The organism is Paucimonas lemoignei, assembly GCF_004342585.1.
GTDB classification, from domain to species: domain Bacteria; phylum Pseudomonadota; class Gammaproteobacteria; order Burkholderiales; family Burkholderiaceae_D; genus Paucimonas; species Paucimonas lemoignei.
Window position 1 is genome coordinate 1 of the sequence record NZ_SLZQ01000008.1, and the last position, 57,671, is coordinate 57,671.

General features: G+C 57.5%; 54 protein-coding genes. 21 read left to right on the forward strand and 33 right to left on the reverse strand.

Annotated features, from left to right (window positions below; genetic code table 11):
- Positions 1–470 precede the first annotated feature (470 nt).
- The 8 genes from EDC30_RS12640 to EDC30_RS12675 form a co-directional block, all read right to left on the reverse strand.
- Complete coding sequence (locus EDC30_RS12640; protein WP_132259212.1) at positions 471–1,028, reverse strand: ATP-dependent Clp protease proteolytic subunit; 558 nt, start codon at positions 1,026–1,028, stop codon at positions 471–473.
- Positions 1,029–1,434: 406 nt separating this feature from the next.
- Positions 1,435–1,686 (reverse strand): hypothetical protein, encoded by a 252-nt coding sequence (locus EDC30_RS12645; protein WP_132259213.1) that lies wholly within the window; start codon positions 1,684–1,686, stop codon positions 1,435–1,437.
- 362 nt (positions 1,687–2,048) lie between these two features.
- On the reverse strand, positions 2,049–3,428 hold the full coding sequence (locus tag EDC30_RS12650; RefSeq protein ID WP_132259214.1) for a beta-barrel domain-containing protein: 1,380 nt from the start codon (positions 3,426–3,428) through the stop codon (positions 2,049–2,051).
- Positions 3,388–5,190 carry an FHA domain-containing protein gene (locus EDC30_RS19610; protein ID WP_207907274.1) on the reverse strand — a complete coding sequence of 601 codons (1,803 nt, stop codon included), beginning with the start codon at positions 5,188–5,190 and terminating at the stop codon, positions 3,388–3,390. The genes EDC30_RS12650 and EDC30_RS19610 overlap by 41 nt, the downstream gene beginning before the upstream one ends.
- An 11-nt stretch (positions 5,191–5,201) precedes the next feature.
- A complete protein-coding gene (locus EDC30_RS12660; protein WP_243656768.1) occupies positions 5,202–6,623 on the reverse strand; it encodes an efflux transporter outer membrane subunit in 1,422 nt (473 codons plus the stop codon).
- Entirely contained in the window at positions 6,620–8,563 is a 1,944-nt protein-coding gene (locus EDC30_RS12665) for an HD domain-containing phosphohydrolase (RefSeq protein ID WP_243656769.1), read from the reverse strand. Before EDC30_RS12665 ends, EDC30_RS12660 begins: the two co-directional genes overlap by 4 nt.
- Positions 8,564–8,719: 156 nt before the next feature.
- Positions 8,720–9,151 (reverse strand): DUF4399 domain-containing protein, encoded by a 432-nt coding sequence (locus EDC30_RS12670; protein ID WP_132259217.1) that lies wholly within the window; start codon positions 9,149–9,151, stop codon positions 8,720–8,722.
- Between the two features lie 25 nt (positions 9,152–9,176).
- A complete protein-coding gene (locus EDC30_RS12675) occupies positions 9,177–9,611 on the reverse strand; it encodes a DUF4399 domain-containing protein (RefSeq protein WP_132259218.1) in 435 nt (144 codons plus the stop codon).
- A gap of 282 nt (positions 9,612–9,893) precedes the next feature.
- Between EDC30_RS12675 and EDC30_RS12680 the strand changes: the two genes are divergently transcribed.
- On the forward strand, positions 9,894–11,042 hold the full coding sequence (locus EDC30_RS12680; RefSeq protein WP_132259372.1) for a formylglycine-generating enzyme family protein: 1,149 nt from the start codon (positions 9,894–9,896) through the stop codon (positions 11,040–11,042).
- Between the two features lie 5 nt (positions 11,043–11,047).
- Here EDC30_RS12680 and EDC30_RS12685 read toward each other — a convergent pair whose 3' ends face one another.
- The gene (locus EDC30_RS12685; protein WP_132259219.1) at positions 11,048–13,213 is read right to left on the reverse strand and encodes a serine/threonine-protein kinase; all 2,166 of its coding nucleotides are present in this window, start codon (positions 13,211–13,213) and stop codon (positions 11,048–11,050) included.
- A gap of 554 nt (positions 13,214–13,767) precedes the next feature.
- On the opposite strand from EDC30_RS12685, the gene EDC30_RS12690 reads away from it, so the two are divergent.
- The 13 genes from EDC30_RS12690 to EDC30_RS12750 all read left to right on the forward strand — a co-directional run bounded on the left by EDC30_RS12690 (position 13,768) and on the right by EDC30_RS12750 (position 25,428).
- On the forward strand, positions 13,768–14,055 hold the full coding sequence (locus EDC30_RS12690; protein WP_132259220.1) for a hypothetical protein: 288 nt from the start codon (positions 13,768–13,770) through the stop codon (positions 14,053–14,055).
- A gap of 25 nt (positions 14,056–14,080) precedes the next feature.
- Entirely contained in the window at positions 14,081–14,344 is a 264-nt protein-coding gene (locus tag EDC30_RS12695) for a hypothetical protein (protein WP_132259221.1), read from the forward strand.
- A 169-nt stretch (positions 14,345–14,513) separates the two neighbouring features.
- On the forward strand, positions 14,514–14,711 hold the full coding sequence (locus tag EDC30_RS12700) for a hypothetical protein (protein WP_132259222.1): 198 nt from the start codon (positions 14,514–14,516) through the stop codon (positions 14,709–14,711).
- Between the two features lie 462 nt (positions 14,712–15,173).
- Complete coding sequence (locus EDC30_RS12705) at positions 15,174–15,476, forward strand: hypothetical protein (protein ID WP_132259223.1); 303 nt, start codon at positions 15,174–15,176, stop codon at positions 15,474–15,476.
- 77 nt (positions 15,477–15,553) lie between these two features.
- On the forward strand, positions 15,554–15,817 hold the full coding sequence (locus EDC30_RS12710) for a hypothetical protein (protein ID WP_132259224.1): 264 nt from the start codon (positions 15,554–15,556) through the stop codon (positions 15,815–15,817).
- Positions 15,818–15,940: 123 nt separating this feature from the next.
- The gene (locus tag EDC30_RS12715; RefSeq protein WP_132259225.1) at positions 15,941–16,222 is read left to right on the forward strand and encodes a hypothetical protein; all 282 of its coding nucleotides are present in this window, start codon (positions 15,941–15,943) and stop codon (positions 16,220–16,222) included.
- 41 nt (positions 16,223–16,263) lie between these two features.
- Positions 16,264–17,034: a PP2C family protein-serine/threonine phosphatase gene (locus EDC30_RS12720; RefSeq protein WP_132259226.1), complete on the forward strand. Its 771-nt coding sequence runs from the start codon at positions 16,264–16,266 to the stop codon at positions 17,032–17,034.
- Positions 17,035–17,271: 237 nt separating this feature from the next.
- Complete coding sequence (locus EDC30_RS12725; RefSeq protein WP_132259227.1) at positions 17,272–20,493, forward strand: serine/threonine-protein kinase; 3,222 nt, start codon at positions 17,272–17,274, stop codon at positions 20,491–20,493.
- 480 nt (positions 20,494–20,973) lie between these two features.
- Positions 20,974–21,276, forward strand: a complete 303-nt coding sequence (locus tag EDC30_RS12730) for a hypothetical protein (protein ID WP_132259228.1) — start codon at positions 20,974–20,976, stop codon at positions 21,274–21,276.
- A gap of 70 nt (positions 21,277–21,346) precedes the next feature.
- Entirely contained in the window at positions 21,347–21,556 is a 210-nt protein-coding gene (locus EDC30_RS12735; protein WP_132259229.1) for a hypothetical protein, read from the forward strand.
- A 233-nt stretch (positions 21,557–21,789) separates the two neighbouring features.
- Entirely contained in the window at positions 21,790–22,845 is a 1,056-nt protein-coding gene (locus EDC30_RS12740) for a 3-deoxy-7-phosphoheptulonate synthase (RefSeq protein WP_132259230.1), read from the forward strand.
- Between the two features lie 243 nt (positions 22,846–23,088).
- Positions 23,089–23,925 carry a hypothetical protein gene (locus tag EDC30_RS12745; protein ID WP_132259231.1) on the forward strand — a complete coding sequence of 279 codons (837 nt, stop codon included), beginning with the start codon at positions 23,089–23,091 and terminating at the stop codon, positions 23,923–23,925.
- Positions 23,926–24,291: 366 nt separating this feature from the next.
- Positions 24,292–25,428, forward strand: a complete 1,137-nt coding sequence (locus EDC30_RS12750; protein WP_132259373.1) for a sterol desaturase family protein — start codon at positions 24,292–24,294, stop codon at positions 25,426–25,428.
- A 196-nt stretch (positions 25,429–25,624) separates the two neighbouring features.
- Here EDC30_RS12750 and EDC30_RS12755 read toward each other — a convergent pair whose 3' ends face one another.
- The 4 genes from EDC30_RS12755 to EDC30_RS12770 all read right to left on the reverse strand — a co-directional run bounded on the left by EDC30_RS12755 (position 25,625) and on the right by EDC30_RS12770 (position 32,121).
- Entirely contained in the window at positions 25,625–26,611 is a 987-nt protein-coding gene (locus EDC30_RS12755; protein WP_132259232.1) for a J domain-containing protein, read from the reverse strand.
- A 318-nt stretch (positions 26,612–26,929) separates the two neighbouring features.
- Entirely contained in the window at positions 26,930–28,246 is a 1,317-nt protein-coding gene (locus EDC30_RS12760) for a sigma-54 interaction domain-containing protein (RefSeq protein ID WP_132259374.1), read from the reverse strand.
- Between the two features lie 24 nt (positions 28,247–28,270).
- Positions 28,271–31,345, reverse strand: coding sequence for a peptidase domain-containing ABC transporter (locus EDC30_RS12765; protein WP_132259233.1), 3,075 nt, complete (start codon positions 31,343–31,345; stop codon positions 28,271–28,273).
- Between the two features lie 23 nt (positions 31,346–31,368).
- A complete protein-coding gene (locus EDC30_RS12770) occupies positions 31,369–32,121 on the reverse strand; it encodes a peptidylprolyl isomerase (RefSeq protein ID WP_132259234.1) in 753 nt (250 codons plus the stop codon).
- Positions 32,122–32,461: 340 nt separating this feature from the next.
- Here EDC30_RS12770 and EDC30_RS12775 point away from each other — a divergent pair, with 340 nt between their 5' ends.
- Complete coding sequence (locus tag EDC30_RS12775; protein ID WP_132259235.1) at positions 32,462–34,096, forward strand: Na+/H+ antiporter; 1,635 nt, start codon at positions 32,462–32,464, stop codon at positions 34,094–34,096.
- Between the two features lie 9 nt (positions 34,097–34,105).
- Here EDC30_RS12775 and EDC30_RS12780 read toward each other — a convergent pair whose 3' ends face one another.
- Positions 34,106–35,248 (reverse strand): acyltransferase family protein, encoded by a 1,143-nt coding sequence (locus tag EDC30_RS12780; RefSeq protein ID WP_132259236.1) that lies wholly within the window; start codon positions 35,246–35,248, stop codon positions 34,106–34,108.
- 477 nt (positions 35,249–35,725) lie between these two features.
- Here EDC30_RS12780 and EDC30_RS12785 point away from each other — a divergent pair, with 477 nt between their 5' ends.
- The gene (locus EDC30_RS12785) at positions 35,726–37,294 is read left to right on the forward strand and encodes a DUF7402 domain-containing protein (RefSeq protein WP_132259237.1); all 1,569 of its coding nucleotides are present in this window, start codon (positions 35,726–35,728) and stop codon (positions 37,292–37,294) included.
- Between the two features lie 18 nt (positions 37,295–37,312).
- Here EDC30_RS12785 and EDC30_RS12790 read toward each other — a convergent pair whose 3' ends face one another.
- Positions 37,313–37,786: a DUF2721 domain-containing protein gene (locus tag EDC30_RS12790; protein ID WP_341539869.1), complete on the reverse strand. Its 474-nt coding sequence runs from the start codon at positions 37,784–37,786 to the stop codon at positions 37,313–37,315.
- Positions 37,787–37,883: 97 nt separating this feature from the next.
- Positions 37,884–38,147, reverse strand: a complete 264-nt coding sequence (gene infA / locus EDC30_RS12795; protein ID WP_132259239.1) for a translation initiation factor IF-1 — start codon at positions 38,145–38,147, stop codon at positions 37,884–37,886.
- A gap of 455 nt (positions 38,148–38,602) precedes the next feature.
- Between infA and EDC30_RS12800 the strand changes: the two genes are divergently transcribed.
- Positions 38,603–39,118 (forward strand): hypothetical protein, encoded by a 516-nt coding sequence (locus EDC30_RS12800; RefSeq protein ID WP_132259240.1) that lies wholly within the window; start codon positions 38,603–38,605, stop codon positions 39,116–39,118.
- A 17-nt stretch (positions 39,119–39,135) separates the two neighbouring features.
- On the opposite strand, the gene EDC30_RS12805 is transcribed toward EDC30_RS12800, so the two are convergent.
- From EDC30_RS12805 to mobA, 13 genes are all read right to left on the reverse strand, one after another.
- Complete coding sequence (locus tag EDC30_RS12805; RefSeq protein ID WP_243656771.1) at positions 39,136–40,854, reverse strand: 4Fe-4S dicluster domain-containing protein; 1,719 nt, start codon at positions 40,852–40,854, stop codon at positions 39,136–39,138.
- The gene (locus EDC30_RS12810; RefSeq protein WP_132259242.1) at positions 40,841–41,437 is read right to left on the reverse strand and encodes a DUF3306 domain-containing protein; all 597 of its coding nucleotides are present in this window, start codon (positions 41,435–41,437) and stop codon (positions 40,841–40,843) included. Before EDC30_RS12810 ends, EDC30_RS12805 begins: the two co-directional genes overlap by 14 nt.
- Positions 41,438–41,451: 14 nt before the next feature.
- Positions 41,452–41,913 (reverse strand): DUF3305 domain-containing protein, encoded by a 462-nt coding sequence (locus EDC30_RS12815; protein ID WP_165973818.1) that lies wholly within the window; start codon positions 41,911–41,913, stop codon positions 41,452–41,454.
- A 14-nt stretch (positions 41,914–41,927) separates the two neighbouring features.
- The gene (locus EDC30_RS12820; RefSeq protein ID WP_132259243.1) at positions 41,928–42,359 is read right to left on the reverse strand and encodes a hypothetical protein; all 432 of its coding nucleotides are present in this window, start codon (positions 42,357–42,359) and stop codon (positions 41,928–41,930) included.
- 10 nt (positions 42,360–42,369) lie between these two features.
- Positions 42,370–42,882, reverse strand: coding sequence for a hypothetical protein (locus EDC30_RS12825; protein ID WP_132259244.1), 513 nt, complete (start codon positions 42,880–42,882; stop codon positions 42,370–42,372).
- 38 nt (positions 42,883–42,920) lie between these two features.
- Positions 42,921–43,994 (reverse strand): formate dehydrogenase subunit gamma, encoded by a 1,074-nt coding sequence (locus EDC30_RS12830; RefSeq protein ID WP_132259245.1) that lies wholly within the window; start codon positions 43,992–43,994, stop codon positions 42,921–42,923.
- Between the two features lie 14 nt (positions 43,995–44,008).
- Positions 44,009–44,422 carry a hypothetical protein gene (locus tag EDC30_RS19785; RefSeq protein WP_243656772.1) on the reverse strand — a complete coding sequence of 138 codons (414 nt, stop codon included), beginning with the start codon at positions 44,420–44,422 and terminating at the stop codon, positions 44,009–44,011.
- Complete coding sequence (gene fdh3B, locus EDC30_RS12840; RefSeq protein WP_132259246.1) at positions 44,419–45,090, reverse strand: formate dehydrogenase FDH3 subunit beta; 672 nt, start codon at positions 45,088–45,090, stop codon at positions 44,419–44,421. The genes EDC30_RS19785 and fdh3B overlap by 4 nt, the downstream gene beginning before the upstream one ends.
- 60 nt (positions 45,091–45,150) lie before the next feature.
- Positions 45,151–48,027: a formate dehydrogenase subunit alpha gene (locus tag EDC30_RS12845; protein WP_132259247.1), complete on the reverse strand. Its 2,877-nt coding sequence runs from the start codon at positions 48,025–48,027 to the stop codon at positions 45,151–45,153.
- Positions 48,028–48,048: 21 nt separating this feature from the next.
- Entirely contained in the window at positions 48,049–48,273 is a 225-nt protein-coding gene (locus EDC30_RS12850; protein ID WP_132259248.1) for a formate dehydrogenase, read from the reverse strand.
- Between the two features lie 21 nt (positions 48,274–48,294).
- On the reverse strand, positions 48,295–48,972 hold the full coding sequence (locus tag EDC30_RS12855; protein ID WP_243656773.1) for a TorD/DmsD family molecular chaperone: 678 nt from the start codon (positions 48,970–48,972) through the stop codon (positions 48,295–48,297).
- 289 nt (positions 48,973–49,261) lie between these two features.
- Positions 49,262–50,548, reverse strand: coding sequence for a molybdopterin molybdotransferase MoeA (moeA, locus tag EDC30_RS12860; protein WP_132259249.1), 1,287 nt, complete (start codon positions 50,546–50,548; stop codon positions 49,262–49,264).
- 61 nt (positions 50,549–50,609) lie between these two features.
- On the reverse strand, positions 50,610–51,209 hold the full coding sequence (gene mobA, locus EDC30_RS12865) for a molybdenum cofactor guanylyltransferase MobA (protein ID WP_132259250.1): 600 nt from the start codon (positions 51,207–51,209) through the stop codon (positions 50,610–50,612).
- 212 nt (positions 51,210–51,421) lie between these two features.
- Here mobA and EDC30_RS12870 point away from each other — a divergent pair, with 212 nt between their 5' ends.
- Genes EDC30_RS12870 through EDC30_RS12880 form a run of 3 tightly spaced genes read left to right on the forward strand, consistent with a single transcriptional unit; the run spans position 51,422 to position 53,654 of the window.
- On the forward strand, positions 51,422–52,264 hold the full coding sequence (locus tag EDC30_RS12870) for a formate dehydrogenase accessory sulfurtransferase FdhD (RefSeq protein WP_132259251.1): 843 nt from the start codon (positions 51,422–51,424) through the stop codon (positions 52,262–52,264).
- A gap of 11 nt (positions 52,265–52,275) precedes the next feature.
- Positions 52,276–52,983, forward strand: coding sequence for an ABC transporter permease (locus EDC30_RS12875; protein WP_132259252.1), 708 nt, complete (start codon positions 52,276–52,278; stop codon positions 52,981–52,983).
- Positions 52,980–53,654 (forward strand): energy-coupling factor ABC transporter ATP-binding protein, encoded by a 675-nt coding sequence (locus tag EDC30_RS12880; RefSeq protein WP_132259253.1) that lies wholly within the window; start codon positions 52,980–52,982, stop codon positions 53,652–53,654. Before EDC30_RS12875 ends, EDC30_RS12880 begins: the two co-directional genes overlap by 4 nt.
- A gap of 16 nt (positions 53,655–53,670) precedes the next feature.
- Here the strand turns inward: EDC30_RS12880 and EDC30_RS12885 are convergent, their stop codons facing one another.
- The gene (locus EDC30_RS12885) at positions 53,671–54,504 is read right to left on the reverse strand and encodes an ABC transporter substrate-binding protein (protein ID WP_132259254.1); all 834 of its coding nucleotides are present in this window, start codon (positions 54,502–54,504) and stop codon (positions 53,671–53,673) included.
- A 291-nt stretch (positions 54,505–54,795) separates the two neighbouring features.
- Between EDC30_RS12885 and EDC30_RS12890 the strand changes: the two genes are divergently transcribed.
- Complete coding sequence (locus tag EDC30_RS12890; protein WP_132259255.1) at positions 54,796–55,203, forward strand: thermonuclease family protein; 408 nt, start codon at positions 54,796–54,798, stop codon at positions 55,201–55,203.
- Positions 55,204–55,290: 87 nt separating this feature from the next.
- Here EDC30_RS12890 and EDC30_RS12895 read toward each other — a convergent pair whose 3' ends face one another.
- From EDC30_RS12895 to EDC30_RS12905, 3 genes are all read right to left on the reverse strand, one after another.
- Positions 55,291–56,148 (reverse strand): CHRD domain-containing protein, encoded by an 858-nt coding sequence (locus tag EDC30_RS12895; protein ID WP_132259256.1) that lies wholly within the window; start codon positions 56,146–56,148, stop codon positions 55,291–55,293.
- A 552-nt stretch (positions 56,149–56,700) separates the two neighbouring features.
- The gene (locus tag EDC30_RS12900; RefSeq protein ID WP_132259257.1) at positions 56,701–57,252 is read right to left on the reverse strand and encodes a hypothetical protein; all 552 of its coding nucleotides are present in this window, start codon (positions 57,250–57,252) and stop codon (positions 56,701–56,703) included.
- A 132-nt stretch (positions 57,253–57,384) separates the two neighbouring features.
- On the reverse strand, positions 57,385–57,576 hold the full coding sequence (locus tag EDC30_RS12905) for a CsbD family protein (RefSeq protein ID WP_132259258.1): 192 nt from the start codon (positions 57,574–57,576) through the stop codon (positions 57,385–57,387).
- Positions 57,577–57,671 lie beyond the last annotated feature (95 nt).

The following is a 57,671-nucleotide window of genomic DNA, read 5'->3' on the forward strand; positions in this document are numbered from 1 at the left end:
CACTTATCGGCTGTTAATTGTTAAAGATCATCCTACCTGCCCCGCTGTGCTTTCAGCGTTGCTGCGAAGCGTCGTGTTCGTCAGCAGCAGAGAAATGAGATTATGCAGGGCTTTCTTCCTACTGTCAAGACCCGCTGTCAGAAACTGTCGCCACCTTGGTAACTCCTTTTATCTGACGCGTGATCTAAACAGCATCTTCCGACATCCTTTATCTCCACGAAGTTCCAGGCGCGCTATATTGCACTGCCAAATTCTCTTTCCAGCCTGAATCGACTGAACTGAGATTTAACTTCAGGAGAGATACTGCAAGGAGGACGAAAGACCAACCTACTGCAAACCACTTCTCGCCTTCACCGCTTAATCCGTCTGGTGACGGCAGCAGCGAAGGACACGAATTATGGGGCTTTTGGCATTGGCCGTCTAGGCCTTTGGCAGATATTTTTGAATCTTTTGCTGCCATTGGCAATGTGTTAAATGTTAATGAGCTTTGCGCCTCGCGGTGGCGAGAAATCGGCGATTTCGTCAATCAAGCCGTATTGAAGCGCCTCTTCTGCTGTAATGAACAGATCGACGAAACGGTGTGCTTCCCAGCGCTCTTCAGGCATGCGGATATATTCCTTCAGGATGCGCTCGATGCGGTCGTCATCCACCTTGAGCGATTGGGTCGCTGCGCTGAGCTGAACGGAAGTGGTCGGCGCGCTGGAGTAGAAGGTTGCCTTATGGATCATGAACGTCGCGCTTCTGGAGGCCTTTCTTTTCTTTGCTGCAAGAAAGATGCTGACAGCAATGGATTGTACGGTGCCTGCGTTATAGGTGGTCAGATCGATCGGCAGTTGTCTCAAGTAATTGTAGAGTGCGATGCCATCGTTAATGATGCCGCCGGTCGACTGCAGCATCAGGTGAAAGCTTTCCACTCCGTCCGATATGGCGCTTGCCATCTGATTCAATACTCTTTGAACGACCGTGTCGTCGATTCTGCCAGCCAGCGTTGCATATATGGCGTTTTCCGCTTTTTCGTTGGCTTTCATCGCTTTACCTTTTTCATCGACAAGCTTTTACACTCGGCTTGCCGTTGATCCCAGGTTACTTCAATATACAGCGCATATCGGGTAAGGAAATATTGCGGAAACCGAGGTCTTCATGATGAATAGAGCATTCATGAGGATGAAGTGTTCGCTGCACTGCTGATGAAACGATCCTGCATGTCTATGTTTTATTAGATGCAGTTCGTATGAATCGTGTTTTGACTTTGACGCTTTGCATGCGCTAAATCAGGCATGAGGAATAGCGAATGCAAGCGCTGGTGCGGACCGGGTATCGTAAGTAAATTTCCTATTGCCACATGTGAAGGTCGGCTAACGGAACCGGCCCGCTTCCGGGCCGGTAAGAGTGCCGACAAAACTGTCGGCTAGAGACAAATGCCGCTTGCTTGCGTTATTGATTCTGTTGGCCTTGCTTGCTTGAGCTTTGCTGACCTGAGCTCGTGCTGCTTTGACCCTGGTTCAGGTTCTGGCCTTGGGTTTGGCTCTGGTCCTGATTTTGACCCTGGTTCAGGTTCTGACTTTGGTCCTTGTTTTGACCTTGGTTCAGATTCTGCTGGCCAGAACTTTGCTGATTCGGGCTTTGCTGGCTTTGACCGCTTTGCTGCCCCATGTTTTGATTTTGCTGGTTATCCTGAATTGCCATAATCGTCTCCTAAGACATATATAACAACACCGGCAAATGACCGGTACATATCGGCACGCATGAGATATGCCAATGTTGGATCGCTGTGTTTTTGTATTGAAAAACCACCCTGAACCCGGCGCTTAGACGGATTAGGTGACGTGGCGATGTCCTTGGTGCCATCTGCTTATGTAATTTCTACTTGTAAAACGTACATGGAATAACAAGATAGAGACGCGAGCCGCGTAGAAGCTGGTGCAAGAGCGCCATGATCATGCGCAACGCCGGCAAGTTTTAAGTTTTTTATGAAACGTCAGCAATGCTTCCGGATTGCCATAACTACGCAGGAGGTCAAATTCCATGGTCTCCAGGTCTTGGCTGATTTAACCACTGACGTCCCGGAATGGATCTAGCGCCAGGTCGATTAGGCGACGCTCGCGCACCACCGTCTCGGTAATGGCGGTCATGCCATAACGAAGCGGATATTTGCGGTCACCAATCTGAAAGTAATCGCGTTCGAGCGTGACCCGGCCTTCGTACACAGGTTGCTTCGTTTCCGGGGATGGCTTGGTCGCTGGCGAGATGTATTCCAGCGTTCCGTTGATCAAGCCGTAACGCTGATAGGGGAAAGCATTGAATTTCAATTTGACTGGCAAGCCTTCTTTAAGAAAAGCCCTGTCGTGCTCCGCGATTTCGACTTTGACAATCGGCTTTGCTTCTTTAGGAGCAATTCCGCCCAGTGGCGCATTCGCGGCGATCTTGTCGCCCGGCTGGGTAGAAGTGACATCGGTGACGACGCCATCCACAGGCGCGATAATCAGGAGAAAATTATCCTTGTCGATATTCTCGAACTTGATCCGTCGCGCCGCGTCGGCAACCAGGCGGGCTGTCTGCAGTTGCAGGCGCAGCTTTTCCTCGACATTGGCGACTTCGCGCTCCGCCGCTTCCTGCTGCAACCGCAGGCTGGTCAGTTGCTGACCGCTGGTTTCGAGTTGCGACTTTGCCTGTGTGGACTCCAGGCTTTGCCGCGCGCTCAGTTCGCTGACGCGTGATTGCGCCACGCGCAAGGCGTTTTCGGCCGCCTGCAAGGCATTCTTCTTGGACTCGACCTGCAATTGCGATACGCCGCCTCCGCCTGGCATGGCGAACAGGCGCTGGAACTTGTCGGCTTCGAGCTTGGCCGCGTCGCGCGCGCGGCGGGCTTCGTCTACGTTGGCGCGGGCTTCCTGCAATTGCGCCTGCTGTCCCTGGGCCAGCTTGCTGGTACCCTCGGCCAGGCGCTGCCGATGCTGGCGTTCTTCGACTGCTACAGCCTCCTTGAGTGCATCGGCGCGACGCTGCAAGAGCGCCTTCTTTTCCGGGAACTCGCGCCATTCGCGCTCGGCGGCTTCCAGCTTGAGCTGGGCATCCAGCGCATTGGTGGCGGCTTCGATGGCGCCGCGCGCGTTCAGGCGCGCCATGACATCGCCCTTGAGCACCGGCTGCCCTTCGGCGATATAGATATTGGCAAGTTCGCCGTCGATCGGCGCATAGAAGCGCCGCACCTCCGACTTCGGCCACAAGGTGCCTTGCGCAGTCACGACGACGTCGGCGTGGCCGAAAAAGGACCATAGCAACGCCACGACGATCAGCGCCGCCATGGCCAGTACGGCGGCATGGATATAGCGCGACGGTTCGGCAGTCAGGATGGCGATGCCTTCGGCGCTATGGTCTTCCAGCGCTTCAGTGAGCGGCTTCAGACGGCTGCTGCTGTTGTTCGCCATTGGCGGACTCTCCTTTCGCTTTCTGGCCGCTGACCAGCGCCAGCTTGCGCACGTGGCTCAATGACTGCGCGTACTGGTCGCGGAATTCCGGAACATAGGATGAAATCGTATTGAAGGCCTGCTGGTGGCCAAGCGTGTCATCGTCCCATTGCTTGAGCAGGCGGCGGATGCGTTCATCGTCCACCTGATCACGCACCGGCTGATCCGCGCCTCCGCGTGCCACGACGAATTGTTCCAGCTGACCGACCCATTGCAATTCATCCAGCAGCGGCTGGACGTCGGCATTGTGGCGCGCCTGCTGCTTCATCTGCGCCAGCAAGGCATCGGCACCCTGGAACTGGTGAGCATGCAGCTGCGCCTGCCATTGCGGGACGCGCGCCTTGAGCAGGGCTTCGGTGCCGAGCGCTTTCAGCTTGGCCTGCTCCGGCTTGCGGGCGAGATAGCGGGCGGCGGCATCGGCGGCCTGGGCGTAGTGACCGTCGGCCAGCATGCTGCGCACCTCCCGTTCCGGATCGTTGGAGAGATAGGCGCCGACGGCGATCAGCAGCAAGATTGCAGCCAGTGCCGGCATGCGCCACCACTTTTTTCCCATGCCGAGATGACGCTCGCCGCCGCTGAAGGCATCGGCCAGCTCGCCCGCGAATATCGCCAGTTTGCCGCGACGCCCCTGTTTTTCGGGCAAGGCAGGGGCCGGGCCATTGGCGGCATCGCCGTTGCCGGCTTGCTGCGCATCGCGATTGATATCGTCATCGCGGCGCTGGACATGGTCGACGCAAAAAATGTCGAGAAAGGAACCGGCCGCCGCAACGAACGTCGTCTTGTCCGTGTCTCCCGCGGCCGCCGCAGCCGTGGGCGCACCCGGGTTCGCCGCCATCGGCGGAGACGTATCCGAGGTGCCGGCGGTCGCGCCAGTTTCCTTCGTCCCGGATTTGACCTGGATTGGCGCCTTGGCGGCGGCAGAAGCGACAAGACCTGTTACGGCAGCGCTTCGCAGGGCCGCGTCCAGTCTGGTCACCGTCGGCTCCAGCGTCGCCGCATCCTTTTGCACACTGAGCTTATAGACGAAATGATGGCCGCCGATAGCCAGCACATCGTCATCCTGCAGAGGAACGGCATGTTCATCCAGTCGCTTGCCGTTGACGAAGGTGCCGTTGGTGCTGCCGAGATCTTCGATATAGGGTTGCCCACCCTTGATGAAAATATGGGCGTGCCGGCGCGAGAGGTAATTTACCTGTTCGGGATGATCCAGCTTGTATCGGGAAAATACATCGTCGGTCTTGCTGATCAAAAAAGGAAAGCGTGAAATGACGATGGGTTGCAATCCAAGGTCGCCACGCTCCGGGCTCAGCGTCAGGCTAAGTATCCGCGCACTGCGCACCGCCGAGCCTTCGGCTTGCTGCAGCTTGACGCGGTAGGACAACCGGCCGGCAAAGCAGATTTCGTCCCCCTCATGCAGGCGCGTGATTTTCTGGTTGATGCTGACGCCATTGACCGTGGTGCCGTTTTTACTGTCCAGGTCGGCGATATACACAGCTCCCGATTCGATAAAGATCCTGGCGTGGCGCCGCGACAGGTCGGACACCGCCTGCGGCGGATAGGAATCGAACGGCGCTTCGGTACGGCCGATGGCGAACAGGTTATCGTCGATGCGAATCTCACCCAGATCAGGATGAGAAATGGGTAGCAGGACGATAGCACTGGTCTGCCGATGCGGCAGGTCGGCGCGTGCCGCATTGTTGAGGGCAATGGTCGGCTGTGCCATGCAATTCCCGCCTACCTGCTTTTGACGGCATCGCCCGATGCCTCGTTGGCGACTTCGACGGTTGGCCAGCCGCCGCCGAGGGCCTTGTACAGCGTCACGGTATCCGACAGCAATTGCTGGTGATTAGCCAGCAGCGCAAGCTGCGCCCCCAGCAGCGAGCGCTCGGTTTCGAAAAGCTCGAGCTGCGACACCAGGCCTTCCTTGAGTTGCGCCTGAATTTGCGCGGCGACCACGTTCAGGCTATCCACTTGCTGTTGCAGCTCTATCCGCTGCTTTTTATGGGAATCCAGATTGACCAGGGCGTTTTCGACTTCTTCGAAGGCTCCCATGACGGTACGCCGGTATTCCTGTTGCGCCACCTCCCCTTGCGCTTCGCTGGTCTTGATGCGCGCTTTCACTCCGGAATCAAAGATCGGGAAATTGATGCTTGGCAGAAGGCCAAGCGTGAAGGACTTGAGCAGGCTGCCAAGTCCGAAACTGGCCGTGCCGCCACGGCCAGTCAAGCTGACCGAAGGCAGCTGGGCCAGCTTGGCTTGCCCCACCAGGTCGTACGCCGACAACACCCGGTATTCGGCAGCGACGATATCGGGACGGCGCTTGAGCAGATCCGAAGGCAGGCCGGCCGGCACCGGCGGCAATTGCACCTTTTGCTGCAGCTGGCCGGTCGGCAGATTGAATTCGCCTGCCGGCACGCCCAGCAAGGTGGATAGTGCATTGCCGGCGAGTTTGCGCAAGCGATCCAGTTCCAGCAGATCATTGCTCAGCCTATTGATCTCGGCGCGCTGCTGCAGCACCCGCGTTTGCGGCACCAGGCCATTCTGCAGCATGGCTTCAAAGGTCGACAAAATCTGGCGGTTTTTGTCCAGCGTCTTTTTTTGCTGAGCGATCTGTTCGTCGAATTGGAGGATCTGGAAATAGGTCGTGGCGACATCCGATACCAGCGTCAGATAGCCGGCGCGCCAGTCGGCTTCCGTCGCGCGGTATTCAGCGGTCTGGGCCTGCGCGCCCTTTTCCACTTTTCCCCAGATGTCGATATCCCAATTGACCTGGGTGCCGAGATTGAATTGCTTGGAAAACTTCTGGCCCGTGCTTTTTTCGAAACTGGCGCCGGCGCCGGCTTCCAGTGTCGGCAAGGCGCCTGCTCTCGCCTCGCCGATCTGGGCCTGCGCCACGCGAATGCGCGACGCGAGAACCTTGACGTCGAAGTTGCCGGCAATGGCGCGCTCCACCAATGAATCCAGCACAGGGTCCTGGAATTCCTTCCACCACTCGGGTGAAATCGCTGCCGGCGCCGTGACGGTCGCTTCGGCTTGCTGCGATTGCGACCAGCCCGTCTTGACCGGCGCTTCCGGCTGACGGTAGGCTGGCATGCTGACATCGGCGCATGCGGCCAGCATCACGATGCATGCGCTGCTGGATAAGAGCGTCCTCATGCCGCCGCCCATGCCTTGGATTCGACAAAGACATTGAATAGGCGCGGGTCGAGATGCCCGGCCCGGCACTCGAGCCACATCAGGTCAATCGCCTGCTCCACCGGAACCGACTTCTTGTACGGCCGATCCGCCGCGGTGAGCGCATCGTAGATATCGCAAATCGTCAGCATGCGCGTTTGCACGCAAATCTGGTCACCCTTCAGTCCCATCGGGTAGCCGGAACCATCCAGCTTTTCGTGATGCCCGTGCGCAATGGACGGCACGCCGGCGAGGTCGTTGGTCCAGGGAATCAGGATGAGGAAGGAATAGGAGTCGACGACATGCTCCTCGATCTGCTTGCGCTCGTCCGCGGTCAGGCAGCCTTTCGTGATGCTCAGAGCGAGAAATTCATCCTTGCTCAGCAGCGGCGTGGTATTGCAGTTGTGTTCCGGATAGGCGTAATCCAGTACCTCGCGCAATTCCCCGGTATCCTCGGTCACGGAAATGGCAGGCTCATTGGCTCGATGGATCGTCTCCAGGAAGCCGTCGAGGCGAGCGGATTCCTGCGCCAGCTCTTGCTCGATACGCTCCTTCTCGGCACGGAAGGCCGCCATGCTCAAGCCGCGCTCCATATGCAGCTCGGTCAGGCGGCGCCAGGCCTCGCGCTCCAGGCAGGCGCGCGCGTGGCGAAAGCGCTGTTCCAGCATGCGCATATCGGCATGATGCAGCTTTTTCTCCTTGCGCAATACATGTTCACGCACACCAACCTTGCCGAAATCGTGCAGCAGCGCGGCGTAACGGATTTCGCGCAACTGGTCCTTGGTAAAGCTAATCTGCCGCATTTCCGGACTGTCGGCACGATCGACGGCGGCGGCAAAGTGCTCGGCATAGGCCGCCACGCGGAATGAGTGGCCGGCGGTCACCGGGTCGCGTTCCTCGATGGCTTGCACCGAGGCGCGCACGAAACCGTCCAGCAAGCGTTCGATATCGGAATACAACTGGAAGTTTTTCAGGGCAACCGCCGCTTCGGCGCATACCCCGGTGAGCATTTCCAGGTCCTGTTCCTTGAAGGCATACGGGTCGGACGAGGTATCGACCTGGATGAGACCCAGGCACTCGCCTTCAAGCAGGAGAGGCACGCACATCACGCTGCGTATCGCCTGGGAGATGATGGATTCCTGCGTGCCGAAATGACGGTCGGCCAGCGTATCGACGGAAAGAATGGCTTGCTTCTTGTTGACGACCTCGTTGACGATCGTATGCGAGATGCGCACCCGCTCCGGGTCTTCGATGGTGCCGTCGCGCCGGCGCGCCGCCACCGGCACCAGCGTATCGCCCTCGCTTTTCTTCAGCAGGATAAAGGCGCGTTCGGCCAGTGGAAAAAGATCGAAAATGAAATTCATGATCTTTTCCGTCAGCGTGGCGCGATCGGTCACGGCGCCCAATGCGATGCCGACCTGGGCCATGGCGTGCAGCTTGCGCACCAGTCTTTGCATATCCGTCTGGCTGGCATCGCGACTCGGCTGCATGGTTTGCGCATACTGCGTGGCATCGACCATCTTGGTGATGATGGTCGGCAAGCTTTCCTGCGCCGGGACGATCAGTGAGTGGAATACCATTTGCGCAGCTGGCACCGACACCTCGTCGCCGTCGTGCAAGGCTCGCCATTCGCCCGGAGCCAGGCGGTTGCCCAGGACATAGGTGCCATTGAAGGAATGCAGGTCTTCTATATAGTAGGTATCGCCGCGTCGCAGGATGCGGGCATGGCGCCGGCTGATGGTATGCTCGGGAATGCAGAGAAACTTGTCGGCTTCGAGAGAGTCCTGAAGTTCACGACCGATCACGACTTCGTCGTGCAGCGGAAATACCGACGACTTCACCGTACCGGCGCCCGTCACCTCAAGGTAGGCCATGACCGCACCCTGCTGGTTTTGTATCCGTGTCCGCGTCGTGGTATCCATTTCCATATCCTTAGCCCTCGCGCGCATTTGCCGATGCGGCAGCCGCGCGGAGAACATCGAGGCTTCGACCGTTGCTCAAAACGCCAGTTCCGGCATAGCGCTGCCTCGAATCATTCAATTAACTCATCAAAGGCATCCACCAGTATTCAGTGCGTACTATTTGACGGTAATCGTTATCTTCCTGGAATAGACAGGTGGGTTATGGGGGATATGCTTGTCGTCGCCCATCAGTAATTGCAAGGTGTGCTTACCGGGCGGTAATTCGATCATCGTCTCCGTCTCGCCGGTGCCGAAATGAAGATGGTTGCGGTCGGACGGAATGGGCTCGTCCATCGATGGCAACGGGGTATCGATCAGCAGGTGATGATGACCGGTATTCGGAAACTTCACGTCTTTCGGCGCGACGCCCATGTTACGCAAGCCGAACCAGACGCGAAACGGCTTGCCGGCTTCAATCACTTCGCCATTGTTGGGCCAGCCGATGTACACCTCGGCATTGCGCGGCGCCGGCGTCTCTCCGGCAAAAGCAAAGGCGCACAGCACGAGCCCCGAAAGCGATACCACTAAACGCTGGCAGATGGAAAACATAGCAGCCTCCACTAGGTCGGCATGATCAGCGCACGATCACCGTAATCTTTTTCGAATACACGGGAGGATCATGCGGTTTATGGTCTTGGTCGCCCAGCAGGAGCTGCAGGGTATGCTTACCGGGCGGCAGTTCGATACGCGCCTCGGTCTCTCCTGCACCAAAGTGCAAATGGTTGCGATCCGAGGGAATAGGCTCATCCAATGGCGGCAGATCGGTATCGATCAGCAAATGGTGATGCCCGGTATTCGGCAGCGTTACTCCTTTTGGGGCTACTCCCATGTTGCGCAAGCCCATGCGCACCCAGAATTTCCCGCCATGGATCACGGTGCCGTTCTGCGGCCAGATGAAATAGACTTGCGCATCCTTGGGAGCCGGCGTTCCGGCGGCATAGGCAAATTGCGTAACCAGTATCGCCGCGGACAAGGTAACGGAAAAGACCAGCTTCAATATTCTCGGCATGTTGCACCTCTTGTGAGTGAGGAGGCAAGAAACAAACCGCGAGAAATTTTCTTCCCGTGAGCACTTACGGCGGACGCGTGATGGCCTGCTACGCTTGCACTACACTGAATTTATCAAACGATTGCGCCTTCACTTTGATATAAACAAGGTTGTGCGCAATCGATCAACGATAGATTGGCACCCAGACATTTTCCAAACCGAGGTCCGGAAATGAGGCGATTGTTCGCGGTGACATGCATTGTCGCAAGCCTGTTCACACAAATTGCCGGCGCTACCGTCGACATGGATAGCGATACTCCTGCAATAAAACGCTTCACGCCGGATAGCAATCATCATCAGTCATCGCCCGCTGCGGATATTCGACTGGCAGGCGTATTGCCAAAGGATAGTGCCGAGCAATATGAACTGACATTCTGGGAATCGATCAAGGACAGCTCCGACCCCGCCGACTACGAAGCTTACCTGCAAGCCTATCCCAAAGGCCGTTTTACCGCGCTGGCGCGCGCGCGCATCGCCAGGCTGCAGGCATCGCCGCCAAAGACGGCGCCACCTGCGAAAAAAGCAGAGCCAGCGTCGCCCGCCACATCATCAAGCACTTCTCCTCCGACCACTTCCACCCAGGCTCCTCCATCCAAAGCGACAAAACCGAAGAGCAGCGAACATGCGGCCCCGGCAGAAGCTGCTGAAGGCGCCTCGCCTGCAACCGCGGCTGGCCTTGCCGAAATCAAGGATTGCAAGGATTGTCCGACGCTGATTTCCTTGCCGGCGGGTAGTTTCATCATGGGGAGCAATACCGGCGATCCATCCGAGCGCCCTGCTCATCGGGTATCGATTGGGGACTCCTTCGCGATCGGCAAGTTCGAAGTCACGGTGGAGCAGTGGAATGCCTGTGTCAATGCCGGCGGATGTCCCCGCGTTCCCAGCAGCGATACTGCACCGAAAGAAGCACCGATGCGCGATGTCAGCTGGGAAGATGCGCAGCAATACGTGAAATGGCTGAGCAAAACCAGCGGCAAGACCTATCGCCTGCCGACCGAGGCGGAATGGGAGTATGCCGCACGCGGCGGCACGGCCACGCCTTACTGGTGGGGACGGCAAATGCGCACGGGCACTGCCAATTGCAAGGAATGCGGCGACCCCTGGAGCCAGGAAGCGCCCGCCAAGAGCGGCTCCTTTGCCGCCAATCCCTACAAGCTGCACGACATGAACGGTAGCGTCTGGGAATGGGTGGCCGATTGTTGGCATAACAACTTTAAGGGCGCGCCGGCGGATGGGAAGACGTGGGATGAATCGACATGCCGGGCACGTGTCATTCGCGGCGGCTCGTGGCGCGATGGCGCATCCTACATGACGTCCACCACCCGCTTCAAATACGATGCCAGCGTGCGCCAGAATCAGAATGGCTTGCGCGTGGCGCGCGACGTCAAGTAATTCGCCTACTTTTTACGCGGCCTGGTCGTGATCTGCACGAAATCGGCGACGATATGCTCGCTGCCCGGCTTTGCAGACATTTCCTTCAACTGCTTTTGCAATAGTTGCAAGTAGGCCGCGCGCGACTCGACTTCCGGACGAACCGGGATGAACAAGGGTGAAGGCGTCAACAGCAGCACGATCAGTTCGGTGCCGAAAGGCGCGGAAATCACCCAATTGCCCAGGCTGCCGATGGCCGCCTCGTAGTTGGCCGGCGCCTGGTTTGCGCGCGAACGTTGATTGGGAACGAGATGGGCGACGCTGCCGTCCAGGACGAAATAGTCGACATAGACATAGGATCCGTATGACGGTGTTTTAACATCGACGATCAGGGGATCGCCTTCATTCAGTATGGCATTGCGCGCGCGTGTCCGGATCGTTGCTGCACGTTTAGCTTCCTGGTTGCGCTTCCAGTACGGCGCGAAAATCTCGACCACCGGACAATCGTTATCCGCAACTGCTTGCGTGTCGACGTTGATGGTCTTTGCGCCGGGAATGTCGGCCATCATGCTCTTTAACTGATTCGTGCCGATGCGCTTGTCAAGAAAACCGCGAACTTGCAGTTCTGTGCCTTTGACTGACGCAGCCAGCGCCGAGCACGGCACTTTATCCAGGACGGGCGTCACGGCGGCAAGGCTGAGCACGGGAGGCTGCGTCGTCGGCGTTGGCGTTGTTGGAGGTGAGGTTGTGGGAGCTTGGGTCGAACGAGGCGGTGTCGTGGGAGTTCGGGTAACAGGGGCTTGCGACTCCGTGGAAGGCGTTGTTGCCGCCGGCGAGGAATCCCGACCTTCCGGCGTGACCGACGGTGACGTTTGCTCGCTTTGCGCCACCGTGGACGAGCCGCTCGATATCGGGCTTTCCGGCCGCGATGCCAGGTAAAACGTCAGGCCGACTAACGCCAGCACCAGCAGCGTCACGCCGGATGCGGCGGCCGCCGCGATCAGGACCGGCTTGTTGGTTTCGCCGCTGAACTCGTGCAAAAACTCCATGACTGCCGGCGTTCTGCCGTGACGGTCGAATGCCAGCGCCGCCTTGAGGGCGCGCCATTGCCGGTTGCCGATCTTCGGCGGACGTTCCGGCCGCATGCCGTTGCTGCGCGCCTGGGTCGCGGACATGCGATTGAATGGATGCTTGCCTGTCAATAACTCGTACGTAATGCATGCCAGCGCATAAATATCATCGCGCGGATCCGGATCGAGGTGCTCGATCATTTCCGGGCTGGCATACGCCGGCGTCATGCCGCCCAGGCTGCCTGGATCGAATACGGTGGCCTCCGAATCTTCTTCGGTCTTATGAAAGACCCGGGCGATGCCGAAATCGATGACCTTGACTTCGCCGTTATCCAGAAGGAAAACATTCGCCGGCTTGAGGTCGCAATGAACGAAACCGCGCTCGTGCGCATAGGCGAGTGCGCGGCAGATGCCGGTCACGATGTGCAACACTTCGGAAAACGGCAATCCGCTGAAGCCCGGCGCTCGGACGATGTGGCTGAGGGGCTTGCCCGACAAGTATTCCATCGTCAGATAAACCATGGCCCCATCGCGGTCGAAATCGTAGACGGTGACGATGTTGGGATGCGCCAGCGTCTGCGCCTTGCGTGCCTCGCGTTGCAAGGCGATGAGCGATTTCGGGTGTCCGCGGAACTGGACGTTCAAGACCTTGATGGCGATGTAGGGCTTGCGGTCCGATGCTTCCAGTTTGCGCAGGTCGAGTGCCTTGTACACCGTGCCCATGCCGCCGAAGCCGATGCATTCCTCCAGCACGAAGCGGCCATTGAGCGTATCGCCGACGCCCTTCATCCGCTCCAGGCCATCGCCCGGCATGCTGTTGTCGTTGTCGCTCATCGAACCTGTCGTTTGCGTCCAGCGCTGCTCGCCGGGGCGGGTCTGCACACGGGTTTCTTCGGCGCCGAGAGCCTGCGTGGCTTCGGCTCGCCGCTCGATGCGCTGCTTCAAGGCGGCATAGACATCCGGCGGCAGCGGTATCCTGGCATTCTCCTCGCTCAGAATGTCGAGCAGGCGTTCCGGGCTGGCTTGCTCAAGTTCCAGCGCGCGATCAACCCGTGCATAGAACTCACCATGCGACAAGCCGCTACCGTAGAAGCTACGAATCGCATCCGCAAAATTAGCCATGAGTTTTCCGTGTCATCGTCCGGATTCGTTGTCTGCCAGCCTGAGTGGCTCACGCACTGAAAACATCGTATGACGGCACTTGCATCCCATCATTGAGCTAGCTTGAACAGGTTGCCAAAGCCATTTCAGGAATGCATCGCCCTTGTCATCAACAAGACATGCGGCATGGCGATAAACCGTCATTCACTCATTCACTGTGCAAGTCGTGCCATGAGTTCCTGCGTCTGACATATCTGGCGCGGGGAAATTCATGTAGGGCGCAAGCGCGAACACAAACTGCAGGCACGGCACGCAGCAGGTTGAGGAAGCTTGTCGGTCGGCTGCAAACAATCGCTTTTTTGTGTTTGGCATGGACCAACAGGCGGCAAGGCGGAAATTAGCCCTTGCATTCGTAAAAATAGGCAACCCAATAAAATTTCTTATAAATTTCAGTGACTTACAGATCGGTGGCGAGTATAGATATCCGCTGGCACGGTCGATGCTCTATACCCTGCGAGCGCAACAGATTGCCTCACGCAGTAAATCCAACTCAATGACACTTAAGGAGAATGACCATGAAATCCCTGACCATCAAAGACCTGGCCCGCACCACCGAACTCGACCGTCACGCCATGGCTGGCGTATCCGGCGGCGGCAGCAAGGAGTACAAAGGCATGATGCCCTACTCTGTGTATAGCGTCGACGCTTCGAAGGATTCCTTCTCGTTCGATGCGACGCAGCTCGTCAGCCAGAACCAGGCAACCACCGTCAACAACGGCAACAACGTTGCATTCGCCTGCGACATCTCAGCCTGCGTCAAGCCGACTCAGAAAGCTGACAACACCATCAACTTCGGCCATTGAACTGCTGAAATTCAGGAGAGCGAACATGTCCGCTATTAAGATAGATAACCTGGCGCAAAGCCGCGAACTTGATCACAAGACCATGGCAGCGGTGCGCGGCGGGAATTCATGGCTCAAGGGCCTCGGCCCGGTCGCCAACGTGAATGTCGGCATCAGCCAGAACATCAACCAGTTCCAGAATGTCGAGGTGAACGCATTGAATAATGTTGGCGTGATTGGCGCAGGCTTCGGTCCGCTTGCCTTGAATGTCAACCCGAGCCAATACGCCAATGCCGCAGCAATGCTGTAAGCCGTAACTTCAACGGCTTACAGCCAGGCAGCCAGATTGATTTCTGGCTGCCTTTTTGCGTTCTTTGGCCGGTTTCATCCCGAAGCGCGAACTCGGGCGGCATGACTCACTCTAAATGCAACTTTAAAGGAATCATTATTCATGTTGCATTTGAAAAGGAAGCATAGTCATGTCAGCCATTACCATCAAAGACCTTTCCGATAGCATCGACCTGGATCGAAAAGCGATGCTGGCGATCGTCGGCGGCGCCCGGCGCGGCGGCTTTCCGGTCGCCTTCCAGCCCCAGCCGCAATCCGAATTCAGGCTGGTGACGTATCCCGCCGGCTTCACTCCTGTGAAGCTGGCATTGACCCAACCCGGCAAGTGACGACTGGGCATGCCTGCATGCCCGGGCCGCTTGCTTTCTAATCCAATCCGCTTTCCCGCGGCGCCTGCTTGCCACATCAGGCGTCGTGCTGCCCTTTCTTTTTAGCAGACGCATTAAGGCGTCGCTGTCGTTCAAGGCGCCGCAGTGCGTCGTCCTTCTTCTCTTCTTGACATCCGTTAGATAAGTTTCGGCCATTCGATCCGATTGAATCGCTAGCTGTTGGAACAAGCCCGACATGCATGTTTTCACGTGTTGGCACCAATCCGTCACCTGCCACAGCCATCAGGCGCGATGCATTTGCAAAAGCATCTACAATTTAATTTTTATCTTTTATTTTCAACGACTTACAAAACCACACATACAACACGAAAAGGCTGGCACGGTCGATGCTCTATACCCTGTGAGCGCAACAGATTGCCTCACGCAGTAAATCCAACTCAATGACACTTTAGGAGAATGACCATGAAATCCCTGACCATCAAAGACCTGGCCCGCACCACCACCGAACTCGACCGTCACGCCATGGCTGGCGTTTCCGGCGGTACCTATCAAGGCTGCAAAGCCCCGAAAGGCTACGAAGGCTGGATGCCATCCTTTACTTCGATGGACAAGTCCTCGCACGACTTCTCGTTCGACGCGACGCAATTGATCAGCCAGAACCAGGCGACGACCGTCAACAACGGCAACAACGTCGCCTTCTCATCCGGCATCACGGCCAACGTCAACCCGGACCAGAAAGCGCACAACACCATCAACTTCGGTTGATCCGGCGCGCAGGCGGTGGCGGCCACGCTGCCACCGCTTTGCATGCCACCGACGTCAATTACAACAGGAGAATGAACATGTCCACCTTATCGATCCATAACCTGCCGCAAAGTCGCGAGCTCGACCGTGAAGCGCTGACGTCCATCCGCGGCGGGAATTCCTGGTTGCGCGGACTCGGTCCTGTGGCGAATGTCAACATTGCTATCGACCAGAACATTAACCAGTTTCAGAATGTCGAAGTCAGTGCGTTGAATAATGTGGGTGTGATCGGCGCCGGTTTTGGTCCGCTCAGTTTCGATGTCAGCCCCGGCCAGTTCGCACAAGCCGTCGCGAAAGTGTAAAGCCACGTGACGACATGGATGCCCGGCCAACGGCCTGGGCAGCATGCGGCACGATGACAGGATATTGACGACATTCAAAGCGATGTTTCGACCTACATCGGCACGAATTTTTGGAGAACCATGATGGCTGCCCTGACGATCAAGGATTTGCGCGCCAGCCGCGAACTGGACCGAAAAGCGATGTCCGGCATTATGGGCGGCGGCGCCCCCTGGGTATATGGCTGGATCAGACCCTACTCCCCCGCTTCCGGCAGCTTCGGCACGGTGGTGAATTACTACCAGATCAATAACTACGCCGACCAGATGGTCAACCAGTTCCAGACAGTCGAGGTGAACAACTCCGGCGCTAACAGCAACATCAGCGTCGGCCTTGACCAGAATGGCGGCAACGACAAGCAGATGTAATCCGCCAGGCGTGTCATGTCATTCACCACGCAGAGTCCGGCATGATCTGTGAAACCCGTTTCCGCTGGACCTCGGCCGCCATGTCGCATGTCGGCCTGGTGCGCCAGGTGAATGAAGACGCCTGCCTCGAACAGGCTGAACGCGGCTTGTGGGCAGTGGCGGATGGCATGGGCGGACATGCGCGCGGCGACGTCGCCAGCAGCATGGTGGTTGATGCGCTGGCCAAGATGCCACCCGCCGAATCCCTTGCGGAATTCACCGACGAAGCACGCCGCCGGCTACAAGCGGTGAATGCCCAATTGCGCACCGAAGCGGCGATGCGCGATGCCTACATCATCGGCAGCACCGTTGTCGTGCTGCTGGTATGCGGCGAGCGTTGCAACTATCTCTGGGCCGGCGACAGCCGCCTCTACCTGTACCGGAATGGCCTTCTGCGCCAGCTGAGCCGCGACCATAGCCAGGTCGAGGAAATGCGCTCCAGCGGACAGATCAGCGCCGAAGATGCGCAACACCATCCGGCCCGCAATCTCATTACCCGCGCCGTCGGCGCCGCCGATACGCTGGATCTCGAAGAGGACGGCATCGACGTCAGGGATGGCGACATGTTCCTCCTGTGTAGCGATGGCGTCAGCAATGAAGTCACCGAACAGGAAATGTGCGACGCCCTCGTCTGCGGCAACTGCCGGCAGGCCGCGGAAGCGCTGCTGGCCCTGGCCCTGCATGGCGGCGGACGCGACAACATTTCCGCTGTGGTGGTGCGCGCGGAGGACTTGAACAGTCCCGAAAAAACCGTGCTCAATCCAGCCCTGTAATGGCATGGCTTCCGGCATTTCCCAACACTTGTTGCATTTGCACAGACAGGCGCGGAAAAATTCCCGCAATTGCGACACAGATCAATTTGCCCGCGCGTGGCCCGACGATCATGACATGAAGTGCGCGGGCACCGGGCCGCTGCTGCTGGCATCGATGATGCTTAGGTTTGTCCTGCAGCGCAGGCGACAGCGCCGGCCGGGTTATCCGTGCTGGCTTACACACGATGAGCAAATTTCATGATGAACCAAAATCAGGACAACGCACAATCGGCGGTGCGCACCCGCAGACTGGTGCTCAGACCGGACATGCAGGGCGATGAAGAGATCAGCACCAATGTTTTGCCGGTCGGGACGCATCTCGGCGAATTCGAGATCAAGGCTTTGATCGGCGAAGGCGGCTTCGGCATCGTCTACCTGGCCTACGACCACTCGCTGGAACGGCTGGTCGCGCTGAAGGAATACATGCCGTCCGGACTTGCTTCGCGCACGACCAGGATGGCGGTCAGCGTGCGGTCTCAAAAGAAGCTCGATACCTTCACTGCCGGCCTGAAGAGTTTCATCAATGAAGCCCGCATGCTGGCGCAATTCGATTCACCGTCGCTGGTGAAGGTGCACAGCTTCTGGGAAGGCAATGGCACCGCCTACATGGTCATGCCTTATTACGAAGGCGTCACGCTCAAGCAGGCCTTGCAGTCGCATAAGATCAAACCGACCGAAGGCTGGATCCGCATGTTGCTGGCCGACCTGTGCGATGCCATCGACATCCTGCATCGCGCCCATTGCCTGCATCGCGATATTGCACCCGACAATATCCTGCTGCTCAAGGATGGCCGCCCACTGCTGCTGGATTTCGGCGCGGCACGCCGCGTCATCGGTGACCTGACGCAGTGCTTCACTGCCATCCTGAAACCTGGCTTTGCGCCTATCGAGCAATATGCCGATATCGCCGGCCTGCGCCAGGGCGCCTGGACCGATATCTATGCGCTGGCGGCCGTGGTGTATTACCTCATTACCGGCAAGGCGCCACCGCCATCGGTGGCCCGCATGGTGCACGATGAATTGGTGCCGGCGCGCGAAGCCGGCAAGGGCCGCTACAGCGAAGCCTTTCTGAGCACGATCGACAAGGCGCTGTCCGTGCGGCCGGAACATCGCTTCCATTCGATAGACGAATTGCGCCATGCGCTCAACATCACGGAACCGGAACCACGCACTGTCCCCTATCCCGGAGGCGAATGGTCGACGACGGTGGCACGTACCGAGCCGGTGGCAACCCAGCTTGCCGGCAAACCGATGCCTGCGCACGCAGCGCCGTCCGGCGCGCCAGGCGCTGATGCCGGCGACGACATGACGGCGATAGCGCCACCCGGACAAACGAACAAGCCTGCACCGCTCCGGCCAGCCGCTGCTTCATCTGCCGGCAAGGCAGCGCCTGTCAAGACACCTGCTCCCGAGGCACGGCAAGGCCGCCAGCAATTCAACGCGCATGCAAGCAAGGCTCCGCCATCGTTCGATACCCCGCCTGTGCCGCCACGCGAACCGATCTCGCCGGCGCCGTTCTCGGCGGCGGTGCCACGCTCGTCCCGCAAGGCCCCTGCCGACTCCTCCATGCGCATCGAGCCGGAGCTGCACCCGACCCAAATGGCATCGAACTGGCATGCCACCGGCGAGGAACCGCCCATGCCACCGCCGATCCCGCCGCACCTTCACGAGCAAGACGTCTCGCTTCCACGCCGCCGGAACAAGCAGGGATGGCTGATATTTGCATTGCTGTTTGCAGCCGGCATCGGTTCAGGCATCTACCTGGGCACCAACCATAGCTGGGATGGATTGAGCGGCAGCGCCGTCGATTCCGACACGCCCGACGCAGCAGCTGCAGCCAGCAGCGGGCGGGATCCAGCCGGAGACGCATCCGATCAAGCGCTGGCGGCGCGTTCCGCGCCCAATGCCGATGGCAATGCGTCATCGGGATCGTCCGACTCTTCGGCGGCATCAGGAAGCGCCGGCTCACTCGGCGCGCCGGATGAATCGCAGGATTCGGTAAAGCGGCTGCGATCCGAAATCGAATTATGGAAATCTGCCAGCAAGAGCAACCAGGCTAGCGACTATGCGCGCTACCTGCGCGAATATCCGCAGGGTCTCTATGCCGCCATCGCCAAGTTAAGGCTGGAACGCTTGCAAGCTTCGGCGGCGCCGAAGCCCGCCACGCCGGAACCCAAACCTGCCGCGCCCGCACCGAAAACCGCCGCTCAGGATGCGAAGCCAGCGGCCCCGGATGCGAAGCTTGCGGAAGCCGCCAAGCCCACGCCTGAAGCACCGGCGCTGAAAACCAGGCCGGAAGAAGCAGCCTGGACCAGGGCCACGTCAATCAACAGTGCTGCCGCATACCAGGATTACCTGCGCAAATACCCGAAAGGAGGCTATTCGGCTCTGGCGCGCGACCGCCTGGCCAACATAAAACTGGCTGAGGCAGGCAAGGCTACTTCGCCGCAACCGGAAATCAGGCTTGCACCTTCCGCGACATTAGCCCCGGCAACACCTGCAACGCAAACCGAAGCCAAAGCTGCCAAGCCGGATGCGCCGCTGCTCAGCGCGGCCACGTCGAAACCGCAGGAAAGCGCTGCAATCGCCGATTCGGCCAATTCCTCCTCAGGAGGCGAGTCAAAGTCGGCATCGGCAGCGAGCGGCACGTCAGCACAACCGGTGACCACGCCTACACCGACGACAGCGCCATCGGCACAGCCCCCTGCTTCGCAGACTGTTGCGGCGTCCACCACCTCGAGTACGGCGTCGTCCGCGCCAGCGGCCTCTTCTCAGGCTGCCGTCAAAGCGCCGCCTGCGCTGCCGCCACAGGCATCGCTCAAGCACCAGGATCGCGACTCGGGTAGCGATACCGGTTCCGATGCATCCGGCCATCGCTCCATCAAGGTGGACGATCAAACCATGACAGGCAACTTCACGGTAGATAAAAATACCGGGCTGGTATCCGGCAAGGGAAAAGTTTCGTGGAGCAACGGCAACCAGTTTGAAGGCACCCTGGTTCAGGGAAGCAAGGAAGGCAAAGGCCGGTTCGTCTGGAACAGCGGCCAGCGCTATAGCGGCGACTGGGCGCATGATGCGCCAAACGGCAAAGGCACTTTCCTGTTCCCGGATGGCAGCCGCTATGACGGCGAAGTAAAGGATGGCCTGCCGCACGGCCAGGGCACGACCAAGTTCAAGAATGGCGTCGTCTATACCGGAAACTGGGTACGCGGTAAAAGCCATGGGCATGGCCGCTATATCTGGACAGACGGCAGTTACTGGGAAGGTGAGTTCCGGGACGATAAGCGCACTGAAAACGGCAAGATGTATTACCCCAGCAAAAACACGCCCACAACCGGAAGCGTCGCACCATCCTTGTCATCAACAGAAACTCAGCGCGCGGCGGCATTGAGCGCCGAGAAAACGAACGAAGAACAATAGAGGCTTCTTGCCTTCCTCATTACCGTTCAGTCGGTTATTGCTGCTTCATTTCATTAGCAGGCGCACAGGCGGATATCGCCTTGTGCGCCTGTCTGTTTTGGCGTGCCTTCCTCAGTCGATACCTTTGACGAGTATCGCATGCCGGCGATGGCACCAATCCAGGACAAGGGCAGCTTCCCAAGCTGCTGCTCATTCAAGCCCATCCAAACCCATCTAACGTCGCGCGAGGCAAGGCCTGTTGGATCTCTGCGCACAAGCCATTTTTTCTGTTGGCTGTAGCCCGACAAGCCGTGAGCGCCATTTCGATCATTTGCAATGACAATCCCGACAACAATCAAAATTAATCATTTAATTTCAATGAGTTATACGCACACACCCACGGCGCAAAAAGGCTGGCACGGTCGATGCTCTATACCCTGCGAGCGCAACAGATTGCCTCACGCAGTAAATCCAACTCAATGACACTTTAGGAGAATGACCATGAAATCCCTGACCATCAAAGACCTGGCCCGCACCACCACCGAACTCGACCGTCACGCCATGGCTGGCGTATCCGGCGGTACCTATCAAGGCTGCAAAGCCCCGAAAGGCTACGAAGGCTGGATGCCATCCTTTACTTCGATCGATGCTTCTTCGAACAGCTTCTCGTTCGATGCCACTCAGGGCATTGCGCAAGACCAGAAGACGCTCGTCAATAATGGCAACAACGCAGCCTTCGTGTCCGGCATTACGGCCAACGTCAACCCGGACCAGAAAGCGCACAACACCATCAACTTCGGCTGATCGATGGCGGAAGGTGGTGAAGGCTGACTTCCGCTTTCACCACCAGATAAATGAAAGAAGGAGACTGACAATGAAAATTCTGATTATTAAGGACCTGTCATCCTTTAGCCAGGATCTCGAGAAAGAAGCCATGACAGCAATCCTGGGCGGACGCATGAAATTGCCATTTCAGCGCGCTAATGCCAGCGACCTGTTGACCGATGCCAGCGGCGACCCTGTTTCGGTATATGTCGATGGTGTCTTGGTCAACTCGGTGACCACCGGCTATGCGCCGCGCTGACAACAGATTTAACAAGCAATCTTCACAAACAGGCCCGCAATCGCGGGCTTTTGTTTCTCATCATCGATAATTGCAGGAAATGCCTGCACTATTTGGAGTGCACTCGCTATGGCATGACAGAGCATTATTATTTCGAAAAAATCATTACTTTCATACAAAGCGTTCTGCATACGCCACAGCTTTCCTGAAAACAAAGAGCTAAAATACGTACACTGACATTACCATCATTCCCCATGAAGCAACTCATCAACGCCCGCATCCTCTCCCAGGAAAACCTGCCCTCACCAGCCGCCATCCAGAATGAAATTCCGCATACCAAGAAATCTCTGGCCACCGTCCTGAACGGGCGCGCCACGCTGGAAGACATCCTGGACAGAAAGGACGCGCGCCGTTTCATCGTCGTCGGCCCCTGCTCGATTCACGATCCCGTCGCCGCGCTCGACTATGCACGCCGTCTCAAGGAACTGGCTGAAGAAGTGTCCGATGCGCTGGTCCTGGTCATGCGCGTGTACTTCGAAAAGCCTCGCACCACGGTCGGCTGGAAAGGCTTGATCAACGATCCTGACCGCGATGATTCCTTCAACATGGTCAAAGGCATCCGGCTCGCGCGCAACCTGCTGCGGGATATCAGCGAAATGGGTTTGCCCATCGGCACGGAAGCCCTGGACCCGATGATGCCGCAATACCTCGGCGACCTCGTCAGCTGGAATGCGATCGGCGCGCGCACCACCGAATCGCAGACGCATCGCGAAATGGCAAGCGGCCTGTCGACTCCGGTCGGCCTGAAAAACGGCACGGACGGCAGCCTGACCGTCGCCATCAACGCCATGCAATCCGCTCGCACGCCGCACGCCTTCCTCGGCATCGATGCCGACGGGCTCAGCTCGGTGATCCGCACGGCGGGCAACCCGCATGCCCATCTCATCTTGCGCGGCGGCCATTCGCCCAACTATGGCGCCGAATCGGTGGCGCAGGCGGAAGCAATGCTGACCAAGGTTGACCTCCCCGCTTCCATCGTGATCGATTGCAGCCACGGCAATTCGAACAAGGATCACAAGCGCCAGGTCGGCGTGCTGCAAGACGTCGTCAAGCAAATCCGCGACGGCAACCGCAGCCTGGTTGGCATGATGCTGGAGTCCAACATTGTCGAAGGCGCGCAGAAAATCCAGGCGGACCTGTCCAAGCTGGTATACGGACAATCCGTGACGGATGCCTGCATCGGCTGGGAAGACACCGTCAGCGCGATCCGCGAAGCGGCGGCCGTGCTGCGCGATACCGTCAATCGCTAAGTCGCCCTCCGTCGCCATTCAACCTGTCGCCGCGACTTGAGGTCAGCATCATGATGCTGACCTCTCGTTATCGGGCAAATCGGCCGGACGTGATCGTGCTCAACGTCCGGCCCATGGATGCAACTACATTGTTGCACTATGGGTCTCGACACAAGGTGGATTCGCCGGTGGACGCCGAAGCGCCTGTTCAGGCATACGGCCACGATGCTGGCAGCGTTATTCTTCATGTTAGCCGGCAGTTGCATGCTGGCTCATGCACAGACACTTTCCCCCCATGCCACCGCGCTGGAGGCCAAGCGCCTCGACCTGCAAGCGCAATTGCGAAACAACGTTTTCAAGGAGCCGCTGTATCTCAGCTCCCGAGAAGAAAAGCGCCGCGTGGAAGGCGATATCTTCGCCGAGATTCCCGGCTCCTTGAGCGAAGTCACTGCGGCGTTCAAGTCGGCTAGTACCGTCTGCGACCTGGTTATCCTCCATCTCAACGTTCGCGCCTGCCGTCCATCCGGCAGAGAAGGCAATGAATCGGTAACCATTGCGCTCGGCCCCAAGCGTGCCATGACTTCGGGTGAGCTTTACCACATCACCTATAGCCTACGAATCGAAGCCGCGGAGCCGGCCTATTTCAAGGCAACCATGCAAGCGCCCAAGGGGCCGCTCGGCACCCAGGATTACCGCATCGTTTTTGAAGCAATGCCGATTGGCGGCAAACAGTCGTTCGTGCACTTCGGTTATGCCTATGGCTACGGCACCGTGGCGAAAATGGCGATGGACCTCTACCTGTCGACGGCAGGCCGCAACAAAATCGGCTTCACTATCATCGGACATGGCGCAGATGGTAAGCCGATTCACGTCGGCGGCGAACGAGGTTCGCTCGAACGCAATGTCATGCGCTATTACCTCGCCTTGCTGGCATACAGCAGCGTCACCGCCGGGACAACGGAAGAAAGAATGAATATGCGGCTAAGAAAATGGTTCGCCCTGACTGAACGCTATCCCGCGCAGCTGCATGAGCTGGACCTTGCGGAGTATCTCGCAGAAAAGCGGAGCGAACTGGCAAGGTCTGCCGGCGCGGAAAAGTAGCGCTGTTTTCCGCCTGCTATTCGATGTCAAAGGCATTACCCCGGCGCGGATACAATCTTCGCCGCTATCGAGTCAGCTAGCCGCCACTCCCCCGTACTCCCATATTCATGGGAAGTATTCCTTACCTCATCGATATAACATTTTGCCTCTTGAATATTATTAAATTCACAATCAATTGAAATTGCAATAAAATTAATAAAAAGCAATAACTTAATTCCCTTCCTTTGTCTCTGCTTCATGCTTAGCTGAACTACAGGCAGAAGGCATGTTGATGCTCCACTTAATTTCAATCCTCATATGACAACGCATAACAACAACCTGGAAAAAGAAGACGTCATTCCACCTGGCGTGATTGCGCCGATCAAGATGATCAATGGTGTGGTCGATGAAACTGCCACCCTGCTGCAAGATAGCGGCTCGATGAAATTTGGCGAAGGCGTCATTGCCGGATCAATCGGCTTCACGCTTGGACTGCTGTGCCTGCTAGGCGTGATCGCCTTTCATTTCCCGGAATACCTGACGACTCCGGAATTGCGCAAGCAGTATTCAGTCGATCTGCTGCGGCAAATCCTGTTTTACTCATTGATTGTCGCCGGCGGCATTTCATTGGGAAGCATCATTCTCCGCAAGCAGCGAGGCTTGAGCATCACCACTTTATGCATGGTCCTGATCGCCATTGCCCTGGGCGGGTCACGCGTTCCTGTAGGTGACTTTCCGGACAATACCCCGTACATCGGCCTCGACTGGTTCATCCTGGATTTGCTGGGTTCGACGCTGATCTTTGTCTTGCTCGAAAAGCTGTTCCCGCTTTATAAGAAACAGGCTGTATTCAGAAAAGAATGGCAGACCGACCTGGTGCACTTCCTGGTGAACCACTTCCTGGTCGGCTTGATCCTGCTGATCGTGAACTTCCTGATCCACAAGGTCTTCGGCTGGATGGTGCACAGCGAATTTCAATCGTGGGTTCGCGCCATCCATTTCCTGCCGCAGCTTTTGCTCTGCATCCTGGTGGCCGACTTCATGCAATACTGGGTGCACCGCGCCTATCACGAGATCCCCTTCCTCTGGAAATTCCATGCCGTGCACCACAGCGCCAAGACCATGGACTGGATCGCCGGCTCGCGCATGCATGTGCTCGAACTGATTTTCACGCGCGTCTGCGTGCTCGGCCCCCTCTATGTCTTCGGCTTTGAAAAATCGGTGATGGATGCCTACATTATCGTGGTTGGCTTCCAGGCGGTATTCAATCACGCCAACGTTCACATCCCCTGGGGACCGTTGAAATACCTGGTGGTTACGCCGGACTTCCATCATTGGCATCATTCTTCGGATGACGCCGCCATCGACAAGAATTACGCCGCGCACTACGCATTTCTTGATCATATTTTCAGAACCGCCGTTAAGACGGACCGCCAGTTCCCAGAAAAATACGGTGTCGTAGGGGACTATGTGCCAAACGGTTTCGTCAAGCAGCAACTATTTCCCTTCAAGCGCCAGACGTAAATAGCTGAAGTGAAGCGGCACTAGCGAGCCATTGCAGGAATTGACCTGAACTTTATTGGCCAGGCCTTTTCTCTCAACCGGGATACAAATGCAAAAGGGGCTGTGATCTTTTCACAGCCCCTTTCATTTGCAGCGAGCCTTGTCAGTCTTCCATCGGCATGCGCATTCTTAGCCAGGGCAGACTTCCCTTCCGGTTTTAAAATTGCGTCACCTGCAAGCCAATGCTTTCCATGCTGGTGCCGGTTGCGCTATCCAGCCTGACCGTCACCTGGGTTTGCGCAGCGCTGCCTGCGTCTTCATGGATGACAATTTTCTCCCGCGCCTGCCTGCCATAATCCAGGCTGACATAACGCAGATCATAGCGGCCCGGACTTACATTCCTGAGAGTGAACTCGCCATGTGCAGGAATATAGAATTCGCGTACCGGTAGTTCATAAAGTCCCCGCACTTCGATCAGCTTGGCATAAACATCGCTAGTATTGTCGGCATTGGCGACTACCATGGTGATATTTCCGTCGTCATTGAGGATCGGCGCATCCTTCAGGTAAGCGGCACCATTCGGCCATGCCTGTCCATTTGGCGCCTGATGCGGGCGAACATATCTTGCGGACGCCGCATTCGGCAGCGAAATGGAAGTCGCCTTGGCCAGCACTAGTTGCGGAGAGCTTGATGGCGCATGACGCGGCTCCAACGTCACGGGAGCCGGCGCCTCTTGCGGCCAATCTACCCCTGCTTGAAACGGCTGCTCTTCCGGATATGTTACGGCTATGGCTGTTAGGACCATTGTCGCCACAGCGATGGCATACACTCCCGCGTGCTGCCAGACGTGCGAAGCACCAGTCTGCAGAAGCCTGTTGGCGAATGCGTATCTGAACCTTGTTATTGGCAGCCTGGAAGCGAGCTGCAACGCCAGGCTTTTCCAAGTGGGAAGAATGGTTGCGATAAGTCCATGCAGGCTTTCCTGTTCGGCTAGCCAGTCGTCGTAAGCCTTGCGCTTGGATGAAGAAGACAATATGTCGTAGGACACGTTGATGATTGCCATGGTGCGATTCGTGTCGGCCGATCCGGCGTTAAGGTCAGGATGGTATTGCCGGCACAGCGCCTTGTAGGCAGCGCGAATTACTTCATGGGGTGCGTCGCGGGTGACATTCAGAATGTCATAGTGGGTCAGAGCCAGCTTCATGGAAGGCTCACTCGCGTATCAAGCATTGTCTGTCTCCCATCGCCGCACTATTCAACTGTCGATCCGCTTTTATCAGCCGCAGTTGATATTCATGTTATTAGGGCGCTTACTACATCAATGTCACACCTGCCAAATTGCTTCAAACTTAGGTGTAGATCAGCAATCCTACTGATATGTCGATTGCGTGAATATGATTAAAAGCAAAATGAAAGTGCAATCACGACGTTTTTATTAGCTGGCGATAATTATCATTTCTGCCGGCAAATCCAGGAGGCGATCAGATTTAGCGATTAGACTTGCGAGCTTTCCGCTCATTCGTCACACCCGGTTTCCTTCATGTGGCGGCACATCACGCCGGCGAAAATCCTTGGAATGGATGCCATGCTTTTTTAGCAGCATTTGCAAATGCGAGCGGTTCATGTCGCAACGCCGCGCCAGTTCGGATACCGTACCGCCCACTTCGCGCAAGCCACGTTCCAGGAAAGCACGTTCGGCTTCATCGCTGGCGGCACGCTTGGCATCGCTGAGCGATATCGCCGCGCCGGCAATGATGGCAGCGGCGGCAGCCGTACTGTCGGCGGCTGATTCGTTACTGCTTTGCGGACGCGGACGTATATCGACCGGCAAATGTTCGATGCCGGCAGTATCGCCGGCCAGGCAGGTAATCCGGTAGATCAGGTTGCGCAATTCGCGGATATTGCCCGGGTAGGCATAATTCAGCAGGAAGTCACGCAGGCGAGGCGTCATTTTCACCGGTCGGCGTTTCAGGGCTTCGGCAGCCTCATCGCAGAAATAGGAAAACAGCAGCGGGATTTCATCCTTGCGTTCGCGCAGCGGCGGCAAGCTGACATGGATGACGCTCAGCCGATAAAACAGGTCTTCCCGAAACAGGCCCTGCTCCGAAAGCTTACGCAGGTTTTTGTTGGTGGCGGCGACGATGCGCGTATCGACGGCAATCGCCTCGTCGGCCCCGACGCGCTGGATTTCCTGCGATTGCAACACGCGCAAGAGCTTCACCTGCCCGGTCAGCGGCAATTCGCCGATCTCATCCAGGAAGATGGTGCCGTGATGCGCGCTTTCGAATTTGCCCTTGCGGTCGTTAGCCGCGCCCGTGAAGGCGCCCTTCTTGTGGCCGAACAGTTCCGACTCCAGCAGGTTTTCGGGAATGGCGCCGCAGTTGACGGAGATGAATGGCTTGTCGGCGCGCGAACCATTGGCATGGATCACCTTCGCCATCAATTCCTTGCCGGTGCCGGATTCACCATCGATCAGGACAGGCAAGTCGGTCGGCGCGGCTTTTTCCGCGACTTCCAATGCATCCAGCAAGCGGGGATTGTCGCCGAAGGTTCCTTCGAATACGAAGCTGCGCGCCAGCAGCGCGCGCCGCCGCTCGCCCGGCGATTGCACGACCTTGACACCCTCGCCGCTTGCCGCCTGCACGAAGCGTTCCTTGTGCGACAGCTGCATGACTTCGTCGCGCAAGCCATTGGCCTGCCGCAGCAGCTTTTCGATTTCCGGCCTGTCCAGCTTGGAAGCCCAGCGCAGGCGCGAACGCAGGATCTCGATTTTTTCGAGCAAGCCGGCATAAGACAATGCCGAGCTGCCCTGCTGCACTTCCTGGTCGAGTATCTTCATTGCCACTATTGCACCTCGTCGCTGTTACCCTGCGCTGCTCAATTGCTTTTGCACCAGCTGGTAATACATGCCCTTCCTCGCCACCAGTTCTTCGTGCCTGCCCTGTTCCACCACGCCGCCTTCGTACAAAACGAGGATCTTATCGGCCCGCATGATGGTGGAAAGGCGGTGAGCAATGATCACGGCAGTGCGGCCCTTGAGAATCTCGCTCATGTTGCCGATGATATTGCTCTCAGACTGGGTATCCAGCGCCGAAGTTGCCTCATCAAAGATCAGCAGGCGAGGATCGTGGTAAAGCGCGCGCGCAATACACAGCCGCTGAATCTGACCGCCTGACAAGCCGACGCCCCGCTCGCCCACCACCTGCTCATATCGCAGGGGCAGCTTGCTGATGAAGGCATGCGCATCGGCCATCTTGGCCACTTCCTCGATGCGGCGACGATCCGGGCTGTCGTCACCGCTGGCGATGTTTTCCGCGATGGTGCCGGAAAACAGCAGGTTACTCTGCATGACATAGCCGACCTGGGCGCGGTAATACTCCTTGTCGATCAGGCTCATGTCATAGCCATCCACCAGCATCTTGCCTTCGGTCGGCGGATAGAATCCGACCAAGAGCTTGGCCAATGTCGTCTTGCCGGAACCGCTGCGGCCGACGATGGCGACCAATTCACCCGGCTTGATGTCGAGATTGATGTTTTCCAGTACGTACGCGGTCTCTTCGCCGCCGTAGCGGAAGTAGATGCCTTCCAGCTTGATCTCACCCTGCAAGTCCGGAAGCAATATCCGTGACGGCATATCTTCGGGCTTTTGTTCTGGTTCCATGTCCAGCACATCGCCCAGGCGCTCCATCGCCACGCCGGCATCATTCAACTGGTTCCACAGATTGACCAGGCCCATCAGCGGCGCCAGCACGCTGCCCATCAAGGCATTGAATGCCATCAGCTGACCAATCGTGAGTTCCCGTGCCAGCACCAGGCTTGCCCCCATCCATAGAATGGCGATGGTGGTAGCGGAATTCAGTATCTGGCCGATCAGCGAAACAAAAATATGGAAGGTTTGCGCGCGGTACTGCACCTCCAGCGCCTTGGCATACTTGCGTTCCCATTTCAACCGCACCGGCCGCTCGATCCCCATGCCCTTGACGGTTTCCACGCCGCCCAGCGCTTCCATCAAAAAAGACTGGGCATCGGTAGAGACGTTGAACACTTCGCGCGCATATCCCTTGAGCCTGGGTGTGGCCAGTACCGTCAGCGCAATGATGGGAATAACAAAAGCAATCAGCAGCAGCGTCAGCTTGACGTTATAGAAAAACATGATGGTGAAGTAGATAAACACCATCAAGAGATTCAGCACCGTCGTCACTGTCGATTCTGTGAGAAAGGCGCGAATGGTCTGATTTTCCTGGAAGCGCGCCAGGATATCGCCGGTCTTGCGCTTGGCAAAAAAGGAAAATGGCAGCGACATCGCATGCTTGAAAAAATGCGACATCATGGAGAAATCCAGGTTGCGCACCATGAAGCTGGCCAGGAAGGAGCGGATGGTGCTCATCACCTGGGTAAAGATGTTGGAGATCACCAGACCCAGGATCAGCAGATGCAGCAGGCTGACATTCTGGTGCACGATCACGCCATCCAGGATGTTCTGGATAATAATCGGCGGCACCAGCCCCAGCACCTGGATGACGAAGGTCGCGAGGAACAGGTGCGCGAGAATCTTGCGATAAGGCTGGAGATAGGCGACAAAGCGTACCCATGGCGAACGCGCGGCCGCCATCTGCACCAGGTTCTGTCCCGGACTGAACAACAGGCAGGTGCCGCTCCAGCCGCGCTCGAATTCCGCGATGCCCATCTTCCGGAATCCCACAGCCGGGTCGGCAAGCCATACCTGGTCCTTGGAGACGCCGTACACCACCACGTAGTGATAGCCTTCCCAGTGAATGATGAATGGCAGCTCGAAACCCTGCAGCGCATCGAAAGTACATTGCACGCCACGCGTGGTAAAGCCTAGCGATTCTCCAGCACGCGCCAGGCTGTCGAGCGTGGCGCCCTGCGTAGTGACATTGGCCAGTTCGCGCAACTTACCCAGCGTCATGGAAATGCCATAGTGCTTGCACATCATCGCCAGGCAAGCGGCGCCGCAATCCATTTCCTCGGCCTGTTCGATCCAGGCAAAGCGTTTGATCACTTTCTCGCCGAATTTCGGCTGCGATTTCAAGTCCAGCACCACCGGGCGCTTGCGGCGCTCGGCGAGCTTCTTTTGCCGCTCCAGCTCGCGCTCGACGGCGCGCATGCGCTCTTCCAGGATGTCGCGCAGCTTGGGATTGCGCTCCAGGATCAGGTGCACGGTCTTTTCGGGAATGACCAGCAACGTGGCATCGCTCACGGCGCTGGCCGTGGCGAATTGTTCCTGCCGCATCAGGCAGGCTTTTTCACCGAAGATGTCGCCAGGACCAAGCGCGGCGAGCGCAAACTCATCGCCGCCTTCGCTGCGCGAGATTTTCACCTGGCCATGCCGGATCACATACAGGCGCCGGTCTTCGCGCGCATCCTGCCTGAGGATTTCGCGGCCGGCGGGTATGCGCTTGATGCCGACGCTTCTGACGAACTCTTCGAGTTCCTTGCGGTCGACCTTGCCTTTCAGGTCGAACAGCCGCGCCACCACGCCGCCGGCGGAACTGATCGCGACGTAACTCGCAATGAAATCCTGCGCCGCCGGGTTTTGCGCCAGCATGGGCGCGATCGCCGCACGTGGAATGAACAGCAACTCGGTCTTGCCGGAAGAACGCACCGAATACTCGTGGCGATGTTCGCGCAGCATGGCGAGTTCGGCAAACACTTCCCCCGTCTTGCGTACGCCCAGGCTGCTTTCCTTGCCGCGCTCTTCGGTAAAGACGCGCACCGAGCCTGATTTCACCACATACAAGCCATCGGCCGGTTCGCCTGCCTTGCAGATATTGTCGCCAAATGCATAAAAGCGCGACTGGGCCTGGGTCGCCAATTGTTCCAGTGCCGTACGCGAGAACGATGCCAGAAGCTCGACGGTGCCGAGAAAATCAGCAAGGGCTGGCGCGCTGGTTGCTGGGGTCGAAGGGACATCCATGTGGGCGCCTGTTCAGGTTACCGTCAATGCGTCTCGATAATGTGCTCCTGCGCCCTTGCCGCCAGCCATTCCTCGCGCAGCAGCCGGCGTACTTCGGTAGCGGTATCCTCGTCGAGCGTGGCAGGATGCTTGGCGTTGACTGCGAATATTTCGTAAAACTCCCCATCGGGAGAAGGAAACGGCCCGAGCAGGTCACCGACATCGGCATTGAAGACCTTTGCCTCGACATCGGTTTTCAGCGAGCCGCGCAAGACCTTGCCGATGACGCCGCCGTGTTCGCGCGTATCGGCAATGGAATGCTCACGCGCCATTTCGGCAAAACTGTCCGGCTCTTCTTCAAGATAGGAAATCATTTCCTTGGCTTTGTCCTCGGTATCCAGGACGATGTGGCTGACCTCGATGCTATCGAAGCGCGGGGAATGCAGCTTGAAGTATTCCTCCACCGCGCTGTCGCTGCACACCTTTTCCATCATTTTTTCCTGGTACAGGCTGTCGGTGATGAAGGCCTCGAAGTCATCCAGCGTGATGCCCAGGGCATCGAAATAGTGGTTGGTGTCGGCGGCGCGGTGCAGGCCCTGCACGCGGCGGAACTGGTCGGCGCGCTCCTGTATCTCATCGGGCGTGACGACGATGCCCTGGCGTTTGGCGGCCCGCACCGTCAGCTTGTCGCGCACCAGCTGCTCGATCAGCCCCTGGAACTGCCCGGTGAGCTTCAGTATCTTGACGAAATCTTCGACGCCTACGACTTCATCGTCGATCCGCACTATTGCCGTCATATTCTCTTCTCCTTGGCCTGATCCCTCCATTCCGGCGAATGCTTCCGGATGAAGCCACCCTGTTTGCTTACCGGCACAGAAGATGTACTCGCGTGATGAAATATTTTGAATTCCCGCAATTGGATTTAGACGGCTTGCCATTGAAACCGGTTCATCTCCCTGTCAGAGAATTGGAGGCCGCGCAATCGAAAGGCATTTAACCAAGCCGCCTTGTGGCAATTGCAAAGAAAATCCGGGCTGAGCCAATGAAAAAATCGGGTAAAAAATCTTGCGAACTCTTCTTCGTTCCAGCGTCTATCTTTTACAATGAAAATGTTTAATGCCATGGAACAAGACAGGGATGGAATCCATTGAAATTGTATTGGCAATGCTGTTGGCCGTCGTCGCCAGCGGCTACCTGGTGCGCGCGCTGCCAATCTCTTTGCCGCTACCGCTCGTGCAAATCGCCCTGGGCGCCGTCATATCGGGCGTATTCAAACAAGGCGTCATCCTCGAACCACACATCTTCTTCCTGCTCTTTCTGCCGCCATTGCTATTTCTCGACGGCTGGCGCATCCCCAAGGATGGGCTCTTTCGCGACAAGGCAACGATCCTGGAGCTTGCATTTGGACTGGTCATATTCACCGTGCTCGGCATCGGCTTGCTGGTGCACTGGATGATTCCGTCCATGCCGCTGCCGGTGGCGTTTGCGCTGGCGGCAATCGTCTCGCCGACCGACCCGGTGGCGGTCTCTTCCATCACGACGCGGGTGCCGATTCCTCGCCGGCTGATGCACATCCTGGAAGGCGAATCGCTGCTGAACGATGCTTCCGGCCTGGTCTGCTTCCGCTTCGCAGTAGCAGCGGCGATGACCGGGAGCTTTTCGCTGGCCAGCGCGTCACTGACTTTTCTGTGGGTGGCCCTGGCGGGGCTGGGAATCGGCGCCGGAATCACGATGGGTATCAGCATTGCGCAACGCTGGCTGTCACACCACTTCGGCGAAGATGACGGCTCGTCGATCCTGGTCAGCTTGTTGACCCCGTTTGCCGCTTATCTTGCGGCGGAAACATTGCAAGCCTCCGGCATCCTCGCCGCCGTCGCCGCCGGCGTCACGATGAGCTACGTGGAATTGACCGGCCGCGCACTGGCCACCACGCGGCTGCATCGTTCAGCGGTCTGGGATACCGTGCAATTTTCTCTGAACGGCATCATGTTCGTCCTGCTGGGCGAACAGTTGCCCGGCATTGTGCACGGCGCCATGCAGACCGTTGAAACAGGTGAACATCTGGCGCCCGTGTGGCTGTTCGGTTATGCCCTGGCCATTTGCCTGGGATTGATCGTGCTGCGCTTTATCTGGGTATGGGCTTCTTTGCGCCTTACCCTGTTCCGTCGGCAGGGCGAGAATCATGAGCCGGTCAAATCGCACTGGCGCTTGCTGCTGGCGACATCCGTTGCCGGCGTGCGTGGCGCCATCACGCTGGCCGGCGTGCTGACCTTGCCGTTGCTGCTGCCGGATGGCACGCCTTTTCCCGCGCGAGATCTGGCGATTTTCCTTGCCACCGCGGTCATTCTGCTGACGCTGACCGTAGCCAGCATCGCCCTGCCCCGGCTGTTACGCGGGCTCGAAATCCCTCAGGAGGCCACCGCCTTGCAGGAAGAAGACCTGGCGCGCCAACATGCCGCCAGGGCCGCGATCGCCGCCATTGAAAGAACCCGGCGTCGCATGGCACGCGATGCGGCCGACGCCGATATCCATACCAAGGCAGCCTCCCGTGTCATTGGCGTATACCAGCACCGGCTCGAACAAAGTGCCGGCGGCGAAGGGGAAGCCAACCAATTGCGCCGGGCGGATCAGGCCGAGCGGACGTTGCGGCTGGCGGCGCTGGAAGCCGAGCGCAATGAAGTATTCAAGCTGGCGCGGGAGCAGCGCATCTCTGATGCCACGTCCCGCAAGCTGGTACGCGAAATCGATCTGGTCGAGTCGCGCTATCGATAGAAGATCAGCCTATTTTTGCATGAAATCGGAAAACCGCCGGGCGACGACGATAGACAGCGTTTCCACGTGCCGGAAGAAATGCGCGATGGTGAAACATACCAACAGGCTGGCAAGCACCGTCATATGCACGGCGCGCTCTCCATGGCCAAATTCTGACGCATTCAGAAATAACAGCATGCCGCTGGAGAATGAGCAGATCACGATGAAATGCGTCAGGTAGATGGGAAAGGAAATGCTGCCCAGGTAGCGCGATAGCGGGCTTTCCAGGAAGCGGCGAAACGGCGCGTAAAAGGCAGCCACGAAGACCATGCCGGACGCCGCTGCGATCGACAGGAAGTCGGCGCGCGCAATATGCGACACGGAAAGACCCTGCCCGCGCAGGCTCACCGTGGAGTAGTACACGACGGCTATTCCCAGAAGCGGCAAGGCAAGACGGAGCTTGCGGAAAACCGGCTTGTCGCGATGGTGATAACACAAAGCGATAGCCAGGCCGCAGATAAACGACAGGTAGTAAATGTTTTTTGTCAGGATAAAGTACAGCATCAATGCGCCGACGAAAAACAGCCGCTTTTTCAAATGCATCAGCAATGCGCAAACCGCGAATATCACGAACGAACCATACAGCTCGACCGGCATGGTCCAGAGGATCGGATTATACGAGCGGGCGGCATCGCGATGGGTGAATACGTCATACAGGCTGAACCTGATGCTGTCGAACAGGCCCGGCGCAAAAGTATAGAAATTGGCAAGCCATTGATTGCCGTGCGCGCGGCCGGCATCGACGTTATACAGCAAGCCGCCCGCATGCAAGGCATAGGCCAGCAAGGATGCGCAAAGAATGGGAATGGCCAGGCGGAGATACCGGCGCACGCACAATGCGGTGAGGATGCTCAGGCGCCCTGTCTGGATATAGCCGATCGATAGCGCAAATCCGGAAAGAACGAAAAAGATGAATACGGCCAGATTGCCGTCAGTCGGAAACGCCCAGTACCAGCCCTTGTAGGCTTGCGACGCGCTGCCGACAAAAAATACCAGCAAGTGGCTCAACACCACCATCAGCGCGGCCCACCCTCGCAACCCATCCAGAAAAACCAATCGATCCTGAGCCGCCGGTGATTCGACGACGACATTGACATTTAATGCTTGGGTCATGATGAAGGCAGCTTGGCGCCTGCTGGAAAATATTGCGATGCGCCGAAGCGGCACATAAAGATAGGTGAAAACGCTGTCAACGCGAAGCCAGTCAGCATACAAGACAGCAGTTCTTCACGTCAATGAATGCAAAATACTGCGCTATCTTGTTTATAACGATTGTTGTATCAATGCAGTTTTTAAGCAGGATTTTAACAAGAAGTATAAATCGACCTGGTCGCTAGACGCAAATATCGAATCAAGATAAGTCATTGAATTGAATTGGTATTCCGTATAAAAATCCGAGAATACCGTGTCAATTTAGACAAGCAGATATATAAATGTTGCATAACTGTTATCACAACCAAAAAGCACAAAACAGTTGCTAAACAATCTATATTCTTCCTGCAAATAGTGCAGCGCAACATAGGCCGTTAAACGAGCGTAATGAATGCGGTTGAGCCGCTGCAATAAAACATTAAATCAGGGAGTTTGCTAATGAAAGTCTTGCGCCTACGGAATGCGGCTGCACTGTTAATGTCGTACGTTTTTATCACTTCTGCGGGTGTAGCCAACGCCCAAAGCACTGCACAGACACACAACCTGTCACTTCCCTATCTAGGCTGGGCATATCCGGGCACGCCAGCCACGCTCGAGACCGACCTGAAATTCCTGGCCGATCCCGGTCCGACCACGCCCTGGTTCCTGTCCCATCAATTTGTCCTGGAAGATGCAAACGGTGCCTACAGCAGCGGCGGCTACATTGGCATGCAAACCAATATGATGGGCTCGAATGCCAAGGGCGTCATGTTTTCGATCTGGAATGCGACTTCCGCCAAGCCCGGCAATGGCGCAACCTGCCAGCCTTTCGGCGGAGAAGGCGTCGGCATGCAATGCTACCTGGCCTACCCCTGGGTTGCCGGCAAAACCTACCGACTGCGTGTGGTCAATGACCGCGGTTCGGCATACAGCGCCTATGTGATCGATACGAGCACCGCCACGCCGACGGTCACCTACATTGGTCAGATTCAAGCGCCAGTCAGCGCCGTCAATCTCGGCCGCAACAGCGTGCAGTGGGCGGAATACTATGGTCAGGCTCCCGCGAACTGCGCCGATTTCCCCTACGTGAAAGCACAATGGTCGCGTCCAAAAGGCGATAACGGCGTCATCCTCGCTGACAAGCCGACGATCCAGTATGCCGAAACCGCGTATTGCCGTAACACCGCGGTGATCGCCAGTGGCAGCGATTACCTCATGGAAGGCGGCAATCCGGCAGCGGGCAACCGGCAACATCTGACAAATTCGACCGGCAAGTACCTGAACCAGGTCACCACCAACGGCGCATGCGGCGGCGCCGGCGTCAAAGCCGATGCCGGCACCATCACGGCATGTACCGGCCTGACTCGGATTCCGCTCGGCGGCGGCAAGGTCGCCCTGCAGGCGGAAAACGGCCTTTACCTGAGCTGTGACAATGGTGGCGGTGCCGGGGTCAGTGCGAATGAAAGAACGGTTTCCACCTATGCGACTTTCACCGAGACACTTGCCTCGGGCAAGGTGTCATACAAGAGCAGCGGCGGCCGTTACCTGACCGTCGCCAGCTGGGGTACGCTCGACCTGAAATGCAGTGCCTATCTGGCCAGCACGACGGAGAAATTCACTCCGTTCGCCAACAAAGCAAGCAGCGCGACAGTCACTGCGTCAAGCGACAACCCGTCGACCGGCCAGACCGTTTCCAAGGCCATCGATGGCGCAGCTACCGGCTACCCGAACGATTACACGCGGGAATGGACGACCAATGGCGAAAATGTAGGAGCCTGGATTCAGCTGAAGTGGCCGACGACGACTTCCGTCAAACAAGTGATCCTGTATGATCGTCCCAACATGAACGACCAGATCCTCGGCGGCACCCTGCTTTTCAGCGATGGTTCCAGCCTCAAGGTCGGCGCCTTGCCGAATGACGGCTCGCCATTGTCGATCAGCTTCACGGCGAAGAATGTCACCTGGATCAAGTTTCGCGTCGACCAGGCGACTGGCTGGATCGGGCTGTCTGAGTTCGAAGTTTTCTAAGTTCGAAGTTTTCCAGAACTAGAAAAATTCCAGGCGCATGCTGGCCCGGGTACTTTGCACAGCAAGGAAGATTTCGCGCAGAAAAGCGGCCAGGCCGCTGATAAATGCCAGCATTGCCAGCACAAACAATCCTGCAATCCAGGTTGACAAGTTGATTGATACGATTGCATCGATGAATGCGCTGGCAATGATCACACCAACGGTCAAGCCGCAAGACACTTCACAGCTGAGCGCGATATAAATCGTACGCAAGCGGCGTCCCAGCAAGGCGAGCTCGATATAGCGGAAGTTTACCTCCTCCGCCGTCAGGGATTCGTGTTTCTTTTCCAGAACGCGGATGCGGTCGACGATGCGCGACAGACGATTGACCAGCACGCCAATGAAGGTACCCACCGCTGTCAGCAAAAATACCGGGGCAACTGCGAGTTGAATGACGTGCGTGACGTCGTTGACATTAACAAAGGGGAACAGAGGAAACTCCTTCCGGTGAATACGAGAGAACCATCATTAGCTAGTGTAGCAATTTTTGGTAATCCAGCAACATGGGCAAGCGCCTTGGCCCTTGCCGGAAGGAGTATATATGCCGGGATTAACGCCGATGACGTTGCACTCGCGGCGCTCCAGTGTGACGCGTTTCCAGATGACGGAACGTGATGCGTCCCTTTTGCAGATCGTAAGGTGACAATTCCAAGGTGACCTTGTCGCCGGCAAGAATGCGAATGTGATTCTGACGCATTTTGCCGGACGTATAAGCAATCAATCGATGTCCGTTTTCGAGATCGACGCGAAAGCGCGAGTCAGGCAAGACTTCGATTACTTGGCCGCGCATTTCAAGAAGTTCTTCTTTAGCCATTTTCATTCCTATCTCTATTTGCGACGGGCACCCGGAAATCGTTCTCGCAGTCAGGCCAATCTGGCCGCGAAAAGATAAAGTGCAAACCCGCCAGGGTCGTATTCCGGTTACCCGCCAAATTGCAGGGAAATTACAACGCATTGAAAAATGCGGTAATGCTGTCGCCTTCGTGCAGGCGATAAAAAGAGAATGTGGTGCGTTACGTTCGCGATGAAGGCAACACGTCACTTGAGGCTTCAGGAAGTTCAAGGTATCGGCACCGGGAACTCATCTGAAGGAACATCTCATTATACCGCAGAATGCATTTGCGCATGAAAGACCGCCTTGGCGCACTTCAGCTGGCCGGCCTACATTACGTCCTTGAACAACAAATTTTGTAAGCGGAAGTAATAAATCAAAACGATGGCAGTACGGATGCGTCAAAGTTGTCAGGGCTATTTTTTTGGAGTGCTGTCATGAAACGCTTGCCCATTCTTGTGTTCCCGGCGATCCTCCTGGGAGGCTGCGTGGCGATGCCTTATGAGACTGACAGCGCAATCTATGCGGGTTATCCGGCAACGGTCACCGCACAGGCGGGCAGCGTTTATTATTACGATACCCAGCGAGTTTCCCCATACGGATACTCGTACCCCGCTCCCTATTACGGCAGACCGTATCCGCCACAAACCTATCCCTATCACCGACCGCCTGTCTATACGCCGCCGGCGCCGGTCATTGTGCCGCCTCCCATGGAATTCCACTACAGGCGGGATGCGCAGCCAGGCTGGCAAAACAGACCGCTTCCTCAACACGACCAGTTCCGCAACGGTCCGCAATCGAATTGGCGTCATCCCGGCACTCCGCCCTCCAACTTGGAACACCGGCGTGACGGACGATCCGATTCACAGCAACGTGAATGGGGGCGAAAGGACTGGGGGCAGCGCGACTATGGCTCGGGCAGCAATCATCGCGGTCATTCCTACCAGAGATAATTGTTTGCCGTAGTCGCTTAGCGTCCCACCGAAGGCGGCTTCAATTCGACGATACGGGCTTCGCGCTGCCTCGTCATCATGTCAACCACCCGGCAATCGCCGCACATCTTAAGACGGTTGAGGTTGCCGGCAAACGCACCGTGCTGCGACAGCCTCTCCATCATATTCTCGATCATCTGCACCGTGCCGAACGGCTTGCCGCAACGGATGCAGTTGAACGGCTGAGATTCGTTCAATACCACGGCCTTCTTCGATTCTTCGGTGAAGGCAACGCGCGGCACCAGCGTAATCGCATGCTCGGGGCAAGTCTTTTCGCACAGGCCGCACTGAACGCAGTTCTTTTCCACGAAGCGTAACTGCGGCGCATTCTGGCCATCCATCAGTGCCGATTCCGGGCAAGCACCGACGCATGACATGCAAAGCGTGCACGCTGCCTTATTGACGGCAATCGCGCCGAACGGCGACCCGGCTGGCATGGGAATAATTTCCTTACGCGCAGGCGCGTGCCGGTAGAGATGGTCGAGCACGAAATCCAGTGTATTGCGCTTGTCGGCCGCCACGTGAAAGCTTGCCGGCTGCGCAGGCGCTTCTCCTTGCGGCGCACGGCGCAAATCTTCATCCAGCTCCGCCGGCGTCACTGCCTGGATGAGCGCCAGGTGAGCGCCCGCATAGCCCAGCTCTGACAATATCGTTTGCGTGATATGCATTTGACGTCCGAGCGCTTCACGATACTGCGGCGCTTCCTCGTCTGTCGTCAGCACGGCGACGCCGCTTGCGCCATAAGCGATCGCCGCCAGCCACAGGTCGATGCCGATCGAGGCCGTATGGTGGACAGCGACAGGAATGACGCGTGCCGGGATGCCGTGTCGTCCATCTGTTGATCCTTGCCGAGTCAATTCATTGATCAGCGTATTGCCACGCTTTTCGCTATGAAAAAGGATAAGCGGATAGCTGCCGCCATTGGTGATATATGCGGACAGCATGGCTTTCAGGCGCCGCCCGATTTGCGGGGCATTCGGATAGGCATAAGTGAGCGCGCCGGACGGGCAAACCGTGGTGCAGGCGCCGCACCCCATGCATAGATGCGGCTCCACGCGGATACGGTCGCCGGCCGGGCTGATCGCCGCCGTCGAGCATGTCTCGATGCAGGCATTGCAGCCTTCGATCTCATTGCGGCTATGGGCGCACAAGCGCTCCTTGTAATGGAAGTAGCGCGGCTTTTCGAATTCCCCCACCATCTGCGCCAACTGCACTGCGGCGCTCATCTGCGCCACCGGCTCACGTCCAGCGGAAAAATAGCCTTGTGGCGGCTGGTGCAAGGAAATGAGCGGCACCGTGGACAGGTCGAGCACCAGATCAAAATTGCCGCGTCCATCCTCTTTGTTGTCGTCGGAGCCCTGTTCCGACGGCTGCCATTGCACTTCAAATGCGCCGAGCCAACCGTGAATGCGCATCACCTTTCCATGCAAAACCAGGCAGCCCGCTTGCCCGGAAAGCTCGGCTGCGCTGTTTTCCGGGCCTTCATCGGTGATCAATACGCATACGCTGAGGTTCTTGCTCAAGAGCCTGGCTAGCGGCAAGGCCTGGTCCGCGCTGCCGATAATCAGCGTTCGTCCGCGCGATGCATAAGTCACGGTTGCAACGGGGTCTGGCGGCGGCACTTCGGCATCAGCCAGCAGTGCCGCAGTCTTGGCGAGCGATTGCAGGCGTTCCGCCGCTTCACTAACTGGTGTCACGATTCAGTTCTCCCTGTTTCTCTGTTGTCTGGCTTGTCGCCACAATTTCTTCACCACAGTCAGCTGCGCATCCCTGCGCGTGCGTATCAGCCATGCCAGTCGGCTCGTGTTCATCCGGTGCCTCTTGCTCCTGCAGAAATCCCTGGGCTTGCCGCAGCGCCGCCAGCATCGGCGTTGGTAAAGGAATTGCCCGGTTGTAATCGCCCATGTAAATATCCAGGCCATCGGGCTGATTGAAATGCGGATCAGTGAACAACTTTTTCAAGGCCAAGCGTCGCACACTTTTATCAACGCCTTTCGCCACGAAAGCCGAATAATCGGACTCCTGCGTCAAGTACATGGCGTCTTCCAGGGTTGGTACTCCTGGAGTGGAAGTGACAGCAGTGCCTGCGCCCGCCCGCGCAGGCGAACCGGATTCATTTTTCTTTTTGACACGCGCCACTTCATGGCTGGCACGTTCGTCGTTTACTTCGTCACTGCCGACGGGTTGACGAACTTCCGCGCTGCCGCCGCTTTTCAGCCGCGACCAGCGTCGCAGGAATCCTTCACCTTCCACTTTTCCCCCTTGACCGGCATTCCCCATAACCGATGCTCACCTTATCCATGCTGCCTGCCCCGCTTACCTTTAGGCGGCTGGTAATACATCTGCAGGTAACAGGTTAGCCAGGAACGGATTACCGCCGGCATCGGCACGCCATCTGCCGATTCGCCCGAATCGAGCATGCGGGTGCCTTCAGCATAACTGACCGAGGCTTGCACGGGCATGGCGATGCCATCCTGCATGCGCCACATCACAAAAACCTTGGGTTCCGGCGCAACGCAATTTTCAAAATAGCCATCATTCTCGTCCGGATACAATTCGAGCGTAAGACCCGACACCAGGAAATGTCGGCGGCCATTACTTTCTTCACCTGTAGGGCTTTCCAGTTCCTGCACAGGCGGCAGTTCGCCACGATCCGGGACTATCCCTACCGCAGACCAGGCTTCATCATCCGCCCAGCGATGCTGAACGGTACGCCGCTGCATGATCACGGCAATCGGCATACTGGCCATACGCATACGATGCTCCCTTTTTATGACGATCCCGGCGGGCTGCCTGTCGGCTTCTTTTTGACGTTTTCGCTCGGCGGCGCCGTACCGGATTTTTCACTCTTCACCGGCGCCTCTTGTGCTGCACTACCCATGCGACCGCCCGGCTGCCCTGAAGCACTTGATTGCGCGGCAGGCGTACCTATGGCGGCAGCCGGCGCCGCCACCGGCGTTGGCGGATTCACTTTCTTGCCATGAGAGGGAGCATTCGCGCGCCAGCGGGCGGCAACGCTATCCATGGATGCCGCCAGGGCTTGCTTATCCTTTTCCGCCTGAGCGGCAGCCTTGGCTTTCTTATCTGCCGCAGCCTGTGCCTGGTCCGGTGTTGGCGCCGGTAGTTTGGCAAAGCCGAAACTCGATGCAGCAAGCATCAGGATGCCAAGCCCCGCATGTAAATATTTTCTCCATATTCCCATCGCGGTTCTCCTAACGGCGGATAGTACTGGTTGTGCTCGATGCCGAGCTTGCGCTCGTCGACGACCGGGTCGAAGCGGTAGAAGATGCTCCTCCAGACGGTGAAGCCTGCTCCGCGCTCTGCACACTGCCGCCAGTCGCGGCACCGCCAGTATTGCCGCCGCTTCCGCCGGGAATGCCCGGCGTGCCACTGGGTTGCGCGCCACCGGACTGCCCTGCCGATTGAGGGCTCACTCCCTGAGACGGGCCGCGTCCGGATTCCTGCACGCTGCCGCCTGTGGCGGCACCGGACGTGTTGCCTCCGCTACCACCAGCAATGCCCGGAGTGCCGCCAGCATACGAACCATCCGATTTCTGTGAGGAGCGTGCCATGACTTCGCCACTGGTGCCACCACCAGCCGTAATTTGTCCGGGAAACTTGGTTTGAGCCGCGCCGCTGCCTGACCCGCTTTGCTCGCCACAGGCAGCTACGGAGGCCAGCATGGCTGTTGCGGTCAAATACATGAAGACTCGCCGTTTATCCATGTTGGTTTCCTTTGATAAAAGGGAATGCTGCTTTGCCATCAATGATGGCGTGGATGCGGAGGGACATCGGCCGGTGGCGGCGCATGCGGCGGTACGCCGCCTCGCAGCTCGTCATACCAGTATTCGTGATGTTCCCGCGCCCACTCGGCATCCACGGTTCCGTGACGCATCGCCTTGTAAGCCAGCGGATCGGCCAGCGTTCCCATGTAGATATGGCCCAGCGCGCCGATGATATACAGTGTCGCGCCGCCGATGTGCAGATAGTTAGCCCACTGCAGCACGTAACGGGTTTGGCCGAAGGTGACGAAATCCAGGATCAGTCCCGTGATCGACATAACCAGGCCAAGCAATACCACGCCGCCCCAGAACCATAACTTTTCACCGGCATTGAAAAATCCTGCAGGTACATGCCGATGCGAGATCAATCCGCCACCCGACTTGATCCATTGCCAGTCGTGACGCTCGAAGAAGTTCCGGCTCAGGAAGGTAAAGAACATGAATAGCGAACAGACGATGAACAGCGGCCCGACGAAGTTATGCAGGTATTTGGAAATGACCGCCACCCAGGAAAATACTTCATGTCCCATCCACGGCAACAACAGCTTCTTGCCGAACATGATGATCAGGCCGGTGAAGGCGAGCACGAGGAAACTGATGGCAGTCGCCCAGTGCACGATGCGGTCCCATGCCGGAAAGCGGGTGATGCGCTGGCCGGTTTCCGGATGTTCGAGCCTTGCTGGACCTGTCAGCAGGTAAAAACCGAGGATCAGCAGCGGCACGACCAGCAGCGCAGTGCCGGCCACCATCGCGATGGGGCCATCCCGCAGCGTGCGCCAGGTATTGCCCCCGCGCTGCAGGATGACTGTGCCTTCGGACGCGCCGTACTGGCCGAGATAATGGCGGTCGACATGCACCTTGCCTGATGACGCGGACGACCAGCCTGCCTCAGGCACATCCTTTTCCGCCTGGAGGATGGTCTGCTCTTCGGCATATGCGGGCACGGCATCCTTGTGCGGAACCGCGGCGAATGCCATGGAGGCGCTCAGGAAGGCCAGCACCAGGAATAGCAGCACGCCGGAAATCCATTGCCGGCAAATAGTCATTGATCCCATTTCGCACCTCTTCGTCATGGCTTGACCTGCTTGCCCGCCCCACGATTGGCGTCAGCGGGAGAGGCTTGTGCCGGGGCAGTGCCTGTCGGGGCTGCCGTCGATGGCCGGGTCGCATTCGATTCCTGTGTTCCGGAATTCGTATCGGACGTTCCAGTCACGCCCAGCGTGCTGCGATTGGTAGAGGAAACGCCACCGACCGGCTCGACATCGCCCGGCCCGGTGCGTCCATATTCATTCTGTAAATGATTACGGTTTGCGATCGTGGCTGCCCACGCGAGTCTGTCTCCGTGGAAGTGGGATTGCGCCGGCCGGTCATCGCGCTTGCCGGCATATTCACCATTGACCCATTTCGGATGCTGCTCCACCTCCAGGCAGCCGCATAGCAACACGGCCGGCAGAACCAGACTCAATATGCGAGACGTCTTCATGACGGAAACTTTTTCGGGTTGTTTTGGAAATCGTCCCGGATCTGGTTGGGACGCGGACCGGTGCCCTTGTTTTGAATCTCGCCGCCGCGCTTGGGCTGGCCGTATGCAATTTGCCAGCCCCAGAGTTCGGGGCCATAGCCGCGCGTTTCGACGCGCTCGCGGTAGATGTTGGCAATGATGTTGGCGTCGCCTCCCAACAGTGCCTTGGTGGCGCACTGCTCGGCGCAGACCGGCAGCTTGCCTTCGGCGATGCGGTTGCGGCCATACTTCTTGAATTCCACTTCCGAGGTATCCGGCTCCGGGCCGCCGGCGCAGAACGTGCATTTATCCATCTTGCCGCGGTGGTTGAACATCCCGGTTTCGGGGAATTGCGGCGCGCCGAACGGACAGGCATAGTAGCAATAGCCGCAACCGATGCATTGGTCCTTATCGTGCAGGACGATGCCATCCTCGGTGTGGTAGATGCAGTTGACCGGACAGACCGCCAGGCAAGGCGCGTCGGTGCAATGCATGCATGCCACGGATATCGAATGCTCGCCCGGCACGCCATCGTTGATGGTCACCACGCGTCGCCGGTTAACGCCCCACGGCGTCTCATGCTCGTTCTTGCATGCCGTTACGCAGCCATTACAGTCGATGCAGCGCTCGGTATCGCAAATGAATTTCATCCTTGTCGCCATCGTTATCTCCTGTCTCCTGTCGCCGTCCGGGCTACTGCGCATGCAGCGTCATGCGCGCGCCAGGCGGCATAGCGATACCTTGGTTTCCTGCATCATGGTCACGATGTCGTAACCGTAAGTCCAGCCGGTATTGACGGCTTCGCCCCGCACAATGGGCGCTGCGCCCTTCGGGTAATGTTCCAGCAAATCCTCGCCCATCCACCAGCCGGCGAAATGGAATGGCATCCATACCATGCCCGATGCAACACGCTCGGTGACAAAAGCCATGACTTTCAGGCGTGCGCCCGTAGGCGTTTCCACCCATACGTATTTGCCGGTGACCGCGCCAATCTGTGCCGCATCATGGGGATTCACTTCCACAAACATGTTTTGCTGCAGTTCCGCGAGCCATGGATTGGAACGCGTCTCATCGCCGCCGCCCTCATATTCCACCAGGCGGCCGGATGTCATGATGAGCGGGTAATCCTTGGAAAAATCTTTTGCCTGTACGGACTTGTACAAGGTGGGCAGGCGCCAGAACGCTGCCTTGTCGTCATAGGTCGGATATTTCGCCACGAGGTCGCGCCGCGGCGACATCAGCGGTTCGCGATGTACCGGCACCGGATCGGGGAAATTCCAGACGTGGCAGCGTGCCCGTGCATTGCCGAACGGCGCGCAACCATGGCCGATCACCACCCGGATAATGCCGCCCGAGTTATCGGTCTTCCAGTTCTTGCCCTCGGCCTGCGCCTGCTCTTCCGGCGTCAGCTCGCTCCACCAGCCCAGCTTCTTCAGGAATACGTGATCGAACTCGGGATAGCCGGTATCGATCTCGCTATCCTTGGTGGTCGACCCATCCGCCGCCAGCAACGTTTTCCCATCATGCTCGACACCCCAGTTGGCGCGGAATGGCAAGCCGCCTTCGATCACCGGCTTGGAAAGATCATACAGCAGCGGCGTGCCCGGATGCTTCAGTTCCGGCGTGCCCCAGCATGGCCACGGCAAGCCGTAATAATCACCCTTGCATGGGCCGGATTCGGCACGCAGCGTGGTGGGATTGAAGGTATGCTTGTTTTGCATGTGGAGCTTGAGACGCTCCGGGGAACAGCCTGTATAGCCGATGGTCCAGCATGAGCGGTTAATTTCACGCAGGATGTCTTCGATGACCGGCTCGTTATTGACTACCTTGATGTTCTTGCACAACTGCTCCGCGAAACCGAACTTCTTCGCGAACAGGTACATGATTTCCTGGTCGGTCTTGCATTCGTAAAGTGGCTGGATGACACGCTCGCGCCACTGGACACTGCGGTTACTGGCGGTAACCGAACCTGAAGTTTCGAACTGGGTCGTAGCCGGCAGCAGATACACGCCATCCTTGCGACCATGCATGGCAGCCGTCATGGTCGGGTATGGATCGATGACCACCAGCATGTCCAGCTTCTGCATCGCCTCCTTCATGTCCGGCAGGCGGGTCTGGCTATTGGGCGCATGGCCCCAGTACAGCACGGCGCGCAGGTTGCTCGGCTGGTCCACGAATTCATTCTTTTCCAGGACGCCGTCGAACCAGCGCGATACCGTCAGACCCGGCTTTTCCATCAATTCCTTGGAAGCGAAGCGCGACACCAGCCAGTTATAGTCTACCCCCCAGACGGTGGCGAAGTGCTTCCATGCCCCTTCGGCGATCCCATAGTAGCCCGGAAGGGAATCGGGATTGGGCCCGACATCCGTTGCGCCCTGCACATTGTCATGGCCACGGTAGATATTCGCGCCGCCCCCGGCAACGCCGATATTACCCAGTGCCAGCTGCAGAATCGATAGCGCGCGCACATTCGCAGTACCGACATGGTGCTGCGTGATGCCCATGCACCAGACTACCGACGATGGGCGGTTTTTCGCCAGAATTTCAGCGGCAAGCTTGACGTGACCTTCGGATACACCGGTCACGTCCGTGACTTTCTCCGGTGTCCATTTGGCGACTTCCTTGCGGACTTCATCCATGCCGTAGGTGCGCTCGGCAATAAATTTTTTGTCTTCCCAGCTGTTCTCGAAGATATGCCAGAGAATGCCCCATACCAGCGCGATATCCGTGCCCGGTCGAATACGCACGTAGTGATGCGCGAAACGCGCAGTACGCGTGAAGCGCGGATCGATGACGATCATCTTCGCGCCCAGTTCCTTCGCATGCAAGAAATGCAGCATGGAGATCGGGTGCGCTTCGGCGGGATTGGAGCCGATGAACAAGACGGCCTTGCTGTGGTGCAGGTCATTGAACGAATTCGTCATTGCCCCATACCCGTAGGTCTGGGCGACGCCCGCCACCGTGGTCGAGTGACAGATGCGAGCCTGATGATCGCAATTGTTCGATCCCCACATCGAGATCCATTTGCGCATCAAATAGGATTGCTCATTGCTATGCTTGCTGCCGCCGATCATCATGATCGAATCCGGTCCGGCTTGCTGGCGCAATTGCAGCAGCCGGTCGCCGATTTCATTGATGGCCTGATCCCAGGAAATCCGCTGGTATTTACCATCGACGAGCTTCATCGGGTAACGCAAGCGATGTTCGCCATGGCCATGTTCGCGCACCGATGCGCCCTTGGCGCAGTGGGCTCCCATATTCAGCGGAGAGGCGAATGCCGTGTCCTGGCGAATCCAGACGCCGTTCTGCACTACCGCTTCGACGGAACAGCCGACGGAACAGTGAGTACAAACCGTATGCTTGACCTCCACCGCTCCTGTGGCAGCAGGCGGGGATTCCGCAGCCTGCGCCGGCTGGATCATGTTCAAGGGCAGATGGCGGGCCATGACGCCGGCGCCGGCTGCGACGCCAGCCCGCATCAGGAAGCCGCGCCGGTTCATGGTTGCGGCGCCGGCGCGCGCAATGCCTTCGAACAGAGCGGAACGCGTCGTGCCGTTACCGTCCCCGGATTTCTTCAGAAGTGACATGGCCGGCTCCTTCGATCGGTGTTACCAGTAACGTGCGCTGCGGTAATACTCACGAATATGCTCCGTCTCGTGATAGCCGCCGTCCGGCTGTTTATCGTCAGCCTTGGCTTGCTGTTGCGGCAGTGTCGGCGCCGCGGCGCCCTTGCCGAACAAGACCGCTATCGCCCCCAGTGCACCTGCGCCCTTTGCCGCATTCAGGAAGCGTCGCCGCCTGCCATCCACTTGCTCTGATTGCTTGTCTGCCATAGCTCTTCTCCGTACCGCAAATCAGTGGTCAACCATCTCCGATTCCATATCGAACGCTTCCGCATCGACGGCAAAAAACGCTTCGGTAAAATCCGCGAGCAGCCGATAGAAATTCGCTTCGGAGGCTACCCGGATATCGTCACAGCACTTCCTGCTCCAGGATGCGATATGTTTTTCGAAGAATAGTTTCTGCCGGTGGAGTGATTGGCGCTTCACTCCCGGTGCCCCGGCAATCATGAGGCGCATGACTTCGCACAGCGCGCCAAGATGATCTTCGGTTTCACCCACGCCGCCGATGCGAGCCAGTCCAAGCTGGGTCAGTTCATCCCGCAAGCCGGCAAGCGGCTTCTCATTGAGAAATCCGGCAAGGTACAGCGAAGCGTAAGGATTGATTTTTGGCGTGCCGACGCTGATGAACAGCGCATTGAATTCTTCCTCGACCGCATCCGGTTCGAGGATACCGGCGGCGAGAACCAGTTTTTCCCACGCTGAATCCAGCGGGTGCTGGCTTGCTTGGCTGCCGAGCATATCGGCTGAAGCAAGGCGAGTCAGGAGTTCGCCATCCGGCGCCGCAATCCAGAGCCGTGCCAGCAACGCATAGAAATCAGCGCGCGCCTGCTCTTCCTGCGGCAAAGGCGACAAAACCATGCCCTGGCCAGGCATCGCCTCGGCGCCACAATGTGCATGACTTGCTTGCATCTGTCTCCACCCAATTATGACTGGCTTGTGCCACGTTGGTGCATTTTTAGGCTGCCTCACAGCATAGACAGAATCTTGCACAACGTTCTACATGATCAATCCAGAATTCGATGCGAATCAAATATGTGTCGGATCGAGAATTTGGCGGGAACTTTTATGAGGCAACTCCCGCAAGGGGTTACGTTGCCACGCCATGCGGCAAGGCATATAGCAGCGCTTCCCGCTGCATGTATTTCGGGAGGTAGTGATGATTTGGCAGACCTGTCGGTCTTGCCGTTAGCTTGATGGTTTACACCAGGCCGTCGAACAGGATCACGTCAACCAGGTCATCGGCTTTCACGCCACCCTGCTCATGCGACAGGACGATCATGCAGTTTGCCTCGGACATGGAACGCAGCACGCCGGAACCCTGCGACCCGGTGATGCGGACTTGCATGCGTCCGTCCACCCCTGGCGACAACATGCCGCGCTGGTATTCGGTACGTCCGGGCTTTTTGCGGATATCGGACTGCGACACTGCCTGCATCATCGGCAAAGGGGTTTGCTCGGCACCCATCATCCGCAACAAGGCTGCACGGGCAAAAAAATAAAACGTCACCATGACGGCCACCGGGTTGCCCGGCAAGCCGAACAGCCAGGCGCTTTTTCCGCCGGAAGTGATTTGTCCGAAAGCCATCGGGCGTCCCGGGCGCATGGCGATTTTCCAGAACAAGACTTCGCCCAGGCGCGCCATGATCTCCTTGGTGTAATCTGCTTCGCCGACCGACACGCCGCCCGAAGTGATCACCACGTCTGCGTTTTCGCAAGCCGACCGCAAGGCGGCTTCGAGCGCGACCGGATCATCCCTCACCACGCCCATATCGAGCAATTCGCAGCCGAGACGCGTCAGCATGCCGTAGAGCGTGTAACGATTGCTGTCATACACGCAGCCGCTTTCCAACGGCTCGCCAAGCGAACGCAATTCGTCGCCGGTCGAAAAAAAAGCCACGCGCAATCGCCGGTGCACCGGAACTTCGGCAATCCCCAGCGAGGCAATCAAGCCCAGGTCAGCTGGCTTGAGAATCCTGCCTTTATGCAAGGCCGGCGCGCCAGCACGCAAGTCCTCGCCCTGCAGGCGGCGGTTATCGCCAAGCCTCACCACACCTGCCGGAATGGCGACACCGGTATCGCCTTCAACTTGCACCAATTCCTGCGGCACCACGGTATCGCATCCCGGCGGCATCGGCGCGCCGGTCATGATCCGCACACATTCACCGGATGCGACTTTCCCGGTGAATCCTCCGCCTGCGAATGCGCTGCCGATAACACGAAGAGTCAGCGGAGCATTCGCCTGCAAATCAGCGCCGCGCAAGGCATAACCATCCATGGCGGAATTGTCATGCGCCGGAACGTGAATCGGCGAGATGATATCCTCGGCCAGCACACGGCCCAGCGCACTCCGCACGGCCAGCCTTTCGATACCGCTGACCGGCGACAGGCATTGCTGTATGAATTGCTGAGCCTGCTCTACCGGCAAGGCATTAGGGTCATAGTCCGACAGGCAGCTGGCCGCTGCGGCAAGAGAAAATGGCTGCATGGTAGATAAGCTTATTCTGGCGCTATAAGGCGCTAATTATGGCTAGCGATCATGAGAAATATTATTTTGCCTGATATTGCTGCAATTCATCCAGCGTATTGATGTTCCGAAATGCCGCTTCATCATCGAACGTCACTTCAGTCACGCGCAACGAGGCATACCATGCATCGACTTTGCGCCCTCCCTTTGCAAGATAGGCCTCGAGATTCTGCAAGAGCGAGCACTTCATCAGGCAAAACACCGGGTGCGGCTGACGGCTGGCACCGCTGCCGGTTACGGCGACCGCCACATCGGCATCGTCATCAACCAGCGCATCGCCCAAGCGCTGCACCAGATCGGCCGGCAAAAACGGCGAATCGCACGGCGCGCTGACCAGATACGGTGTGGTGCAATGCGCCAGCCCGGCCTGCATTCCCGCCAGCGGCCCGGCGAAGCCCTCTACCTCGTCTGCCCAGACCGGGAAGCCAAACGAGCGGTACGTTTCCAGGTTTTGATTGGCATTGATCAGCACGCCAGCCACCTGAGGCGCCAGCCGTTCGATGACATGCGCAACCATGGGCTTGCCGCGAAACTCCTGCAAGCCTTTGTCAACCGTGCCCATGCGTGTGCCGCGCCCACCTGCGAGAATCAGTCCCGAAATCGATGAAGTGTCTATTTTCATGCCCGCAGTATAGTGTGAACGGCACCATGCCACCATGACCTCTTCCGCCAGGATCGCTATTCGGCAAAAGAATTAGTTGATGCCGATCAACCGCGCAAAGAAACCGATAAGGAATTCTGATCCAGACTGATTACACTTGTTGAACGACAAGCGCTTTTGCGCGTCGAAACATCGGGTTGCAAAAACCTCGTCCCATTCACCGATTCCACACCATGCCCTATCGCCCGCAACTGTCCAGTGCAAGCGCTGTTCTGACCCGGGAAGTCGAAGCCATCGACGAGCGTGGCAGGATTTCCCTCATTTCGATTCCGGCAGAACGTCCGCTGACCGTATATGTCGACCGGCGCGAACTCGTGACGCTCATGACGCTGGGAGCGGCACCTGAAGCACTGACACTCGGCTATTTGCGTAACCAGCGGCTGGTGCGTTCGCTGGACGACATCGATTCCATCCAGGTGGATTGGGATGTCGATGCCGTCGCCGTGAAGACACGGCACGGCATTGCCGATATCGCCGAACGCACTTCCAAGAAAGTGGTGACGACAGGGTGCGGTCAGGGATCGGTATTCGGCGGCCTGATGGACGACATCGAACAAATCTCCCTGCCCCCGGATGCTAGGCTGCACCAATCGGTGCTGTACCAAATCGTCGACACCGTCCGCACCTATCCTTCCGTCTACAAGCAGGCAGGCTCGGTGCATGGCTGCGCACTGTTTTCCTCTGAAGGCGAACTGCTTTATTTCATCGAGGACGTCGGCCGGCACAATGCCGTCGATGCAATCGCCGGAAAGATGTGGCTGGATGGTGTCACCGGCGGCGACAAGGTGTTCTACACCACCGGCAGGCTGACCTCGGAAATGGTGATCAAGGGTGCGCAGATGGGCATTCCCTTCCTGCTGTCGCGTTCAGGCACCACGCAAATGGGCCACATGGTAGCCCAGCGCCTGGGCATGTCGCTGCTGGCACGCTGCACGGGCAAGCATTTCCTGCTCCTGGCAGGCAAAGAGCGTCTCATCATGGATCCGACTCTTCTCGATGCCTTGCGCATCGCCTGAGTTTACTTGCCATGTCCATTCTTGCAGCCATCCGCGATGCGTTTAGCCTGCTGTTTTCCGGCGACGCGGCGCTCCTCGAGATCATCGGCGTCTCGCTTAAAACCTCTCTGGTGGCCCTGGTCTTCGCAGCGCCGCTTGCCATCGGCATCGGCTATGCCATCGCCCAGCATGATTTCCCGGGCCGACGTATCGCCATCTGGCTGACACAGGCCTCCATGGCCATGCCGACCGTGCTGATCGGCCTGCTGCTTTACCTGACCCTGTCACGCCAGGGGCCGCTCGGCGAACTGGAATGGCTGTTTGCACAGTCCGGCGTGATAGTCGGCCAAATCCTGATTGCGCTGCCGGTGCTGACGGCGTTTTCACTGGCGGCCATTCAAGCCGTCGACCCGCGGATCGCCGAAACCGCCGTTACGCTGGGCGCATCGCGTCTTGCCATCATGCGCACCGTGCTGCATGAAGTGCGCTTTGGCGTGATGGCGGCGATCATCAGTGGCTTCGGCCGGGTGATTGCCGAAGTCGGTTGCGCGCTCATGGTGGGTGGCAACATCAAGGGGGAGACGCGCACCATCACCACCGCGATTGCCCTGGAAACCAGCAAGGGGGAATTCGCCCAGGGCATCGCGCTTGGCATAGTGCTGGTCAGCATTGCCCTGTTGATCAACGCGCTGCTGGTATGGCTGCAGGGAGACACGCGATTGAGCAGGAGCGCCACATGAATCCCCTGCTCTCCATGTATCGACTGCGCAAGCAATTCGGCCAGCGCCAGTTATTCGATATCGATGCGCTGGTTGTCTGTACTGCCAGTGCCTATGCGCTGACCGGTCTGAACGGTAGCGGCAAATCGACGCTGCTAAAGATTCTTGCCGGCCTGGAGAAAGCGGATATCGGCGAAGCCTGTTTTCATGGGCATCGAATCGAACTCCATCCCTATCCGCAGGAAATGCGCAATGCGATAGTTTATGTGCACCAGCATCCCGTCATGTTTTCAACCAGTGTTGCCGACAATATCGGCTATGGCCTGGCGAGACGCGGATTTTGCAAGCGCGACATCGAGCACTTGGTCGCCGAAGCTATCGACTGGGCGGATATCGCGCACCTGTTAAAGAGTAATCCGCTGACTCTTTCCGGCGGCGAAAAACAACGGGTGGCGCTCGCACGTGCGAAGGTATTGAAGCCGGAATTGCTGCTACTCGACGAACCCACCGCCAGTCTGGACGGAGCAGCGCGCGAACAGGTGATTTCCCTGATCTCCGATCTGACTGCCGCTGGCGGCAGCGTCATGATGGCCACGCACGACCGTGACCTGATCAGACTGCGCGGCGTCCAGCGCCTGAAGCTGCAGGATGGCCGGCTTCAGGCGCGGCAAAACCGCATCCGGGTGGCGTGAAGATAGTGCCTCGGCGTCACTTACCTGGTTCAGCATTCGGATAGAACACTTGCTGACCATCGATCGTAAAGGATTTGATTTTTTGCTGGCCTGCCGGCGATGTCATCCAATCGATCAGACGCATTGCCGCCCTATATTTCGCATGCTTGTGTTTGGCTGGATTGACGGCAATGATGCCGTACGGGTTGAACATTTTAGGGTCGCCCTCCAGTACGATAGCCAGTCCCGTCTTGGCACGATACGCCAAGTAGGTCGCGCGATCCGTCAGCGTATAGGCCTGCATCTGCGCCGCCATGTTCAGCACCTCTCCCATGCCAAGCCCTGCCGAGACGTAGGCGCTGCCGGACGGCTTGGCGCCCAGTTGCTTCCAATACCCCTGCTCCATCAGGTCGGTCCCTGAATTGTCGCCGCGCGATATGAACTTGCTCTTCGTTTCGACGATGCGCTGCAAGCCTTTCAGCACATCCTTGCCTGCCTTGCGCACGCCTGCAGGATCACCCTTCGGCCCCACCAGGATGAAGTCGTTGTACATTACATCGCGACGATTGACGCCATAACCCTCTTGCACGAATTTGTCTTCCGACTCGCGGGCGTGGACAAGCGTGACATCGACATCGCCGTTTTTCGCCAGCTCCAATGCCTTGCCCGTACCCACTGCAATCACCTGGACCTTGATTCCGGTTTCGGATTCGAATTGCGGAAGAAGATATGCCAGCAGGCCGGAGTTTTCCGTGCTTGTCGTCGTCGACATTTTCAGGACATCATTTCCCTCTTGCGCCCATCCCCATGACGGCACCATTAGGATCGCAGCCAACAGGCCGAGAAATTTACGACGAATCCTTGCATGCATCGATGTCTCCTTTCGCTCGGCTATAGGGTTACATGCAGGCGTGTTTATCCTCATTCGCATGAGCAAATTTGAGAAAGTGTGGAGACAATTTCAATCCTCGCTTTGCCACTTATCAATTAAGCGCTTTCGAAATGCCATGAGAACTCGCGACAACTTATTTGGACAAGCTGCCATCCATAGAAGCGCTATGCTGTAATCAATACAGACAATGAGGATAGCGGCATGAAAAGGCATCTCGCTCTTGCAGCATATTTATCTGCTGCCCTGGTGGTTGGGATCACACCGTCGCGCATGGATGCGCAGGATATTTCAAGCTTTGCCTTCGTGCGCGGAGACGGTGCGTTGAGCATCGACGGCAGGCTTGTCTACCTTTACGGCATTTATATTCCACCGACCGAGCAGACCTGTTACACCTTTGTCCGGCCGGTGCAATGCGGCAGCCGTGCTCTCCTGGCGCTTGAATTCAAGGTCAGCGGCGACTTTGTTCGTTGTCAGCCGCGCTTTGCCAATCCGGATGGCAGCCTCGTAGCCAGTTGCCGGTCCGGAGAAGATGATTTGAGCGAATGGATGCTGCAAAGAGGCTGGGCTTTGGCGCTGCCCGATGCGCCGTTTTCCTATGCCGCGATGGAACGGATTGCTCAGTCCCGCGGACTGGGCATCTGGGGCATTCCCGTTGAAATTCCCCAAAGACGGCGTTGAAGGATGTTTCACTGAATATGTAAAGGGGTTACGGATCCTGGCATTTCCGTAACCCCTCATACCCGCTTTCTTTACCAGGCTACGTCTTTACCCCGTAATGCCACCGATGCCGAAGACTGTCGATGTGGTAGTGCTGCCAATCGATGTCGAGGTGCCGGGAAGCGTCGAGGTTGTGCCGCCGATAGCGGTACTCGTGGTCGTACCACCCAGGCTGGAAGTCGTCGTGCCGCCACCAATTACGGTAGTCGTGGTTATGCCGCCTGCCAGCGTGGTGGTCGTAGCCGCCGTGCTTGAGGTGGTTGCCACGCTGCTGGTGGTCACAGCGGCACTGGACGTGGTTGCAGCGCTGCTGGTAGTGGTAGCGCCAGCTGCAGTGCTGGTCGTGGTGCCGCCAGCTGCAGTGGTGGTAGTCGTACCGCCAGCCGCAGTGGTAGTCGTCGTGCCGCCTGCGCTTGTAGTAGTGGTGCTGCCGCCGCTGGTGGTAGTGCTGCCGGTGAACTGGTCAGAGCGAATCTGGCCACGGATCTCACCATCCGGGAATGCATCGGAATGCACTTCGAAATAGTAATTACCGGCACGGAGCGAGGCGAGTTGCTCGTCAGTGATCGTAGCGGCAGCTACCCACACGCCGCTACCCGGGGCCGTTTGTGTCAATGGAATAATGATCGGCCCATTCTGCCCTGGAGCAGCATCATGGATATGTGCGGATGTACCGGCGATGCCAGTCGTATTCACGGTCGCCGCCAGGAGACGCGTATCGGGATTCACTGTTACGACACCGGTACCGGTTGCAGTGCTATTCGTGGGCGGCACCATTTCATTACCAGACAAAGTAGCAGAGAATCTCGATGCTTCCGACTCGAAAGAGCCACCGCATGCGGCGAGGATCAGCATTGAAGCACACGCGATCCACCATCCAGCCAGCCATTTGTTAATCTTTTTCATGGGAACATCTCCTTAAAAGGTCATAGAAAGCGAGATCTCCCGGGCCGGCGGCATGCGCCATCCTGTTTTGCCATGACTGTGCCCTCACTCCTTGGCGCAGTCTTACCACCTGAATTTTTAATCCCCCAACGAACGTCTATGCGTTCTGCCTGGAAGCATTAACGATGACGGAACAAACCGTATCGGACCCTGGAAGCTGTCTCGATGGGTCACAATGCATGGGGCGTGCCGACTTGCTTAAAGATTAACTAAATGAAGCTTTTGAAGCGCTGCCATTTTTTCAATAATATTAAGCAAGCATTTTTACTGTTGGTTATGAAAAGCGGTAACTCATTACAAGTTAATTTTCATCGACACATGCTTATTTATGAATGTCATTGCAGCTGTTTTATTCAATGCCATGACAGCAAATCGCTTAACTTATTGAAATCAGTAAAAAGTTCATGAGATATGTAAAAAATTCCAATTTGCGAAAATCAAATGAATGGAGAAACTACAAATAAAAAAGGGCCTCTGCGGCCCTTTTTTATTTTGCGATTAGTGCTATGACGATTACGAGTAAATCTGTTCGCCGTTGGACTGTCTCCAGGACTGGCTCAGGTAGTCAGCATCTTCTCGCGAGCGTGGACGGACACCCATCAGGATCCCGCCTTCCTTGATTCCGGACTCATAATGCTTCACGCGCTCTTCCGGAATACCGGCACCGACAAGCGCGCCCACCAGGCCGCCGGTCAGGCCGCCGGCACCTGCGCCAGCCAATGCTGCTGCCAGCGGTCCTGCGACTACGAGGCCGAGACCCGGTATCGCTACGGAAGTCCCGACAGCGGCAATCGCGGCAGCGATGGCGCCCAATGTGCCGCCAATCGCGCCGCCTACGCCAGCACCTTCGGCTGCCTTGTTGCCGAGTTCGGTCTGCGTGCCGCCGGTATTGGCAAAATGACGCTTGCGGGTTTCATCGGACATGACAAGGTTAACATCATTGCTGGCATAGCCGCGTTCCGTTACTGCACGATATGCGCGTTCCGCGCTATCACGATCACGGAACAAGCCAGTCACCATGCCAGGCTGCGTCGACGTCGTATTCGTATATTGAGTATCAACCATTCGTATATCCTTTCAGTTATGAAAGTGCGCGATTAGACTTGCTTCAGCTAATTAGTTGAAGCAATAAGAGAAGGCTGTCTTGTCACACGAGCGTGTGCAAGACAGCTAAAGGAAGTCAGGCAAGATGCAAACTTAGTGTCCCTTTGGCGACGTAGCTTTACGTACAGTCTCCTTGGCATCACCAAACCCTTCCTGGGTTTTACCTGCGGCTTGTTTAGCCAGGCCCTTTGCCTGTTGGCTTTCATTTCCCACTGCGCGACCGGCCTGTTCCTGGACCTTGCCAGCCAAGTCTTTCGCCTTACCTTTGATTTGGTCCTTGTTCATGATAGCTCCTGTCTTCACAAGTTAAATTTCCAAAACCATGTGTGACCAATGTAGATTAATAGGCAAGACTCATCTGTGCGCCACCCCACATAACA

Coding starts and splice junctions, on each gene's coding strand:
- EDC30_RS12785 (WP_132259237.1), top strand. CDS start 35,726: ATGAAAGTCTTGCGCCTACGGAATGCGGCTGCACTGTTAATGTCGTAC.
- EDC30_RS12895 (WP_132259256.1), bottom strand. CDS start 56,148: ATGAAAAAGATTAACAAATGGCTGGCTGGATGGTGGATCGCGTGTGCT.
- EDC30_RS12830 (WP_132259245.1), bottom strand. CDS start 43,994: ATGGGATCAATGACTATTTGCCGGCAATGGATTTCCGGCGTGCTGCTA.
- fdh3B (WP_132259246.1), bottom strand. CDS start 45,090: ATGAAATTCATTTGCGATACCGAGCGCTGCATCGACTGTAATGGCTGC.
- EDC30_RS12880 (WP_132259253.1), top strand. CDS start 52,980: ATGAATCCCCTGCTCTCCATGTATCGACTGCGCAAGCAATTCGGCCAG.
- EDC30_RS12720 (WP_132259226.1), top strand. CDS start 16,264: ATGATCTGTGAAACCCGTTTCCGCTGGACCTCGGCCGCCATGTCGCAT.
- EDC30_RS12695 (WP_132259221.1), top strand. CDS start 14,081: ATGTCCGCTATTAAGATAGATAACCTGGCGCAAAGCCGCGAACTTGAT.
- EDC30_RS12690 (WP_132259220.1), top strand. CDS start 13,768: ATGAAATCCCTGACCATCAAAGACCTGGCCCGCACCACCGAACTCGAC.
- EDC30_RS12890 (WP_132259255.1), top strand. CDS start 54,796: ATGGATGCGCAGGATATTTCAAGCTTTGCCTTCGTGCGCGGAGACGGT.
- EDC30_RS12745 (WP_132259231.1), top strand. CDS start 23,089: ATGCTGGCTCATGCACAGACACTTTCCCCCCATGCCACCGCGCTGGAG.
- EDC30_RS12700 (WP_132259222.1), top strand. CDS start 14,514: ATGTCAGCCATTACCATCAAAGACCTTTCCGATAGCATCGACCTGGAT.
- EDC30_RS12905 (WP_132259258.1), bottom strand. CDS start 57,576: ATGAACAAGGACCAAATCAAAGGTAAGGCGAAAGACTTGGCTGGCAAG.
- EDC30_RS12765 (WP_132259233.1), bottom strand. CDS start 31,345: ATGGATGTCCCTTCGACCCCAGCAACCAGCGCGCCAGCCCTTGCTGAT.
- EDC30_RS12705 (WP_132259223.1), top strand. CDS start 15,174: ATGAAATCCCTGACCATCAAAGACCTGGCCCGCACCACCACCGAACTC.
- EDC30_RS12750 (WP_132259373.1), top strand. CDS start 24,292: ATGATCAATGGTGTGGTCGATGAAACTGCCACCCTGCTGCAAGATAGC.
- EDC30_RS12670 (WP_132259217.1), bottom strand. CDS start 9,151: ATGTTTTCCATCTGCCAGCGTTTAGTGGTATCGCTTTCGGGGCTCGTG.
- EDC30_RS12770 (WP_132259234.1), bottom strand. CDS start 32,121: ATGACGGCAATAGTGCGGATCGACGATGAAGTCGTAGGCGTCGAAGAT.
- EDC30_RS12885 (WP_132259254.1), bottom strand. CDS start 54,504: ATGCATGCAAGGATTCGTCGTAAATTTCTCGGCCTGTTGGCTGCGATC.
- EDC30_RS12855 (WP_243656773.1), bottom strand. CDS start 48,972: ATGCAAGCAAGTCATGCACATTGTGGCGCCGAGGCGATGCCTGGCCAG.
- EDC30_RS12780 (WP_132259236.1), bottom strand. CDS start 35,248: ATGACCCAAGCATTAAATGTCAATGTCGTCGTCGAATCACCGGCGGCT.
- EDC30_RS12825 (WP_132259244.1), bottom strand. CDS start 42,882: ATGGATAAACGGCGAGTCTTCATGTATTTGACCGCAACAGCCATGCTG.
- EDC30_RS12760 (WP_132259374.1), bottom strand. CDS start 28,246: ATGAAGATACTCGACCAGGAAGTGCAGCAGGGCAGCTCGGCATTGTCT.
- EDC30_RS12685 (WP_132259219.1), bottom strand. CDS start 13,213: ATGGCTAATTTTGCGGATGCGATTCGTAGCTTCTACGGTAGCGGCTTG.
- EDC30_RS12870 (WP_132259251.1), top strand. CDS start 51,422: ATGCCCTATCGCCCGCAACTGTCCAGTGCAAGCGCTGTTCTGACCCGG.
- EDC30_RS12660 (WP_243656768.1), bottom strand. CDS start 6,623: ATGAGGACGCTCTTATCCAGCAGCGCATGCATCGTGATGCTGGCCGCA.
- EDC30_RS12740 (WP_132259230.1), top strand. CDS start 21,790: ATGAAGCAACTCATCAACGCCCGCATCCTCTCCCAGGAAAACCTGCCC.
- EDC30_RS12900 (WP_132259257.1), bottom strand. CDS start 57,252: ATGGTTGATACTCAATATACGAATACGACGTCGACGCAGCCTGGCATG.
- EDC30_RS12730 (WP_132259228.1), top strand. CDS start 20,974: ATGAAATCCCTGACCATCAAAGACCTGGCCCGCACCACCACCGAACTC.
- EDC30_RS12775 (WP_132259235.1), top strand. CDS start 32,462: ATGGAATCCATTGAAATTGTATTGGCAATGCTGTTGGCCGTCGTCGCC.
- EDC30_RS12650 (WP_132259214.1), bottom strand. CDS start 3,428: ATGGCGAACAACAGCAGCAGCCGTCTGAAGCCGCTCACTGAAGCGCTG.
- EDC30_RS19785 (WP_243656772.1), bottom strand. CDS start 44,422: ATGAAGACGTCTCGCATATTGAGTCTGGTTCTGCCGGCCGTGTTGCTA.
- EDC30_RS12715 (WP_132259225.1), top strand. CDS start 15,941: ATGGCTGCCCTGACGATCAAGGATTTGCGCGCCAGCCGCGAACTGGAC.
- EDC30_RS12735 (WP_132259229.1), top strand. CDS start 21,347: ATGAAAATTCTGATTATTAAGGACCTGTCATCCTTTAGCCAGGATCTC.
- EDC30_RS12800 (WP_132259240.1), top strand. CDS start 38,603: ATGAAACGCTTGCCCATTCTTGTGTTCCCGGCGATCCTCCTGGGAGGC.
- EDC30_RS12875 (WP_132259252.1), top strand. CDS start 52,276: ATGTCCATTCTTGCAGCCATCCGCGATGCGTTTAGCCTGCTGTTTTCC.
- EDC30_RS12640 (WP_132259212.1), bottom strand. CDS start 1,028: ATGAAAGCCAACGAAAAAGCGGAAAACGCCATATATGCAACGCTGGCT.
- EDC30_RS12755 (WP_132259232.1), bottom strand. CDS start 26,611: ATGAAGCTGGCTCTGACCCACTATGACATTCTGAATGTCACCCGCGAC.
- EDC30_RS12810 (WP_132259242.1), bottom strand. CDS start 41,437: ATGGGGAATGCCGGTCAAGGGGGAAAAGTGGAAGGTGAAGGATTCCTG.
- infA (WP_132259239.1), bottom strand. CDS start 38,147: ATGGCTAAAGAAGAACTTCTTGAAATGCGCGGCCAAGTAATCGAAGTC.
- EDC30_RS12710 (WP_132259224.1), top strand. CDS start 15,554: ATGTCCACCTTATCGATCCATAACCTGCCGCAAAGTCGCGAGCTCGAC.
- EDC30_RS12725 (WP_132259227.1), top strand. CDS start 17,272: ATGATGAACCAAAATCAGGACAACGCACAATCGGCGGTGCGCACCCGC.
- EDC30_RS12815 (WP_165973818.1), bottom strand. CDS start 41,913: ATGCGTATGGCCAGTATGCCGATTGCCGTGATCATGCAGCGGCGTACC.
- EDC30_RS12675 (WP_132259218.1), bottom strand. CDS start 9,611: ATGCCGAGAATATTGAAGCTGGTCTTTTCCGTTACCTTGTCCGCGGCG.
- moeA (WP_132259249.1), bottom strand. CDS start 50,548: ATGCAGCCATTTTCTCTTGCCGCAGCGGCCAGCTGCCTGTCGGACTAT.
- EDC30_RS19610 (WP_207907274.1), bottom strand. CDS start 5,190: ATGGCACAGCCGACCATTGCCCTCAACAATGCGGCACGCGCCGACCTG.
- EDC30_RS12665 (WP_243656769.1), bottom strand. CDS start 8,563: ATGGATACCACGACGCGGACACGGATACAAAACCAGCAGGGTGCGGTC.
- EDC30_RS12645 (WP_132259213.1), bottom strand. CDS start 1,686: ATGGCAATTCAGGATAACCAGCAAAATCAAAACATGGGGCAGCAAAGC.
- EDC30_RS12820 (WP_132259243.1), bottom strand. CDS start 42,359: ATGGGAATATGGAGAAAATATTTACATGCGGGGCTTGGCATCCTGATG.
- EDC30_RS12680 (WP_132259372.1), top strand. CDS start 9,894: ATGGATAGCGATACTCCTGCAATAAAACGCTTCACGCCGGATAGCAAT.
- mobA (WP_132259250.1), bottom strand. CDS start 51,209: ATGAAAATAGACACTTCATCGATTTCGGGACTGATTCTCGCAGGTGGG.
- EDC30_RS12845 (WP_132259247.1), bottom strand. CDS start 48,027: ATGTCACTTCTGAAGAAATCCGGGGACGGTAACGGCACGACGCGTTCC.
- EDC30_RS12850 (WP_132259248.1), bottom strand. CDS start 48,273: ATGGCAGACAAGCAATCAGAGCAAGTGGATGGCAGGCGGCGACGCTTC.